We start from the raw sequence: 57392 nt of genomic DNA on the forward strand, positions 1-57392 counted from the left end.
GCCATTGCGGCCGCAGGCCCAGCCGTTCCACACATGTCACTGACATTCCCGGAGCCGGTGTCATTTTATGCGGGAGTGCGGCCTTGGCAAAGAAAATGACGAAACCCCCAGCCCGGTGGACTGAGGGTTTCTTCTTCGGTGGAGCTAACGGGATTCGAACCCGTGACCCCCACACTGCCAGTGTGATGCGCTACCAGCTGCGCCATAGCCCCGAAGTAATGCAGTGCGCTTTGCGCTTGCATGGGACATATTACGTGCCCCTCGGAAGAAAAACAAAACGGCAGGTCACCAACGTTTTGCGATGGTCGCCCCAAGCATCTAACGATGCGAATTCCAGCCGCTACAGATCGCAGAGCCGCAAGGAAAGCAAAAAAGCGCAGAACCCACCCTCCGGAAGGTTCTGCGCTGGGGTCAGCAAGAACAGCTACGGACCAATTAGGCCGTCGCCTGCTCAACCCACGTCTCAAGGCTCGAGGTGACCTCGGTGCCGTCGATGAAAACGCGCGGGGAGGAAACCTGGCCACCTACCTCGGTGAGGTGATCGGCATTCTTAGTTGCGTAGTCGCGGAAGGTCGCCATCTCGGAGCCGTCCTTAATCTTGTTAACGGTGTCCTCATTTGCGCCGTACACGCCCGCAATCTCGCCGAACTTGGCGTTGTCCCACTGTCCGTAGATCTCCTCCTGATCGGTCATGAGCAGGGAGCGGAAGTTCCAATAAGCCTTGGCATCGCCAGACTTGGCAACAAGAGTAGCTGCGGTGCCGGCACGGGTGGAGTTGCCCTCCTCAGCGCCACGATCGAGGAAGTTCAGCGGGTGGATGGTCACCACGATCGTGCCGTCCTCGAGGGCCGTCTTCATGTCAGCGTCGGTAGCGATGGCCAACTCAGAGCAGTGGGGGCAGGAGTAGTCCTCATACAGGTCGATCTTGGCCGCGTCGGCAGCAGCGTTGGCGGAAGCCAGGGTAATGGTGGAATCCTCGGCTGTTACCTCGAAGGAGACATCCTCCTTAGGCCGATCCGCATACTCGCTGTTGGCAGCCTCCTTGCCGTTGATCACAATGTAGGCGACCACCGCGGCGACGACGACCACCAGGGCCAGCAGCGCCCATAGGAAGCTATTGGACTTCTCATTTGGGTTTTTAATTTTGTTGCTCATCAATCCATCCTCTAGTGGGGACTTGGGTCGGGTGCCCATCCACGGCACATAATCTTATCGTTAATCGGTAGGACATCTGGGTCATGGATAAAGCGCAAACCTCCGGTAGGGGCGATAGGCCGTCCATATCGACATGAAGATGAGGACTACATCGCGCAAGATGGTGCGCAGATAGTCCATGCCTGCACCATCGGGCGTGGCCTTCTCGCCGAAGCAACCACAGTCAATGGTCAGCCCGCGCACCCAGGCTTGCGAGATGCCGATAATAAACAGCACCAGCACCACAGCCGAGAGCCAGCCGGACTTGCGCAGGAAAATCCCCGCTATAAGCAGGAATGCCCCGGCGATCTCCAGCGGACCTATCACCTGTGCGATAGCAAGCGAAAATTCCTTACCAAAGATCTCGTACGCCTCCACGGATTGTGCAGTATGTACGGTTCCCTGTTTGATTTTCTCAAACCCGGCAACCAGCCAAACCGCGGCCAACCCGTAGCGGGATAGGAAGCCAATGATCTCCCCTATCTGCCAACGCCTGATGCACGCGCGAGATTGAGAAGTATTGCCAGCCACGCCTTGCACTCTAGTAGACCCTGCTCCCTCAATAAAAGAGGGCGACATCAATCAACCGAAAGTTTGTGATGTTATATCAACATAAACTTTCGGTTGATTCAAGTTACCGCCCCAAGAGATTTCCTTTAACCTCGGCTTTAAGCGCCGCCACCTTGGAGAACCTCAGATACCAAGGCCTGAGCCGCAGCCTGAACCTCCTGTAGGTGATCTTCGCCACGGAAGGACTCCGCGTAGATCTTGTACTTGTCCTCCGTGCCGGAAGGACGAGCCGCGAACCAAGCATTTTCGGTGGTGACCTTGAGTCCACCGATCGCGGCGCCGTTGCCCGGCGCCTGCGTCAACTTGGCCACAATCGGCTCGCCGGCCAAGGTGGTGGCCGTGACCTGCTCCGGCGACAGCGCCTTCAAGATCGCCTTCTGCTCGCGATTAGCCTCGGCATCCGTACGCGCATAGGCTGGCGCGCCATAGGTGGCGGCCAGTTCCGCGTAGCGGGCGGACGGGGTCTTTCCGGTCACGGCTGTGATCTCGGAAGCCAGCAGGTCGAGGATAATGCCATCCTTGTCCGTCGACCAGACTGTGCCATCGTGACGAAGGAAGGAGGCGCCTGCGGATTCCTCGCCGCCAAAGCCGACGGAGCCGTCGATGAGGCCTGGCACGAACCACTTGAAGCCCACCGGCACCTCCACAAGCGTGCGGCCTAGGTTGGCCACCACGCGATCGATCATGGAGGAGGACACCAGGGTCTTGCCCACGGCCGTGTCCGCCGCCCATCCCGGGCGGTGGGCAAACAGGTAGTCGATGGCTACGGCGAGGTAGTGGTTCGGGTTCATCAGACCCGCGTCGGGGGTGACGATGCCATGGCGGTCAGCGTCGGCGTCGTTGCCGGTGGCGATGTCGTACTTGTCGCGATTGTGAACAAGTGAGGCCATGGAGTTTGGCGAGGAGCAGTCCATTCGGATCTTGCCATCGGTATCCAGCGTCATGAACCGCCAGGTGGCATCCACCAGCGGGTTGACCACGGTGAGGTTGAGCCCGTGGGTCTCCCCGATCGCGCCCCAATAGTCCACGGAGGCGCCACCCATGGGATCCGCGCCGATGGCCAGCCCGGAGTTGCGGATGGCCTCGATGTTGACCACATTCGGCAGGTCGGCCACGTAATTGCCGAGGTAGTTGTGCTTGACGGTGCGCGGGTCGAGGACGCCTGCGACGCTGGTGCGCTTCACACCGGCAAGCCCTGCGCGCAGGAGATCGTTGGCGCGGGCTGCGATCCAGTCGGTGGCGTCGGTGTCGGCGGGACCGCCGTTTGGCGGGTTGTACTTAAAGCCACCGTCGCGCGGCGGGTTGTGGGATGGGGTGATAACAATGCCGTCAGCACGCTTCGGGTCGGTGCCCGTCACGCCGCCGGCCAGTGTGGCATTGTGGGCGAGGATGGCATGGGAGACCGCCGGGGTTGGGGTGTAGCGCCCGCGGTCGTCGACAAGCACGGTGATGTCGTGCGCCAACAGCACCTCCAGCGCGGAGATCATCGCCGGCTCGGACAGGGCGTGGGTATCGCGGCCGATGTAGACGGGGCCGCCGATGTTGTTGGCCACGCGGTAGTCGACGATGGCTTGGGTGGTGGCGAGGATGTGCGCCTCATTGAAGGCCGTGTCGAGCGAGGATCCGCGGTGGCCGGAGGTGCCAAACACCACCTGCTGATCCGGGTTGTCAGCGTCCGGGGTGCGCGTGTAATAGGCCGTGACCAGCTCTGCAATGTCGATCAGATCCTCGGGAAGTGCCACCTGACCTGCGCGGGGGTGTGCCATAGAAGTCTCCTTCGCTTAGAGTACGTTGCCACCCTTTGTAAAAACACCCTCGCCCATGCGCATCGGCCCGTTGGAAGGTGCTGTGATTCTAAAGGGCATACCATCTTCTATTGTCACCCCTTTTGGCCACCGGCGCATGTCTTTGCAAAGAAAAACACCCCGTCACCATCAATCAGGCCGATTCATGGTCGGGGCGTTTGCAGCAGGTCATTGCGTCGCGGGGGTTAGGCGTACAAAGAGAACTTCTTGAAAGGACGGAAATAGGTCCACATCATGAGGACGATGTAAAAGACATCGCGTGCGATCGTCTTGGAGTAGTTCATGCCGACTTCGTCACTGAGCCCTTCGGCGCCGAAGCAGCCACAGTCGGTGACAATGCCCCGCGACCAGGCCTGGGCGATGCCAATAATGAACAAGGTGAGCACGATCGTGCCGATGATGGCGGAATGACGCAGGAAGATGCCCAGCAGCAAGAGGACTCCGCCTGCAATCTCTAGCGGGGCAACCAGTGGCGCAAGCCCGTTAGCCCAGGCATCCGTGAAGATGTCGTAGCCCTTGATCGATTGGGCGGTGTCCATGTTGTGTCCAAGTTTGGCCACACCCGCCTTAATCCAGATATAAGCCATGTAGAAACGGGCGATGAAGCTAATCACGTCCAAGACGGTGGTCTTGTTCAGGGCGAATCGACGTGCCGGCGTCGTCTGCGTACTCATGGAGATCACAATAATGCCCCACGGGTCCAGTGAAAAGTTGTAGGTTATGTCAACAATTGTGGCGCCTCGAAGCCGCCGCCCTTCGATCTCCCCTTCCTCGCCTATACCAGCAGTTTTATGCACGATCGGGCATCGTGTGAAGTTCCCCATTTGATTCTTCTCCCACGGCTTCAAAGCCCACTCGACCGCCGCGTATGCAGGCGCTCCTATACTTCTTTCTCATGGGACAAGCACTCATTGTTGGCGTCGGCGCAGGAATAGGCGCGCTTGCCCGCTTCGGCCTCGGGCTCATTGCTCCCGGTGCTCCAGGACTAGTCATTTTGTTGGTTATCAACGCCGTGGGCAGTTTCTTCATGGGTAGGCTGCGCCCGCCTGCGTTCTGGGGCACCGGCTTTCTTGGCGGTTTTACGAGTTTTTCCTCGTTTGGGTTGGCACTGACGCAGCCGCCCACAGCAGGCATTGTCGGCAGCGTCGTCTATGGTGTTGCCACCGTTGCTTCCTGCATCGCTTGTTGGTGGCTCGGGGACATGCTTGCCGACGCCAAGGTGGCCGCCGCATGACGGCGACCACGACCCTGGCTGCCATAGCGGCGGTCGCCACCGGCGGGATGATCGGCGGGATGACGCGCTATCTCCTAGCCCAGACGCTGCCCAGCAGGTGGGGCACGTTTACCGCCAACATGCTCGCTTGTCTCATCGTGGGCTTCGTGACCGAAAAGGCGAATACCCAGGCGCTGTCTCCCGGCCTTTATGCCTTCGCCGTAGCTGGGCTTGCCGGTGCCACCTCGACGTGGTCGACGCTGGCAAAGGAACTGGGTAATCTGCTCAAATCGAAGAAATATGCCCAGTGTGTGGGGTATCTGTTGGCAACCGTGTCGGCCGGGGTGGCCCTCGTTTATGTCGGCGCGCAACTGGGCTAGACACGCTGTTTCACAAGCTGCGGCTGGCGACGTCGGAAAGCACGAAGAGGCCCACCAGGGGCCTCTTCCTTGTTTGACATTAGTCGGCGATTGCTTCTAGTGGCGGGGTCTTAGCGGCCTGACGAGCAGGCCACACAGCCGCGATGATGCCGACCACGATGGAGCCAAGCAGCACCCAGCCGAGCATGGTCCACCCCACGGCGATCGTGTCGAGGCCTTGCTCGGAAAGGACCTTCAAGAAGGACCAGCCGAGTCCCAGACCCAACACGATGCCAGTGACCGCGCCGTAGAGGGCGATCTGGACCGACTCAATGGTGATCATCGTGCGAATCTGGCCACGCTGCGTACCGACGGCACGCAACATGCCTATTTCCTGGCGGCGCTCGATCACATTCAACGCCAGGGTATTGATGATACCGATCACGGCCACGATCACCGACAATGCGAGGAGCGCATACAAAATGTTGAGCATCTGAGTGATGCTTGCGACCTGCTCACCTGCGTATTCCTGGGCCGTGCGCACCTGAACGACCAGGTATTCGGACACAGTGCGCTCCAGGTTTTCCCGCAAGCTGGGATCGGAGCCACTAACCAAGAGCGCGATAATGTTCTCGCTGGCATCGCGGGCGGTCCCAGCAACCGTGGCATCGGACAGCTGCATATTGCCCAGCAACGCCGAGGCGCCATAGGTTCCGATCAACGTCGCCTGGCCCAGGTCTTCTCCTAGTAGACCGACCACCGGATAGGCCTGCCCGATGGACCACCCGTTGGCGGCCGCGAAGTCCTTATCCGCGATGAAAACACCCTCGGCAGAAAGATCGAAGGAACCCTCCGCGTCCTTGAGGTTGATCACCTGCGAAACATCGCCGGTGGCGACATTTGTGAACGCCGGTACCTGTGGCGCAGGCGACTCGCGGGAGTGCTTCCCGTCGATGGTGAGCTGGGAATAAGCCATTTGGGTCAACGACTCCACGCCCTCGGTGTGAAGGACTGCCTCGGGCACTGCAGTAGGCACCGGGAAGCTGCCATCGCCTGGACCCGAGAGCACGAAGTCGGCGGCCACCTCGGTGTCGACTATGTCATCGACGCTGGCGCGCATCGTTGCCGACAGCATGCCAATCGTGGCCACAAGAGCCACGCCCAACGTAAGCGCAAAGGCCGTCGTCGCCGTACGGCGCGGGTTGCGGCGGGAATTGGTGGCCGCCAACTGCCCCACCGCACCAAACGGCAGGCCGAGCACGCGGCCAAACAGGCCCACCACGGGAATCGAAATAGCAGGAGACGCCATAAAAAAGCCCACGATGCACAGGAATGCACCCACGCCGATTCCGATCGCGGCCTTCTTCGTCGACCAATCCTCCGCCCCAAGGGCAACAGCGACCACGACGATACCGGCGAGCATCCCCACGCACCCGATGACGGTACGAACCTTCAAAGAGCTGCCAGCGGCGGTCTCCGTCTGGCGCATAGCCTCCACTGGGCGTACGGCTCCGGCTCGCCGGGCCGGTGCCCAGGCGCTGACCACCGTGACGACAGTTCCCAGCACGATCGGGATCAGTACCGAACGGGTGTCGAGCCCGGTGGTGGCCGCATCCATCGGCATGCCCATGGTGCTCATCACCGCCTGGATAAGCTGCACCAGGCCAAGACCGGCCACCACACCCAGAGCCGAACCTATAATGCCGACGATCAGCGCCTCCACGACTACCGAGGCGGTCAGCTGGGTCTTCGACACGCCCAGGGCGCGCAGCAAGGCGAACTCGCGAAGCCGTTGCGCGACCAACATCGCGAAAGTGTTGGCGATGATAAAAGTACCCACCAGCAAGGCGATGAGGCCAAAGGCAACGAGGAAGTAATTCACAAAGCTCAAGGCTTGGCGGATTTGCTTGGTCAGCTCCTCCGACAGGCTGGCCGCTGACTTGAACACCACCGTTGGGTGGTTGGCGCCTAGAGCTTCCACCAAATCGGCGTCGTGCTTGGTTGCGCCCTCCACCAAAAGCGAGCGCACACCCCATTGCGAGGAATAGCGGGCTTGGTAGGCAGCCGCGTCCATGTATACGCCCACGCCATGCGTAGCCCCGGCTTCCTTCTCGATGATCCCGGCAACCCTATAGCGATGTTGTGCTGCAGGATCGACCACGATGAGCTCATCTCCGACCGTGATGCCATACTCCTGAGCCGACCCCTCATCGATGGCTACCTCTGCATCGCCCATTGGCGCCGCACCATCGATAATCGGCCGGGCCTGGCCCACAGCGTCTTCGACCGGGTACCACGGAAGCAGGACAGAGCTACCTGCCCCTACCTGAAGTGGCTCCTTTTCCCCCTTCGCCACAACCACGGTGGTTGATTCATAAAGATTGACCTTGGCAAGCTCGGGATCGGCTTTGATGGACTCCAGCTCTTCAGTGCGAATGAGCCCGGTGTCCGAGGACACCACGGCATCGACCCCGCCGAGGTTGTCAGCTACCGCGCTGTCGAATACAGCATTGAGCGAGTTGGTGAACATCATCGCGCCGGACACGAAGGCAGTACCGAGGACGACTGCGATGATGGTGAGGAAAAGTCTGATCTTATGAGCAAGCACTGAACGAATGCTCAACCGCGCCATGCTCACTGCTTGTCCTCGATTCCGGACATCGTCTGCAAAATACTATCCACGGTTGGGTTACGAAGCTCGGAAACGATGCGCCCGTCAGCCAGGAAGATGACCCGATCAGCATAGGAGGCCGCACGGGGATCATGGGTGACGATCACGACGGTTTGCTTGTCATGATCGACCGCCGTACGCAGGATGGAAAGTACCTCCGCCGATGAGTTGGAATCTAAGTTGCCAGTTGGCTCATCGCCGAAGATAATCGCGGGCTGCGCGACCAGCGCGCGGGCGCAAGCAACGCGTTGCTGCTGCCCACCAGAAAGTTCAGCCGGACGGTGCTTTAAGCGTGGAGTAAGGCCCAGACGCTGGGTGACCTCACCAAACCACTCCTGATCCACCTTCTTGCCCGCAATGTCTAGGGGCAAAGTGATGTTTTCAGCAGCTGTTAGCGTTGGCACGAGGTTGAAGCTTTGGAAAATGAAGCCCAACCGGTCACGCCGCAAACTGGTGAGCTGTTTATCGTTGAGGCGTGCGAGGTCCGTTTCCCCGATGTAGGCGGCTCCCTGGCTGATGCCATCCAGCCCAGCCATGCAATGCATGAGGGTTGACTTGCCGGATCCCGAAGGACCCATGATCGCGGTAAACTCCTGCGCTGCGAACTCCACATTGATTCCTTTGAGCGCCGTGACGGCGGTGTCACCGGAACCATATATTTTGAGCAAATCGACAGCGCGTGCGGCCGCGAGAGAATTCATAGAAAGACTCCTTGTACGTAGTTGTATACAGCGTACTTGGCCATACGTCGAAACGACGAACGGGGTGTCTGTGATGCGAAAAAACGGTGGGCACCGGGGAAGGGGGTTCTTCCTTGGTGCTCACCGTTTTGTTGTGAAGTTTTTGGTCGGCGGTGACTTACTCTCCCACACCCTCCCGGGTGCAGTACCATCAGCGTGATTGGGCTTAGCTTCCGGGTTCGGAATGGGACCGGGCGTGTCCCCAATGCTATGACCACCGACACGTGTTGTTGGAACTATAGGTTGTTTGTTGGTGTTGGTGTTGTGTTAGATACTGCATAGTGGACGCGATGATATTGTTGTTGTTTTGTTTTTAGCAGGATGTTTGTTGTTTGTTGGTTAATTAGTACCAGTCGTCTGCACATCTTGCGATGCTTCCAACTCTGGCCTATCAACCCCATAGTCTGTGGGGTACCTCGAATGAAACCTCATCTTAAAACAGGCTTCCCGCTTAGATGCTTTCAGCGGTTATCCCTTCCGTACGTAGCCAACCAGCGCTGCTACTGGCGTAACAACTGGCACACTAGAGGTACGTCCGTCCCGGTCCTCTCGTACTAGGGACAGCCTTCTTCAAGTTTCAACGCGCGCGGCGGATAGAGACCGAACTGTCTCACGACGTTCTAAACCCAGCTCGCGTGCCGCTTTAATGGGCGAACAGCCCAACCCTTGGGACCTACTCCAGCCCCAGGATGCGACGAGCCGACATCGAGGTGCCAAACCATCCCGTCGATATGGACTCTTGGGGAAGATCAGCCTGTTATCCCCGGGGTACCTTTTATCCGTTGAGCGACACCACTTCCACACGTAGGTGCCGGATCACTAGTCCCTACTTTCGTACCTGCTTGAGCTGTCACTCTCACAGTCAAGCTCCCTTGTGCACTTACACTCAACACCTGATTGCCAACCAGGCTGAGGGAACCTTTGGGCGCCTCCGTTACATTTTAGGAGGCAACCGCCCCAGTTAAACTACCCACCAGGCACTGTCCCCAACCCAGATCATGGGCCAAGGTTGAGGTGCTCAATCCGATCAGAGTGGTATTTCAACTTGCGACTCCACACCACCTAGCGATGATGCATCAACGTCTCCCACCTATCCTACACAAACCGAACCAAACACCAATACCAAGCTATAGTGAAGGTCCCGGGGTCTTTTCGTCCTGCCGCGCGTAACGAGCATCTTTACTCGTACTGCAATTTCACCGGGCCTGTGGTTGAGACAGCAGGGAAGTCGTTACGCCATTCGTGCAGGTCGGAACTTACCCGACAAGGAATTTCGCTACCTTAGGATGGTTATAGTTACCACCGCCGTTTACTGGGGCTTAAATTCTCCGCTTCGCGCACCGCAAGGGTGTGCTAACAGGTCCTCTTAACCTTCCAGCACCGGGCAGGCGTCAGTCCGTATACATCAACTTCCACGTTTTCGCACGGACCTGTGTTTTTAATAAACAGTCGCTTCCCTCTATTCTCTGCGACCACCACCAGCTCAATCAGTCTGTCACCAGCAGTGGTCCCCCTTCTCCCGAAGTTACGGGGGCATTTTGCCGAGTTCCTTAACCACAGTTCACCCGAACGCCTTAGTATTCTCTACCTGACCACCTGTGTCGGTTATGGGTACGGGCCATGTACACACTCGCTAGAGGCTTTTCTCGACAGTATAGGATCACCAACATCCCCAACAATGGGTACGCATCACGCCTTACCCTTATATGTGATACGGATTTACCTATATCACGGGCCACACGCTTACACCACAATCCAATAAGTGGCTTGGCTACCAACCTGTGTCACCCCATCACTTGGCTACTACCAGATCAGGTCCCACGCACGCCCACCACAGATACAACAAGTTGCATATTGTGATGCTTGTGGGTGGTTAGTATCCCCGATTCACCATTGGGCGCGTATACACGGGTACCAGAATATCAACTGGTTGTCCATCGACTACGCCTGTCGGCCTCGCCTTAGGTCCCGACTCACCCTGGGAAGATTAGCTTAACCCAGGAACCCTTAGTCATCCGGCGGATATGTTTTCCACATATCATTCGTTACTCATGCCTGCATTCTCACTCGCACACACTCCACACCATCAAGTTACCCAGGTGCTTCATCGTCGTGCACGACGCTCCCCTACCCAACCAACAAATGTTGATTGCCGCGGTTTCGGCGGTGTACTTGAGCCCCACTACATTGTCGGCGCAGAACCACTCGACCAGTGAGCTATTACGCACTCTTTCAAGGATGGCTGCTTCTAAGCCAACCTCCTGGCTGTCTTCGCGATCCCACATCCTTTCCCACTTAGTACACGCTTAGGGGCCTTAACCGGCGATCTGGGCTGTTTCCCTCTCGACCAACGGAGCTTATCCCCCGCAGTCTCACTGCCGTATTCTGACTTCACTGGCATTCGGAGTTTGGCTGACATTGCTAAGATTGTGGTCCCGCTCAACCAACCAGTAGCTCTACCTCCAGGAAGAAACACACGACGCTGCACCTAAATGCATTTCGGGGAGAACCAGCTATCACGGAGTTTGATTGGCCTTTCACCCCTACCCACAGCTCATCCCCTCAGTTTTCAACCTAAGTGGGTTCGCGCCTCCACAGCATCTTACTGCTGCTTCACACTGGCCATGGGTAGATCACCCCGCTTCGGGTCCAGAACATGCCACTAAAAACACCCTCGTTAGGATTCGCTTTCGCTACGACTACCCCACACGGGTTAACCTCGCGACATGCCGCTGACTCGCAGGCTCATTCTTCAAAAGGCACGCCATCACCCCACACAGAGGCTCTGACGGATTGTAAGCACACGGTTTCAGGTACTATTTCACTCCCCTCCCGGGGTACTTTTCACCATTCCCTCACGGTACTATTCCGCTATCGGTCAACTTGAGTATTTAGGCTTACCGGGTGGTCCCGGCAGATTCACAGCAGATTCCACGAGCCCGCTGCTACTCGGGGACACCAACAACACAACCAACACCACCTTCACGTACGGGACTCTCACCCTCTACGGCAGGTCATCCCAAACCACTTCCGCTAACAGCATTGACATTGCGCACCCAGCTGGCAGACCAGGAACAGTTGAACCCCACAACACCACACACACAACCCCTGCCAGGTATCACATGCACATGGTTTAGCCTCATCCACGTTCGCTCGCCACTACTAGCAGAATCACAATTGTTTTCTTCTCCTACGGGTACTGAGATGTTTCACTTCCCCGCGTAACCCCCACACCAGCTATGAATTCACCAGTGGGTAACCGCACATAACCACGGCCAGGTTTCCCCATTCGGACATCCTCGGATCAACGCTTTATTGGCAACTCCCCGAGGCTTAACGCAGCCTTACACGTCCTTCATCAGCTCAAGCTGCCAAGGCATCCACCGTGTGCCCTTAACCAAACAACACACACACAAAAAATTGCCAAAGACAAAAAATACTAAAAACAAAGAACAAGAAAAATAATAATTCTCACCCCACCCACACAACACACAGTCATGCAGGCACAATGAAATTACATCGCGTCCACTATACAGTTCTCACACAACACACCCCACCACCACCAACCACCCACACCCCACAAAAAAAGAGGCACAAAAAAAGGCAGCAGTAGCAGCAAGGCCACCAGAAACACACACATGCATGTTCCAGACACCCAACAGCACACCAACACACACAGTTTGAGAAACACAAAAAACCAGGACTGCAACACACAAGGTGGTGCGTATCATCCAGTCGATGCCACAAACCCCAACACCAGCCACACCCACCGTGTGGCACACATTCGTGTCGGGGTGGCGTGTTCCACCCGGATTAGAAAAAACAAATGGTGACTAACCAGCCACCAACACAAAAAAATATATGCTCCTTAGAAAGGAGGTGATCCAGCCGCACCTTCCGGTACGGCTACCTTGTTACGACTTCGTCCCAATCGCCGATCCCACCTTCGACCACTCCCTCCCCACAAAGGGGTTAGGCCATGGGCTTCGGGTGTTACCAACTTTCATGACGTGACGGGCGGTGTGTACAAGGCCCGGGAACGTATTCACCGCAGCGTTGCTGATCTGCGATTACTAGCGACTCCGACTTCATGGGGTCGAGTTGCAGACCCCAATCCGAACTGAGGCCGGCTTTCAGCGATTCGCTCACCCTCACAGGCTCGCAGCGCGTTGTACCGACCATTGTAGCATGTGTGAAGCCCTGGACATAAGGGGCATGATGATTTGACGTCATCCCCACCTTCCTCCGAGTTAACCCCGGCAGTCTCTCATGAGTCCCCGGCCGAACCGCTGGCAACATAAGACAAGGGTTGCGCTCGTTGCGGGACTTAACCCAACATCTCACGACACGAGCTGACGACAACCATGCACCACCTGTATACAAGCCACAAAGGGAAAGACCATCTCTGGCCCAGTCCTGTATATGTCAAGCCCAGGTAAGGTTCTTCGCGTTGCATCGAATTAATCCACATGCTCCGCCGCTTGTGCGGGCCCCCGTCAATTCCTTTGAGTTTTAGCCTTGCGGCCGTACTCCCCAGGCGGGGCGCTTAATGCGTTAGCTACGGCACAGAAGTCGTGGAAGACCCCTACACCTAGCGCCCACCGTTTACGGCATGGACTACCAGGGTATCTAATCCTGTTCGCTCCCCATGCTTTCGCTCCTCAGCGTCAGTTACTGCCCAGAGACCTGCCTTCGCCATCGGTGTTCCTCCTGATATCTGCGCATTCCACCGCTACACCAGGAATTCCAGTCTCCCCTACAGCACTCAAGTTATGCCCGTATCGCCTGCACGCCCGAAGTTAAGCCCCGGAATTTCACAGACGACGCGACAAACCACCTACGAGCTCTTTACGCCCAGTAATTCCGGACAACGCTCGCACCCTACGTATTACCGCGGCTGCTGGCACGTAGTTAGCCGGTGCTTCTTATACAGGTACCGTCACCAAAGCTTCGTCCCTGTCGAAAGAGGTTTACAACCCGAAGGCCGTCATCCCCCACGCGGCGTCGCTGCATCAGGCTTGCGCCCATTGTGCAATATTCCCCACTGCTGCCTCCCGTAGGAGTCTGGGCCGTATCTCAGTCCCAATGTGGCCGTCCACCCTCTCAGGCCGGCTACCCGTCGACGCCTTGGTAGGCCATTACCCCACCAACAAGCTGATAGGCCGCGGGCTCATCCCTAACCGAAAAAACTTTCCACAACCGACACTAAACGATTGTCCTATCCGGTATTAGACCCAGTTTCCCAAGCTTATCCCGAAGTTAGGGGCAGATCACCCACGTGTTACTCACCCGTTCGCCACTCGAGCACCCAGCAAGCTGGGCCTTTCCGTTCGACTTGCATGTGTTAAGCACGCCGCCAGCGTTCGTCCTGAGCCAGGATCAAACTCTCCACAAAAAACAAGAAAAAACATCTTGAATCAAAAAGGTCAGGAAAGCCTGAAACCAGACAAAAAACAAACAACCAGCCCACAACACAACAAAATGTGTCGCAAAAATGATTGTCCAAAAAAATAGATGAAAAAACATGTGTGCCGCCATCCGACGAGGAAAAACACGACACACAAACACGTCAAAGAAACAAAAACCATTCCCCAACATGCATCATCAACCAGCATTAATATTTCACAAGCAAGCAACTACTCGCCGGCCACACCAACACCAACCAACAACACACACCACAAGAAACAATCCCTGCTCCCCAAACAAAGCAAACCACAAAAAAGTGATTCACCAGTGCATTGGTACACTATTGAGTTCTCAAACAACATGAACACACGAATTAGACGCGAATTGTGAATCCACAACCTCAACGCGGTCCGAGAGATCAAGCTACCATCGAATCGAATTCAATGTCAAACCTGATGTTCATCTCGTTGCCACCAGCTTCTAACCACAATCCTTTAAACAAGGCTGTGTCAGCAGCGCCGGCGACTCGCACTAAGTTACACACAGCCTCCAACGAACACAAATTCCCAGCTCAGACGCCATAAAACGAAAAAGGCAGCCGACACAACAGCGACTGCCTGACGCGTAAACAACCTTTCAACGTCGGAAAGCGACTACCCGCTACTCGGATACGCGGGTGATCTCGGCGCCAAGTTTTTGCAGGATTTCCACGAAGTGCGGATACCCGCGGTCAATATGGAAGACGTCATGGACTTCAGTGATGCCATCGGCGCACAGGGCGGCCAGCACCAGTCCGGCACCCGCACGGATATCAGAGGACCACACCTTGGTCGAGGACAATTGCTCGACCCCACGCAGGACGACGTGATGCCCGTCGACGGTTGCATCGGCACCCAGGCGCGTCATCTCATCGACGAATCGGAAACGCGCTTCGAAGATGTTTTCAGTTATCACTGAAGAACCCTCGGCAATAGCGGAGATTCCAATAGCCATCGGCTGCAGGTCGGTTGGAAATCCTGGGAAAGGCAACGTCTGATAGTCCACCGCCGCCGGGCGATGATCCATCCGCACGCGGAAGCCGTTTTCATAGGTTTCGATGTCCGCGCCCGCGACTTTTAACTTTTCCAGCGGAAGGTGCAGGTGGCGCGGTGCGATGCCACCGACCGTGATGTCGCCACGAGTCATAGCGGCGGCATAGGCCCAGGTGCCGGCGACGATGCGATCCCCGATGACCTCATGGGTGGTGGGACTGAGCGTGTCCACCCCGTCGATGGTGATGGTCGACGTGCCCTCACCCTCAATCTTCGCCCCCATCTCCTTTAGCATCACACACAGGTCGACGATCTCAGGCTCACGGGCCGCATTGTCCAAGACCGTGCGCCCTGTCGCCAAAACCGCAGCGGTAAGGATGTTTTCCGTCGCGCCGACGGAAGGAAAGTCCAAGGTGATCTCGGCTCCGTGCAGCTCGCCCGCCTCGGCGACGACCGCTCCGTGGTGGATCCGGGTGGTGGCGCCGAGCTTTTCTAGGCCGGACTGATGCATATCCAGTGGGCGCGACCCGATGGCATCGCCGCCGGGTAGCGCCACCACCGCGCGGCCGCAGCGCGCGGTCAGTGGTCCTAGGACACACACGGAGGCGCGGAGTTGCCGCACGGCATCGAAGTCCGCGTCGGAAGAGACTTCATGCGGGGTGGTGATGCTCACCGTCTCCCCGTCAATGGTCACGGAACATCCCAGTCCTTCGAGGACGTCTTTCATAAGGGGAACATCGAGGATTTCGGGGCAGTTCTTCAGCACCGTGGTTCCCTCGGCCAACAGTGCTGCCGCCATGAGCTTGAGCACGCTGTTCTTCGCGCCACTTACTTTCACGGCACCACGCAGGGCGGCACCGCCGGTCACGAGAAATTTGTCTTTCACCCCCCTAACCCTACCCAACTGGCGGACACGGCGCGTCCGCCTCGTCTACGGTGGGCATTATGGCAGTTCACTTGACCAAGATTTATACCCGCACCGGCGATGACGGCACGACCGCGTTGTCCGATTTCTCCCGAGTTTCCAAAAACGATCCCCGGCTTGAGGCCTACGCCGACTGCGATGAGCTCAACGCCACCTTGGGTGTGGCCGTGGCCGTCGGCATGCCGGACAAGAACGTTGCCGATTGTATTGCGCGCATTCAAAATGAACTCTTTGATGCAGGCGCTGATCTTGCGACCCCGAACAGGCAGGATTTGGGCTACGAGCCTTTAAGGATCACGCAGGACTACATCGATCGCCTCGAGGCCGATTGCGATCGTTTCAATGAGAAGCTTTCCAAGCTGGACTCGTTTATCTTGCCCGGCGGCACCCCCGCGGCGGCCTATCTTCACCTAGCGCGCACCATTGCCCGACGCGCTGAGCGCGCGGCATGGGTCGCGTTCAACGCCTTCCCCGAGACCACCAATGTCGCGCCGGCCAAATATCTCAACCGCCTTTCTGATCTGTTGTTTATCCTCTCCCGCGTGGCCAATAACAGCAACGACGTACTCTGGGTGCCCGGCGGTAAGCGTTAGTTTCTGCGTTGTGCTTGCCGACGATGACCAAAGGCGGCCACCTTCGCGAAGAAGATGGCCGCCTTCTATTATTTGATAAAACACATCACGGCAAGGCTCCGATGCGGCGGGCCGCGTTGACCGCTTCGTAGCGGGTGTGCGCGCCCAGCTTGCGCATCACCGACCGCAGGTAGCTCTTGACTGTTTCAGCGCCGATGCCCATTTCTTCGGCCGCTTCAACATTCGTATGACCGAGAGCCACACACGACAAGACATCGAGCTCGCGGGCCGACAACTTGGTGGTCTGCTTGACTCGCACCGGTGCGACCATCTGGTCGCACAGCTCCTCCAGCTCGGCGCGAATGTCTTCCTGCTCGATGCGATTGGCCAACATGCGCAGCTTGGAGTGAGTGGAACGGATCTGCTCCCACTCGGCACCATTCATGAGCCGACCCTGCTTGTTCGCACCGGCGCGCACTCCCTCGGAGCGACGGGCTGCCGCATTGACCGCCAAGTCCTGCTCGAGGGTACGGGCGGTCATGGTGACCTCCTCGATGACCTTGTCACCGAGGCGGACCGGGGAGTGGACGCCGACATACAGCACGCCGCGCACCTCGCGGTTGACGATCACCGGCACCGCCACGATGGAATGCAGTCCCTCGTCTTGGATGATGGCGTCATTCTCATGGGAAATGACATTGGCGCGGGTGTAGTCACTGACGCCAACCGGGCGACGGGTAGACAGCACGCGACCGCCGACGCCCACGCCGGATTCAATAATGAGATTCTGCAGCGCAGGCGTGCGCAGGCCAATCCACTGGCTGATCTGCAGGCGATTCTCCGGCAGAACGGTTGCATACATTGTGACTGGAATGCCCGTTGCCGTCTTCAACGATGCCAACGCTGAGCGGATTGCGTCATCGTCTTCCTTGGCGCGCTGAACTTCCACTTCCATCCTCCTGAAATTCCCCCCGCCGATTGGGGGTGTACCACGCTATTGTGCTGAAGTATAGCCACGATCCGGGGGTAATGGAAACCCATCATTTCAAAAATCAAAATAGACAATTGCACACCGGGAACACATCTTCGGGGGTATTTACCTGAACCCATACCAGTCAACGACCTACCCCTCACTCCCAAGCACATACGGGATCAATCCTTAGCCCCATCGAGAGCTCGGGAACATGTACATGGTTCCTACCTTGATCAATCACTATTTTCCGAGTGAACTGGGAGGGGCTTTTTCTATTCCTTTCCAATTGACACGATCTTTACTACCCCCTTGGAAGCTACACATCCCCCCACACCCCCACTTCCCACACAAACGGACACCTCTCTCACCACATGGGACGCAACACCCACTTTTACTGTTATCAAAATCACTTAACAGCGCAACCGCGCCGGTTGGAGCGCCTAGCCCGACCTAAATAGACTGCTCTGTTCGACAGAATAAACCACTCGGTCTAGCGCTGGCCGCCACCTCGTTGTAAGGTGGTGTCATCGCCCGCGATGCCACGTCGGCACGCTGGGCAAATATTCGTCAATCAATCACCGTGAAATCAAGGAGCCACCAGTAATGGCAAAGGTTTATGACAACATCCTCGACACCATCGGCAACACCCCGTTGGTTCGCCTTAACCGTCTGACCGAGGGCCTCGGTGCCACCGTCCTGGCCAAGATCGAGTTCTTCAATCCTGCTAACTCCGTCAAGGATCGCATCGGCAAGGCCATCGTCGACGCCGCCGAGGCAGCCGGCGAGCTGAAGCCGGGCGGCACCATCGTCGAGGCCACCTCCGGCAACACCGGTATCGCACTCGCACTGGTCGGTGCGGCTCGCGGTTACAACGTTGTCCTCACCATGCCTGAGACCATGTCCCTGGAGCGTCGCGTCATGCTGCGCGCCTACGGCGCAGAGATCGTCCTGACTCCCGGCGCCGCCGGCATGCAGGGTGCTGTCGACAAGGCAAACGAGATCGTTGCCGAGCGCGACAACGCCATCCTGGCCCGCCAGTTCGCCAATGGCGCCAACCCGGAGATTCACCGCCAGACCACCGGCGAGGAGATCTGGGCCGACACCGAGGGCAACGTTGACGTCTTCGTCGCAGGCATCGGCACCGGCGGCACCGTCACCGGCGCAGGCGAGACCCTAAAGCGCCACAACCCAGAGATCAAGGTCTTCGGCGTCGAGCCAGCAGCCTCCCCGCTGCTCAACACCGGCAAGGCTGGCCCGCACAAGATCCAGGGCCTGGGCGCGAACTTCATCCCTGAGGTTCTCAACCAGAAGAACCTCGAGGAGGTCTTGACCGTTTCCAACGAGGACGCCATCGCGACCTCCCGTGCGCTCGGCGCTCAGGAAGGCATCCTGGGCGGTATTTCCGCTGGCGCCAACGTCAAGGCTGCCCTCGAGCTGGCCGCTCGCCCTGAGTTCGCCGGCAAGACCATCGTGACCGTCATCCCTGACTTCGGTGAGCGCTACGTCTCCACCGTCTTGTACGACGACATCCGCGACTAATCACATTCCACCTCGCTGCCTGTTACTGCGTGACCTGCGGCGTCCCCATCACCCCCGGTGCTTGAGCGCTGGGGGTGATGGGCGTTTGCGCCCTCCCATCGGAGTGGAATTTTATTCATCCACCGCCTGTTGTAGGGAACACATGCATGCCCGGGGTGGTTTGCAGCTAGTAGCGCCAATCACAGTTCGAGGGTCGGGTTGGCCTTACCTTCGCTTTCTATGGCGCGTCGAGGAAATGTTTCATAAGTTTTAGTGCGCTGATAGGGTCAACAACCATGTTCCGTATTGTCCAGATGATCCGTGAGGATCTCGCAAACGCCCGGGAGCACGATCCCGCGGCGCGTGGCGATGTCGAAAACGCCATTGTGTACTCGGGTCTGCATGCTATTTGGGCTCACCGAGTCGCTCACTGGCTGTGGACTCGCGGCTTCCGCGGACCGGCACGCGTGCTTAGTCAGGTCACGCGTTTCCTGACCGGCATCGAGATCCACCCCGGCGCCACCATCGGCCGTCGCTTCTTCATTGACCATGGCATGGGCATCGTCATCGGGGAGACCGCCGAGATCGGCGACGGCGTCATGCTCTATCACGGGGTTACCCTAGGGGGTCAGGTGCTGACTCAGACCAAGCGCCACCCAACGATCTGTGACAACGTTACGATCGGCGCCGGCGCAAAGGTCCTTGGCCCCATCACCGTCGGCGCCGGTTCTGCCATTGGCGCGAATGCCGTGGTCACCAAGGACGTGCCACCGGATCACATTGCAATTGGCATTCCTGCCACCAACCGGCCTCGCGGGAGGAACGAGAAAATCAAGCTCGTCGACCCGGACTACTACATTTAGGAAGTTCTTAGGCCCCGCCAGCTCGGTGGGGCCCTTTTATCGTTACACGTTTGCCAGCAGGTCCTGGTATTCCGGATTCTTTTTGATAAATCCTTCTACTGCCGAGCAGGCGGGGATCACCTTGCGACCGTCCTTGCGGGTCTCGTCCATAGCGAGCTTAATGAGCGGTTTGCTCAGCCCCTGCCCTTGGAACGCCTCCTTGATGACCGTATGGTCAAACAGCCGGTTTTCACCCGCAGGATAATCCCGGTAGACGGTAAATCCGGCAAGTTCGCCGTCGACATAGATCTCGAATCGGTCGAGCTCGGTATTGCGCTTTACTTCCTGGCTCATGGGCCCTCCTTTTTTTTGCTTTCCGACGTTCCAAGCGCCACGGTTGTCAGGCGCTTGTTAATATGCAGCGTTGCTTGCCCGGTGTTCTATTCCCAATCTGTGGGAAATGCTGGCGGCCGCCACATCGCAAGCTCATACATGGAAAAACCATCCACCCTAATGGCCCCCAGTGGCACGAAGCCCAGCCGCGCGTACAGCGCCGCCGAACGCGGGGTGGTGGCTTCCAGATACACCGCGCCGTCGCCGGCGCGGGCAAGCCCCTCCTCTATCAGGGCCTGCCCCAGTCCTTGGCCTTGTGCCTCCGGGGCGGTGGCGACCAGGTGGAGATACCAGTGTGAGAAACGCGGCTGGTACTTCGCGGTGCGCGCCTCACGCAATACACTCGCGGGAATCTCCTTGCCAAGGATGCGCACGTAGTCGCCTAACATGCCCAACTGTGCCGCCAAGGTGGAGTGCCTGCCGGGGCCATCCCACAGCGCCACGGCGACGATGCGCCCGTCTGGGGACTCCACGACGTCGATGAGCCCTTCCGGAATGAAATGACGCCGCAACTGGAAAATAAAGATCTCGCGCAAAGCCTCGAAGGCATTAGCGCTAATCTTCGACGTGATGCGCCCGTAGGCCGGATCGTTTTCAAACGCCCGCGCCAGAACCTCGGCCACCTCAGTCAGTTCTAGGCTGGTGGCCTCTCTAATTGTGTAACCGTCCTGCATATGGATGACTCCTAACCAACCGGACTAGCAACCTTAGTGCCCATTGTGCCACCACCTCAGCACAGGATTCTAGGGATATTTTTCGCATCAACCCACGCCCCTGGTTCAGATAGTCCTTCTACCTGTAGGGATGCCATCTCTGGTGAGTTCCTTCCACGGAGACTGTAACAATTAGATAACGGGGCAAAGTTATCCACAGGTTGAAAACCGCAGGTCGCCCGAGTTATCCACAGGCACGCAACACCAATGCTTGCACGCCCGTGCCCTTGCTTCTTTACTGGTGGGCATGAACCCCGTCGACCAGCTTGCAGCAGTACTTTCCAACCCGCTCGCCCTCATCCAGGACGCCGCCGGGTGCACAATTGCTGCGCTTGTCGCACGCGGACTACCCGAAAACACAGCCACCGACCTGAAAACCCTCGCCACGGTGTACTACGGCACCACCTCCTACACCAGGATGCAAGCCACCTGCCGGGAAACCATAGACTCCCTCGGGCTCACCCTCGCCCACCTCGAAATCATCGAAACCTGCACCCGCAGAGTCACAGGCGAAAAAACCACATGGCAACTACGCCGCGACCTAGTAAACCTCGGCAACCTGCCCACCGGACAGTTCGCCACCCGCGCACGCGCAATCACCAACGACTACGCAACCCCACCGGCAAGGTTAGTCAAAGGCGTGAGCATCAACCGCAACCGCAACAACCTCTGGCAACTAAAAATCAACGGCGAACCAGCCGATATCGACACACTTTACGAAACACTCAAAGAACTGCCCGACCCAGCCAAAAACTTCCCCCACACCGGCACCATCACCAAAACACTTCGCCCCATCGTGGCCATCCCCCTAGACAAACTCACCACCGTCCTGGATGCCACAGGAGACGAAACCACCTTCACCTGCTCCGATGGGGTCACACGCACCAGCACCCAGATCGTTGCCTCCATCCTTGATGACCAGTGGGGGTTCGGGCTTATCCACCCCGTTGACGGACCCGTCGACCTCGTGCGCTCCTCCAGGTTTGCCAACAAAAAGCAACGCGACCTAGCCACCCTCGAATCCTTAAGCTGTGCCCACCCGGACTGCAATAAACCAGCCGATGAGTGCCAAATCCACCATATCCATGCGTGGAATCGGGGCGGGACCACCGCAAGTAAAAACCTCACCATGCTATGCGCCTTCCACAACGGAAGAAACGACGATGACCCCAGCACACCCAAACACGGCCGCATCCAACGCACCAACGGCCACCCCACCTGGACCTACCCACCCTGGCACCCCAAGCACTCGGGCGGGTAAGAACCCCGCGACGTCGAAAAGCAGGCCCCACGCGGGCCTGCGAAGCATGCGCATGCAAAAGGCCCCAGCCCTAAATTCTAGGACTGGGGTCTTTTTCGTGGTGGCACGGACCAGGATCGAACTGGTGACCTTCCACTTTTCAGGCGGACGCTCTACCAACTGAGCTACCGCGCCACTGCCAGCTTTTCAGCTGGCGAGCGACCCTGACGGGACTTGAACCCGCGACCTCCGCCGTGACAGGGCGGCGCGCTAACCAACTGCGCCACAGGGCCATTGCTTTTCAGGGAACTCCCTGGCAACGAGTTGATACTTTACACAGAAGCGCGAGAAGTTAGCAAACCCGCATGTCACACCCACATTCGCCCATCTCCGCCCCGAAGGCATCCGCAGCTCCGGCCCCCGAATCCACCCCAAGTGAGGAGAAACGAAAAGACCGCACCGATTTCTCGATGCGGTCTTGGCTGCGACCCTGACGGGACTTGAACCCGCGACCTCCGCCGTGACAGGGCGGCGCGCTAACCAACTGCGCCACAGGGCCATATTCACATTATCCAGCTAACCGAGAGGTAACTGGTACTCCCAACGGGATTCGAACCCGTGTCGCCGCCGTGAAAGGGCGGTGTCCTAGGCCCCTAGACGATGGGAGCTTTGGCAATAAGGCACAGGTGCCTTGCTGACCGAGATGAACTTTACTAGAAAACGTGACAAACACAAAACCCCTGCATATCACTTGTTTTCAGGCCCACAGACTAATGTTGCTGTTATGAGCCCATTCAGTACTTCTTCCCATCCTGTTAGTCCGCTCGTATCGCCGTGATCGGCGATAGCATCGCCTATGGTCAAAATGATCGTTCGGGCGGTTGGTCGCGTATCTTGGCCGCGGAGTTTCAGTCCGTTGATCAGCCGGGGCGTCGCTGGTGGAATCTGGCTATTCCGGGAGATACTTTGGTGAACTTGGAAAGCTACGCAGTCGATGAGGTCCGTGTCCGTCAGGCTGATACGGTATTGATTTCTGCTGGTATCAACGATCTCACGTTCGGCACGTCGCCTGAGCGGTTGATGGTGGAGTTACGCAGTTTGGTACGCCGATTGGATTTCTTAGGCGCTCGATCTGTGGTGGCAACGCCGATTTGGTACGACGGCGCTGTGCGCTCGCGGGAGTACAACCCCATTCCTGATGCGGCGGTCGCCCAGTTCCGCGAGCTGTTGCTGGACTGGGGCGTGGCCGAGCAGCGTCGCGTGCTGGACCTGTGGCCGGTGCTTAAGCTGCGCCCGGACTTGCTCGATCATGGCCTGCGCCCCACTGCGCAGGGGCATGTCTTGCTTACCGACGCCTGGCGGGCCGCATTGGCTTCGCGTTTCTTTTTTCGCGCCCTTCTCCTGCGGTAGCGGGTTAGCAACTTCAGGCATCGCCATCACAAGAACTGAACCGGCAGCTCTAAGACATTCGCTATTTTTTGCGAAACCAAAGAAGTGTTGCCGTCAAATACAATCGAAAATGTCCGAGATATCCCGTCGATTTATCTTAAGCAATTCTGATTCTCGCCCATAAAAGATCACAGCAATCACCGTGCCATCATTAGGTAACGCCATTCCCATGCTGTCGTAGGCTACTTACTCGCCACCGACGCACGACCGCGATACATGTCATCACACAAATACCGGTGAGATCTCCCAACAACCACGGCGGTATCAAGGCTCCGCAGATTGTTTGGCCGATTAACGCCATGTTCGCAGCAATGGTGTGTTGGGCCTGCTGAGGAAAGCCACCCCCGAAGAACGAAGCTTCCATCGAATGCAAACCCACAGCACTCCACCCAGATTCAACCCGAACTAACCACCGATTCGCTTGAGCATTTGATAGGACTACCGATGACCGCAATACTGTCACGAAGTGAAGGCGCCTCCTGACTAATATCGAAGACTTCTCCGCGAAAATAGTTCGAGAAATTTAGAAGGCAGGCGGAAGACTCCGCAATTTCTTTACCCGCTAAAACCATGACGCTAGCAATTACCGGACAGGCGAAGATAATTGCGGCGAAGAAAGCAAAACCCATATTCTTTGGCACCTATCGGATAGGAACGCTAGTCATTATTCCCAACTCGCCTTGTACAAAGGGGGTTGTCACACACTGCGAGACGCAGGGGCAACGCGCATATTTTCCGTGAGCGGATTGTTGCAAACTTCCTCAGTAGCAGACCCAGAAAAGACACCAATCGTAAGATAAAAATGCCCCGCAGCACACGCTGCGAGGCATCATTGGTGGGCCCTGAGGGGCTCGAACCCTCGACCTGCGGATTAAAAGTCCGTAGCTCTACCAACTGAGCTAAAGGCCCACTCAAAAACGGGGCACGCTCCGCGCGCTTTGCTTTTGACCCCATTAATTTAGCAGTTTGCTTACGGATTTGTGAAATCAGGTTGCCCTCACCACAATAGTCGGTAGTTCGTACTACTTATTTGCCAATTTCAGGAGGTCATATGCCCAAAACAGCCCGTGAAAAGCTCCTCGGAGCCGCCGCAGAAGAGTTTTACGCACATGGCATCCACGCCACCGGCATCGACACGATCACCAACCGCGCCGGTGTGGCCAAGAAGAGCATGTACAACAACTTCCGCAGCAAGCAAGAACTGGTAGCCACCTACATCGAGGCTCGCCACCAGCAATGGCTCGATCTCTACGCCCGCCGCGTCGCGGACACCACCGACCCCAAGGAGCGGTGCTTGGCCGTCTTCGACGCCTACCTCGACCACGCCGGCGCCGATTATCCGGAGGGCTTTCGCGGTTGCGGCCTCCAAAACGTCGCCGGCGAGCTGCCCAACGACGATCCTGGCCGCGCCATCATCCGCACCCACAAGCGTGAGATCGAGCAGATGCTCGAGCAGGAAATCGCCCGGATTCCCGAGGCCGAAGGCGATGCCCCCCACCTCGCGGAACTGCTCATTTTCCTGCTCGAGGGCGCAGTCCAGCTAGCGGGGCTCGAAGGCACAACCACCCGACTGATTCATGCGCGCGCACTGGCCGCCGATGTAATTGGGGCGCTATGAGCAAATCAACAGGTGTCGTTGCCTTACTTCTGGCTTCAGTGTTGTGGGGAACTACCGGGACAGCGGCGAGCTTTAATTCCGCCTCCCCGCTGGCCATTGGCGCCGCGGCGCTCGGCATTGGCGGGATCTTGCAGGCGATTGTCGGCTGGCGAAAAGTCGCCGAAAGCGCAGCCCGCCTCCCCCATACGTTGCTGCTTGCCGGGGCGGCCGGGATCTTCGTCTACCCCTTGTGCTTTTACACGTCGATGGATCTGGCAGGGGTTGCCGTGGGCACCGTGGTCTCTTTGGGGCTTGCGCCGATGTGTGCCGGTCTCATCTCCCGCGCCCTGTGGGCGACGGCATTGGAATCTGCATGGTGGGCGGCCTCGGCGCTCGGTGTGGCCGGGTGTATTGCACTTTCGCTTTCCGACGATCCCAGCGCCACAGACAAAAGCTCCCTTATCGGCATCGGCCTCGGCGTGCTCGCCGCCGCAAGCTACGCCACATATTCGCTCATGGTCGGCGAGATGATCAACACAGGCATTCCCCGTCAGGCGGCGATGGGCTCGGTTTTTGGCCTTGGCGGACTGGCGCTACTGCCGATCATGGCCATAACCGGCGACGGGCTGTTTGCTACCCATAACCTTCCCAGCACGCTGTACCTCATCTTCGTCCCAATGTTTGCGGGATATGTCCTATTTGGAATTGGGCTGGCCTCGGTGCCAGCCCACACGGCGATGGTGATCACGCTGGCAGAACCGGCAATCGCTGCGGTCTTCGCAATGGCGATCGTGGGCGAGCGGTTTGTCGCACTCGACCTGGTGGGAATCGGCCTTGTCGCCGGCGCGCTGGGTCTTAGCGTGCGACGCTAGGCGTCGGCAAGCAATAAAAAAGCCCACCCGAAGGTGGGCTTGTGCGCTATCGGATTAGGACAGCTTCATGGTGCCAGTCTCCTGGAAGCGCTGGTGGAAGCTCAAAGCCTCGCCCAGCAGGTGCGGGGTCTGCATGATCTTCTTCTCCTTGGCGAATGCCAGGGCACGATCGTAGTAGTCCTGCAGCAGCGGACGGTAGTCCGGGTGAGCGATGTCGATGATCTTCTGAGCACGCTGGCGAGGAGCCAAACCACGCAGGTCAGCGTAGCCGTACTCGGTGATGATGACCTTGACGTCCTGCTCGGTGTGGTCGACGTGGGAGACGAAAGGAACGATCGCGGAGATCGCACCGCCCTTCGCGTCGGACGGGGTGATGAAGGAGGAGATGAAGCCGTTACGGGTGAAGTCAGCCGAGCCGCCGACACCATTCATCATGCGAGAGCCGGTGACGTTGGTGGAGTTGACGTTACCGTAGATGTCCGCCTCGATGAGGCCGTTGGTAGCGATCAGGCCTAGACGACGCACAACCTCAGGGTGGTTGGAGATCTGCTGCGGACGCAGGATGATCTGCTTGGCGTACTTGGAGGCCTCGTTGTTCATGCGCTCCGCGTACTCCGGGGAAAGGGAGAAGGAGGTTGCGGATGCAACGGTCATCTTGCCAGCATCGATCAGGTCGACCATGCCGTCCTGGATAACCTCGGTGTAGGCGCGGATGTTCTCGAACTTGGAGTCGAGCAGGCCAGCCATCACGGCGTTCGGGACGTTGCCCACGCCGGACTGCATGATGTAGCCGTCATAGGTCAGGCGGCCTGCGGCGACCTCGCCCTCGAGGAAGTCGAGGAAGTGGCCGGCGATCTGACGGGACTGATCATCCAGCGGCTTGAACGGCGCGTTGCGGTCAGGAGCGTCGGTCTCGACCACGGCGACAACCTTGGACAGGTCGATGTCGATGTAGGTGGTACCGATGCGCTGGCCCGGCTCGGTGATCGGAATCGGCTGGCGGTTCGGCAGGCGGTTGATGCGGTAGATGTCCGCCATGCCCTCGAGCTCCTCGGACTGCCAGGAGTTGACCTCGATGATGATCTTCTCGGCATTGTCCAGGTACTCAACGTTGTTGCCGATGGAGGAGGAAGGAATCAGGTGACCTTCCTCGGTGATGCGCACGGCCTCAACGATGGCGACGTTCATCGGGCCGAAGAAGCCCTGCTCGACGTACAGCGGGGACTCGGACAGGTGGTAGTCCACGTAGTAGGAGGTGCCGTCGTTGATCTTGTTACGCAGGGTCGGATCAGACTGGTACGGGGTGCGCAGGCGGATTGCGTCTGCCTCAGCCAAAACGCCATCGCAGTCAGGAGCGGTGGAGGCGCCGGTAAACAGGTTGATCATGTACTCGTCACCGCGGGCGTGAGCTTCCTTAGCACGCTCAGCGATTGCGGTCGGCAGTGCCTTCGGGTAGCCAGCACCGGTGAAGCCGGAGATACCGACGTTGTCACCGTTATTGACGAACTGTGCTGCTTCCTCAGCAGACATGACCTTGCCACGCAGCTGTGCATTGGCAATACGATCGGACATTGATCCTCCTAGGCGGACAGTCAAAGATGTGATAGTTCCGGCGGATCACGCAGCCCTCACGCAGCGACAACGCTGGCAAGACCCGTACAAGCCTTTACCCGTTGCCGTGTGTGAGACAGCCCATGCACCCGCTACATAGTTACGAGGAACACAATAACAGCTATACGTTTATAATGTGTTCCGTTTTACAGGCTACCCCCCTTTCGTCCCACCCGATACCGGAAATTCACACAAAATTGCGTGGGTAAATTAGCAGGTCTTTACACTTTTGCATTGCCCGACCTCAATCGGCCACAAGTTTGAATTCCATACCCCGCGCGGGGGACAATGTGGGGCGTGACTTTAACTATTGGTTCCTTAGAATTGCAGTCCCCCGTGGTCCTGGCCCCCATGGCGGGCGTGACCAACGTGGCCTTTAGAACGCTGTGTCGCGAGCAGGAGCTAGAAAAGACCGGAACCGTGTCGGGTCTGTATGTCTGCGAGATGATTACCGCCCGCGCCCTCGTCGAGCGCAACGAGAAGACCTTGCACATGACCACCTTCGGCCCGGAGGAAACGCCTCGTTCGATGCAGCTCTATACGGTCGATCCCGAGTACACGTACAAGGCCGCGAAGATGATCGTGGACGAAGACTTAGCCGACCACATCGACATGAACTTCGGCTGCCCGGTTCCCAAGGTCACCCGCCGCGGCGGTGGCTCGGCGCTTCCTTACAAGCGCCGGCTTTTCGGCAACATCGTCGCAGCGGCAGTCAAGGCCACCGAGGGCACGGACATTCCGGTCACCGTGAAGTTCCGCGTCGGCATTGACGACGAACACAAGACCCACCTCGATGCCGGCCGCATTGCCGTCGAGGAAGGCGCCGCCGCCGTCGCCCTGCACGCCCGCACCGCCGCCCAGCGCTATTCGGGCGAGGCGGACTGGAATGAAATCACCCTCCTCAAGCAGCACCTCGCACACACCGGCATCCCGGTCCTCGGCAATGGCGACATTTTTAAGGCCGAAGACGCCACCAAGATGATGGAACAAACCGGCTGCGACGGAGTGGTCGTTGGACGCGGGTGCTTGGGCCGTCCGTGGCTGTTCGCGGAGCTTTCCGCCGCCTTGCGCGGTGAGGGGATTCCGGCGGAACCCACCTTCGGTGAGGTGACCAAAATTATTCGTCGGCACGCGCAGCTGCTCGCCGAACACGACGGTGAGGCTAAGGCCTGCCGCGACCTACGCAAGCACATGGGATGGTACCTGCGCGGTTTCCCCGTCGGCAGCGAACTGCGCGCCGAGCTAGCAAGAGTATCCACCCTCCAGCAGCTTGAGGAATTGCTTGCCCCCTATGCAGACTCCCCCGCTCTCGCCGCCGACGCCGACGGCGCCCGCGGACGCCAAGGTTCGCCGGCGAAGGTGCTCCTTCCCGAGGGCTGGCTCGACGATCCCGAGGACGCCACCGTTCCGGAAGGCGCGGAACTTATGCATTCTGGCGGATAGGTAACCTCCATTTCTCAGCCATCCATTAGGTAATTGCCTCCGACAGGGCGCGAAGATCGCCGTAGTGTTCTATAGTTTCCACATGCGTAGTGCCTACAAAGAGAACCTAGAAGCGTTCGCACATGACCTCATTATCATGTGCGATACGGTCACGGAAATCTTAAAGAATGCCTCCGCGGGTCTTATTGAACAAAATCTCCAGTCCGCCGAGGAAGCTCTCTCCCTCTCGGATCCCATGGACGAGATCCGCGAGCGCTCAACCGCACGCGCCATCGAGCTTCTGGCCCTGGAGGGTCCGGTAGCCCGCGACCTGCGGCAGGTCGTCAGCTCCATTTACGTAGTCGAAGACTTCGACCGCATGGGTGTGCTAGCCATGCACGTGGCCAAGACCGCGCGTCGGCGCCACCCGGAATCGGTGGTGCCGGAAGAATACCTGCCCTACTTCGCTGAGATGGCACGACTGTGCCTAGAGATGATTTCGAAAGTCCGCGAGATCCTCGTCGTGCCTGACGCGGACGTTGCCGTTTTCCTCGAGCGCGATGACGATGCCGTCGATGATGTGCACTCCCATCTGATGAACGTGCTCACCGCCCGCGAATGGCCACATAGCGCGCGTGAGGCCGTGGACATGGCCCTGATGTCGCGCTTCTACGAGCGCTTTGCTGACCACTGCGTCAACGTCGCGGCCCAGATCGTCTTCCTTACCTCTGGGCTTAACCCCAGCGCCTACCTGGCCAAGCGCCGCCAGGACGAGGAAAACGCTGACATGGAGCGTCGCCTCGAAGACATCGAAAAACAGTTCCGGGACCGCTAGTCCGGAATTTTTGGCTCGCAGGCGGCGTTGAACCCCTCATGCGAATTGATCTTTGGTCCGACGTTGTTTGCCCCTTTTGCCTGATCGGCAAGCGCCACCTCGAGCTCGCCCTCGAGCAATTCCCCCACCGCGACGAGGCCGAGATCGTTTGGCACAGCTTCGAACTCGACCCCAACGCACCTACCATCTCCACCCAGTCGCTGGTGGAGATGGTCGCCCACAAGTATGGCGCAACCCCCGCGCAGGCCGAGGCTTCGCAGGTGGACATCGCCCGCCGCGCGGCAGCCGTTGGCCTCGAATTCAACTGGCGGGAGGCCAAGCCGGGCAATACCTTCAACGCCCATCGCCTCATCCACCTCGCCGCCGCAACCGGCGGTGGCGCGCTTGCCGACGTTGTGGCGAAGGCACTCATCAAGGCCTACTTCACCGACGGGGTTGCCATCGGTACTGATGCCGAGCTACGCACGGTCGCCATCGACGCCGGTCTTTCCGCCGCGGACGTCGACCGCGTGCTGACTGGAAGCGATTACACCGAGGAGGTCCGCGCAGACGAGGCTCAAGCCCACCAACTGGGCATCAGCGGGGTTCCCTTCTTCCTGTTTGAAGAAAAATGGGCCATCAGCGGTGCGCAGCCTGTGGAGGCTTTTGTTCAGGGGCTTCACACCGTTTGGGAGGCAACCCACCCGCAACCCCAGGCGCCGGCCTTCGTCGACCTTGGCGGGCAGGACAATAATGCGCCCTCCTGCGGTCCCGAGGGCTGCTAATTTGAGCATTCGTTAGCCAAGCGGGGGGGCATCCACAGATTGTCCGTCATGCCGTTGGCGATCTGGTGTGGGCAGGAATCGCATCGGATATCGCTTGGCCGTTTTGATTAAACAACACGACCCCTCGCCACGGTCTACCATGGCCCCACCACTGGGAAGCTGTGCTGCGACCTCATCACGAAGAAGATTCTCACCAAACCACAAGGCCCCCTGGGGGGCCTCGTGGTTTCTATCCGAAGCGACCGGAGATGTAGTCCTCGGTCTCCTTCTGGTCAGGATTCTCGAAGATCTTCTTGGTCGGGCCTACCTCAACGAGGCGGCCGGGCTTGCCGGTGGCCTCGAGGGAGTAGAAGGCCGTCTGGTCGGACACGCGGGCTGCCTGCTGCATGTTGTGCGTCACGATGACGATGGTGAACTCTTCCTTCAGCTCGTGGATTAGGTCCTCCACCGCCAAAGTCGAGATCGGGTCGAGGGCCGAGCACGGCTCGTCCATGAGGAGAACCTCCGGCTCGACGGCGATGGCGCGCGCGATACACAAGCGCTGCTGCTGACCGCCGGACAGGCCCCCGCCCGGCTTGTCGAGGCGGTCCTTGACCTCATCCCAGAGGTTGGCGCCGCGCAGGGACTTCTCTGCCACCTCGCGCAACTTCTTCTTGTTCTTTTCACCGGCCAGCTTCAGACCAGCAACCACATTTTCCTCGATCGACATGGTCGGGAATGGGTTTGGCTTCTGGAACACCATGCCGATGGTGTTGCGCACGGAAACCGGGTCAACCTTGGGTGCGTAGATGTCCTGGCCATCCAGGAGAATCTTGCCCTTGACGTAGGCACCCGGGATGACCTCGTGCATGCGGTTGATGGAACGCAGCACGGTGGACTTGCCGCAGCCGGACGGGCCGATGAAGGCGGTGACGGCCTTCGCGGGGATGTCGAGGTTGACTTTTTGCACGGCATGGAAGTCGCCGTAGTAGATGTTGACGTCGTCGAGAACGAGCTTAGACACGTTGTACTCCAGGGAATTTTCTCTTGTGAAAGCGCCGAAGCTGTTACTGCTTGACGGAGAACTTAGCGGAAATGAAGCGAGCTGCGATGTTGAGGATTGCGATGATGAACACCAAAGTGAAGGCGGCGCCCCACAGCTTGTCCAACACGGCATCGGACGTACCGGCCTTGTACATATCGAGCATCATCAGCGGCAGCGAAGACTGCGGGCCGTGGAAGGCGTCCCAGTTGATGGCCTGGGTCGAACCCACGAGGATGAGCACCGGTGCGGACTCGCCCATCACGCGGGCGACGGCGAGCATGATGCCGGTGACGATACCGGAAAGGGCGGTCGGTAAAACGATCTTCGCGATGGTCTTCCACTTCGGCACGCCCAAGGCATAGGAGGCTTCGCGCAGGTCCATGGGGACTACTCGCAGCATTTCCTCGGTGTTACGCACCACCACGGGGATCATGAGTAGCACCAGGGAGATGGCCACGGCCATACCGGAGCGTTCGAATCCGAGCAGCACGATCCACATGGAGTAGACGAACAGCGCGGCGACGATAGATGGAACACCGGAGAGGATGTCGACCATGAAGGTGGTCACGCGCCCGAGCCTGCCGCCACGGTCATATTCGACGAGGTAGACGGCGGTGAAGATGCCGATCGGGATCGACACGATGGACGCGATGCCCACCTGGACCAAGGTGCCGATGATGGCGTGGAGCGCGCCGCCGCCCGGCTTGGTGTACATGATGCCAAGCTGGGAACTACCCCACCAATCGGCGCTGAGCACTGGGCCAAGGCCACGGGTGACAAGGTCAACCAGAACCCACACCAACGGGATGAGCGCTAGGACCATCGTGGTGTAAATGAGGACGGTCATCACTTTGTCGGTGACCTTGCGGCCCGTTGCGATGTCCGAGAATGTCTGCTTCGTAGCAAGTTGATTAGTCATGTGTCTTTCCCCTACTTGCTACTTCTTGGAAACCAAGGATCGAGCGAATGCGTTGACGATGAAGGTCAAGGCGAACAACACGAGGCCTGCGGCGATGTAAGCACCGGCCTTGATGTCGCTGTTGAACTCAGGTGCAGCGTTGGCAATGGCGGTTGCGAACGTCGTACCGCCGTCGAAAAGCGAGAAGCGGAAGGCCGAGGACGGGGAAACGACCATGTACAAAGCCATCGTCTCACCGAGCGCGCGGCCGAGGCCGAGCATGGAGCCGGAGATGAAGCCCGACATACCGAATGGGAGCACGGTCATGCGCACCACTTCCCAGCGGGTCGCACCCAGCGCCAAGGCGGATTCGATGTGGCCGGGCGGGGTTTGAACGAAGACCTCGCGGGCGGTTGCGGCGATGATCGGCAAGATCATGATGGCCAGCAGCACGCCACCGGTCATGATGTTACGTGCGGTGTCGAACGACGGAGAGTTCGAATAGGTGGCAAACAGCGGGAAGCCGCCGCCCCAGGAATTGATCCACTTGAAGAAGCCGGAGAGGAAGGGGCCGAGCACCTGCCAACCCCACAGGCCATAGACGATGGAAGGCACAGCCGCAAGCATGTCCACCAGGAATCCAAGAGGCTTGACAGCCTTCTTGGGCGCGTAGTTGGTCAGGAAGATGGCCACGCCGAGCGCAATAGGCATGGCAATCACCAGTGCCAGGACCGAAATCAACACGGTGACTGCGAAGAGGTTCGGAATACCGAACTTCATCGAATCCAGGTTGGAGAGATCCCAAGCATCGCGGTAGGTGAAGAAGCCGACGAGGCCACCTTCGTTGCGCATCAACGACGGGACAGCGCGCCAGAGGAGGAAGGCACCAATGGCGGCGATGAGTACCGTGATGATGGTGGCGGATGCCGTTGATAGGAACTCAAAGATTCGGTCGCCCGGTCGCTTGACGGCACCGGCGCCCGAAGCCAGGGCTGGCGCAGCGGTGTTAGCGGCGCCCTCCTTAGTTCCGGAGGCCTGGTCCGCCTTGCTATCAAGGCGATCCCTGGTGGACATGTTCATGAGGAAATCCTTGCGGTTGTAAGGAAGGTGAAGGTGTTACTTGATGGCGGCGATGGCGTCAGCCAGACGCTTGCCGTGAGTGGAGTCCTTCGCCACTGGGATGAAGCCCAGGGACTCGAGCTCGGAATCCTGGCTGTCCAGTGCCACGGTCAGGAAGTCCTTGACCATGTCAGCGGTGCCCTCGGCGTCGCTGGTGCCGGAGTAGTCGGAGCAGACGATCTCGTAGGTGGTCAAAACCAGCGGGTATGCACCCTCGGAGTTGGTAGCGAACAGCTTGTCGGAGTCAACGACCATGTCGTTGCCGGTGGTCTTGAACTCCATGCCGTCGATGGCCTTGCCGACGGTCTCGGCATTGAGCTCAACCGCGCCCGCGCCGAAGTCGAGGTTGGCGATGCCAAGCCCCTTCTCCTGAGCGAAGCCAGCCTCGACGTAGGTGATGGCACCGTTGGTGGCCTCAACCTCGTTGGCGACACCGGAAGAGCCGTTAGCGCCGGCACCGACGGTGTTCGGGAATGCCTTGCCCTCGCCCTCCCAGTCGCCGGTGGCGGCCTTCAAGAACTTCTGGAAGTTGTCGGAGGTACCGGACTCGTCGGAGCGGTAGACGACCTTGATGTCGGTGTCTGGCAGCTCAATGCCCTCGTTCTCAGCCTTGATCTCGTCGGCGTTCCACTTGGTGATGTCGCCCTTGAAGATCTTGGCAACGGTGGCGGTGGACAGGTTCAGGGTGTCAACGCCCTCGAGGTTGTAAGCGATGGCAACTGGGCCGATGACGAAAGGCAGGTGCCATGCGTCAGCACCGCCACAGCGCTCGGCAGCCTTGGTGACCTGGTCCTCCTTCAGGGCGGAGTCAGAACCGGCGAACATGACCTGGCCGTTGATGAACTGCTCCTGGCCGGAACCGGAACCGGTCGGGTTGTAAGCCAAGTTAGCACCTGGAACTGCAGCCTGGTACTGGACACCGAAGTAGTCCATAGCCTTCTGCTGGGAGGAAGCGCCCTCAGCGACCAGCTGGCCGGTGGTGCCGGACAGGCCGTCTGCGGAAGCGGAAGCGGAGTCGGAAGAACCGGAGGAAGCGTTGTTGCCGGTCTCAGAGCAGGCGGTAAGAGCCAGTGCGGAGACTGCGGTGAGGGCAAACAGGGAGCGCTTGAGCTTAGAGTTCACGGGAAACCTTTCAAGATGGTTGTGCCCAATTTTTCAGGCAAGTCCTTGGAGGAATGACACACAGTCATTCACAGGAGACAACCTAAGGTGACTTGGTGACCAGTTATAGCCCAAACGGTTAACGGTGCATGAACAACATTTGAGTTCTTGGAAAACCTTGGAACGACACGGGAAAAATGTCCGTTTAACGGTCTGCTTTTCGTGGAATGCAGACAAATCGGGGCTGTTCACTGTGGTTTCATTACCGAGTGACAGCCCCCTTTCTCCGCTTGCGCTTTCCCCCGCATCTACCCCTATCACCTCACTATTTACAGCTCGCCTTGTGGTTCATAGACCACATGGCGCTCGTGCACCTGAAAGCCCAAAGCGGTATAGGCATTGACTGCGGGCTTGTTATCGGCCTCCACATATAAAATGGCGCGGTTCATGCCCAGATCGTGCAAGTGCTTGAGGCCAGCGCGCACCAGCGGATCGCCGAGCCCCTTGCCGCGGAAATCCCGGGCGAGCCCCACCACGTAGATTTCCCCTAGGGTCTCGCTGTGGCGCTTGAGCCAGTGGAAGCCCGTAATATCCCCGTCGTGGACGAGGAAAAGGACGTCCTCAGGGCGAAACCACGTGGTCTTTTGGGCGCGCGCCAAGCGATCGAGGTCCCAGCCACCTTGCTCCGGATGCCAGGAAAAGGCCTGGTTGTTGGCCTTGAGCCACTGGCCGTCGGCGTCGTCTAGCTCGGCGCGGGCTTGGGTAAGGTTCATGATTGTAAAGCCTTCGGGAACCACCACGGAGACGTCAATGTCGTCGGAGCCCATGACCAGCAGGGTGCGGGTTACCACCATGTGGTGGGTCGCGCCTATGTGTTGGGCGCCTGGCAGGTCGCCGTGGGCCCAGATCTTGGTGACACCGTGGGCGGTGGCGGCGTCAATAAGCTTGGAGCCAAGCCCGTGGCGGCGGTGGGAGGGATCGACCACCAACTCCACGCTATCGCCGTCGACGGCGGCAAATCCGGCCAGTTGATCGCCTAGGTACACGCCAAAATGGGTGTGCCCGAAATGTGGGTCGTCCAAGCCCAAGAGGAACTGTTCGGAGATGGCGGGGACGCCGTCGGCATTTTCAGCGCGCGATGCGATAGCGTGCGCGGCCGCGGGGTCAATGCCGGTACGGACGCTGGCTTCGTCGTAAAGCGATGGAGCAGACATGTCGGTGCTGCCTTCCTTTCCACGTTTTTCTTCCTATTCTTACCAACATTGCATAGCGTTGGTGGGCAAAGCGATTATTCCTTGCGCGACTGGTAAGAATGGAAAGGTGAACAAAGCGCAACGTGGCCTTATCTCTGCGGTCTCCAGCCTCGCACTGCTCGGCGGTGCCGGGTGGCTGGTGGATACCTCCGCGGCCGCGCGCGCCGAGAACGCGATCTCGCAGCAGGTGCGCGAGCAGGCGCGCCTGGATACCACCCCGAACGTCAATATCATCGGGTTCCCGTTTCTTTTGGCCTACGGCAATCACACCTATAAGGAATTAACGGTGGGAATTTCCGATATTACGGTGCCCACCTTCGGCCTCGTGCGCACCACCACCGCGCTGACCAAGGTCACCGTCACCAGTGAGCAGATTGCCAGCGGACAGCTCGAAGGCGCCCAGGCGCAGCTGATCTCCCGCAACGTCGGGCTCGACGGGGTGTCCATCGGCCACCTTTTGGGCATTACCGATCTGGACGTATCCAACCCCTATGACATCTCCCCCGCCGGCGGCAATGTCAGTGAGGCGCAGCTGATGGGGACCCCGGAGGGCTTTGACGAGCCGGTTGCAGTCCGGGTCAAGCTGCGGCTGAAAGGGCCGATGTTCCAGATGACCCCCACGGAGCTTGTCGACGGCCCTGCCGAGCGCACGGAGGACATCTTCGATGCCTTCGATCTGCAATTCGATACCAATACCTTGCCTATGGGCGCGCAGGCCAGCTACGTCTTCTTGACCGGCGGCACCATTTATTTCCAGTCCCAAGAACGCAATGTCACCGTGCACATGGGCGACCTGTCCCCGATCGTTGCCGCGCCGGCGGCCGTTGCCATAGATTAGGGAGCCAAGAAATTCAACGGGCAGTTAGATTCGAATGTCGAAGAATCCCACAATCCACCGCAGGGTAGAGATCGGTGTGGGCTTGATCGTGCGCTCGGGCGCGTAGACCTCGATGGCCTTGGGCACCGCCCCCAGCGTCACCGAGCTGAGAGTGCCCACGTATTCCCCATCGACCTGGAAGCGCCGTGGTTCGTGGCAGTCGAGTTCGACCTGCATGGCGTCGTCGAAGGTGAGGGTACGCCGGTCCACGAGGTGTTGGACCCAGGGGCGCTTACCGAGGCCAACCAGGTGCATCATCGACAGCGCACCCCCGATGCCGTCGAGGGAGGAGAGCGCAAACAGGCCCAATCCTAAGTCGAAGGAGTTGCGCGGATTGGTGACCACCGGCAGCGGTCCGAGGAAAGTCCAGGGGTTGGTGTTGGAGGCTACGCACAAAGGCAGCGCCGTGCGCCGGAAATCATTGCCGTTGCGGTCGCTGGCGGTGACGTCGATGCGCGGCGGATACTTGCGCGTAAGGCGCCAAGCATGCAGGGCCACGCGCAGGTAGCGCAGCGGGGTGGCCGCAAAACCGCGGCGTCGGGCGCGCTCGACGCCGGCGATCACCTCGGCGTCGATGCCAAAACCGGCGTTGACGGCAAACCACTTGTCGTCCCAGGTTCCTAGGTCAATGGTGCGGTATTCCTCGGCAGCGATGGTTTCCGCGAGGACCTCGGTGGCGTGGATCGGTTCCGCTGGGAAGCCGAGTGCACGGGCGAACACATTCGCCGAACCGGTGGGAATCACCGCCAGCCGGGGTCGCTTCCCCAGCTGTTCCACCGGCTTGCCGGAGTCGCCGAGCAAGCCATTGATGACCTCGTTGACGGTGCCGTCGCCGCCGACGGCAATGACCACATCTACCGGCTGGCGAGTGCCGTTGGACTCGAAATCGTAGCCGTCGGCAAGCATGGCGCAGATGTCACGAGCATGCCCCGCGTAATGCGTGAATAGCGCAACCAACTGCAATCCGGGCACCTTTCGCAGACGCGGGATCACCCGACTAAACAACGCCGGGGTCTGGCTGGTGGAATTCGGATTGACAATGAGCACTGCGCGCATGGTGTCACCTTAGGGCAGCGCGCGCAGGGAAACCACCCGGCGCGCCGCTTGTTGCCCCGTTGGTAGTGTGGGAGACATGAGTGACAAGCAACCAGAAACCCCCAAGGTATCGCTTGCGGGCAGCGAGGCCGTCAACCGCGCCGCGCAGCAGTGGAAGGACACCGCCCACCGCAACATCCCCGGCCTGGGCGATCTGCCCATCCCGGATGACACCGCCAACCTGCGCGAGGGTCCGAATCTGCACGATGGGCTGCTCGCGCTGCTGCCGCTGGTCGGCGTGTGGCGCGGCACCGGCCAGGCTGTGGGCTCGGATGAAGGCCAGTACAACTTCGGCCAGCAAATCACCTTCGCCCACGACGGCGAGAATTACCTTACCTACGAGTCGCGGATCTGGAAGATCGGAGAGGATGGCGAGCCAGCCGGGCTGGATGTACGCGAGTCCGGTTTCTGGCGCATTAGCCTCAAAGACGAGATCGAGGTGGTCGTGAGCCACTCCACCGGCGTGGTGGAAATCTTCTACGGACAGCCGGTCAATGAGCGCGCATGGGAGATCGAGGCCGCGTCCACGATGGTCACCGAGACCGGCCCGGCAGATCTCGGCCCCGCCAAACGCCTGTATGGCCTGATGCCCAACAACAACTTGGGTTGGGTCGATGAACGCCTCGTCGACGGCGAGCTGCGCCCGCGCATGTCCGCCGAGCTTTCCCGCGTGATCGGCTAAATGCATAACCGGATGCCTTGTGCGTCCGGTTTTTCTTTTGCTTGCCGACGGCTAAAGTATGCGGCCTAATTCGCGCCCAGCGCGCCCATGATCAGCTCCTTGATCTCCTCCTCGTTGTCAGGGCGCTCGAGCTTCGTGTCGTCGATGCGGCGCACCCGCGCCGCGATGCGCACGCTGGAGACGAGCCACACCGAGTCCGCGCGCACAAGGTCGGCGACAGAAAGCTCCTTGGCCTTGCAGCGCCACCCCCTCGCGGTGGCGTGCTCGAAAAGCGCCGCCTGGGTGGTACCGGGCAGGATGTCACCACCGGGGATGGGCGTGCGCAGCTTGTCCCCGCGCACGGTGACCACGGTGGAGGTAGCGCCCTCGAGAACCTTGTCCCCGTCGACGTAGATGACGTCGTCGAAGCCGTGCCCGCGGGCCCAGCGCAGCGCCGCCATGTTCGCCGCGTAGCTTAAGGTCTTAGCGCCGACCACCAGCCACGGCGCCACGGGTGAGGACTCGGCAACGAGGTTGCCGGCATCGTCGGCGTGAGTGGTGGTAATGCGGTCTATGGAGTAGCCGCGCGGGCTGGTCATCACCTTCACGCCGTTAGCCCGCTGCTCGAGCACCGAGTCGCCGATGGCTTGGACCGTGATCCATGCGGTGGGGATCCCCGTGGAGGCGCGGCCGCGGGTATAGGTCCAGGAACACTTCGCGTCGGCGTCGCTGCGCTCGCGCCACTGGGCTAGTGCCTCATGGGTGGCGGAGATCCAATAGTCAACGTTGGGTTCCGGGAGGTCGAGCAGGCGCGCGGAGGCCTGGAAGCGCTTGGCATGACGCTCGAGGTTGCACGCGTGGTCGCCGTGGAGCAACAGCGTTTCGAAGACGCCATCGCCTCGGGTCACCGCCGCGTCGTCGAAGAAGACCAGCGGGAGCTGCGGCCGGTGGTTGCGGACCGAGCCGCCAAAGGGCTCAACTGCGAGGATGATGGGTTCTACTTTTTGTCCGGGATAGATCGGCGCCATATCAATCAATTATGCCCGCTATTTCGCGCTACCATCGGAGCTTGTGAACAATTCCTCCCCGCAATCAACTCCTTCCGATGACTCCCAGGAGCCTGCACCGATGTACGCCTCCCCGCTCTTGGGGCTACCTGGTGCCGCCCCGCTCCAAGATCCAGAGCGCGAGGGCGCCCACCCAGTGCCCACGGCCTTGGCCGGAGTAGCGTGGCACTATGGGAACCCGCTGAGTGAGCAGCGTTTCTTTGAGTCCGGCTGTGGCATGGTGGATCTCAGCCACCGCCGTTTGATCAAGGTAGAAGGCGCCGATGCGGCTACTTTTCTCAATAACCTTTTGTCCCAAAAGCTCGATGACGCACCCGATGGATTCTTCGGCCAGGCGCTCGACCTCGACGGCCAGGGACATGTCCTGCACCAAATGCAGGTAAGTCGTATCGGCGATGCGTTTTATCTCGACACCACCGCAGATCGCATCGATAGCCTGCGGGAGTATCTCCACAAGATGGTCTTCTGGTCGCAGGTGGTCATTTCCGACCCCGAGCTGGCGATCATTGCCCTGATAGGCCCCGAGCGCGACGCCGTAATAAACCCAGCTGGCGTAGTTTTTAGCAGGCAGGCCAGCGTTGGTCTTGCCCGCAGGGAGCTCATCGTCTCCCGCGAGATGCTTTCCTACGTCGCCAGCGCGCTTGTGGCCCAGGGGGTCGCGCCCGTGGGGCTGATGGCATATACGGCAGCTCGCGTGCGCGCCCTCGAACCGGAGGCATCGCTGGACCTGGATGATAAGTCGATCCCACACGAGGCAGCCTTTTTTATACCCGCTGCGGTTCACCTGCACAAGGGCTGCTACCGCGGCCAGGAAACCGTCGCCCGGGTTGATAACCTCGGGCGCTCACCGCGGGTGTTGGTCTTAGTCCACATCGACGGCTCCGCGCCGGACCAGCCACGGTCAGGAGACGCCATCGAATCGGGCGGGAGGGTCGTCGGCAGGCTCGGCACCGTCGTCGATGACTATGAGTATGGGCCGATCGGGCTCGCGTTGATCAAGCGTTCGGCCTTGGGCTCGAGCCAGCTTGTCGCGGGGCAGGCTGCGTTGGCGATCGATAAGGATTCCCTGCCCTCCGATGGGGGCGAGCGACCCGGCCGGGCCGCGATTAACAAATTGCGCGGCATCTGATAGCGCCGACCCACCTTTGGGGGTGACAACTCCGTTGGGTTACAACAGCGGGCATGAGCGGGCAGTTGGTGGGTGGAACCCATGAAATCCCCACGGTAGTGTGTGAGAGTAGATGCGCAACTTGTGCGCCCACTTGGGTAAAAAACGACCGGCGCGAAGAAAAATTCGCCGAGGTCAACCCACCGGTGCGACAAATCGGCCTTATTCGGGCTATTGTGTCTAACAGGAATATATTGATTAGAAGCACACGGGGTATCCGAATTCCCAGGATCGCTCCGCACACTCCAAGGGGGTCATGCCATGGGTCGCGGTCGCGCGAAGGCAAAACAGACCAAGGTTGCACGCCAGCTGAAGTACAACACTCCGAACATGGATCTGGATTCTTTGCAGCGTGAGCTGGCGGGAAAGTCCCCGAGCCACAGCAACAGCCAGGACTATGACGACCTCCCCGTCGATGATCAGTACGCCGAGTACGCCGAATGGATCGAGGACGAAGAGGATTCCTACGATGAGGGGCAGGCGGGAAACCGCAAGTAGGCATGAGCCGCAGCCATCAGTAGTTGAAACGATTGCAGCGAGGATCCCGCGCGGATCCTCGCTTTTTCGTTTCTACTGTGAAGCTTAAAGGCCGCGCCCCTCCTGCGGGAAGGGCGCGGCCACTTTTCTATTTCTCGAGGTGGCGATTAGTAGCCCGGGTGCGCATCGTTGAGGATCACCGAGGCGGTATCCTCCTCGGTGGCGGTGCGCACGGTGCCTAGCTCCCACGCGTCGATGTGGCGGGCGGTGAGCATGGCCAAGGCACGATCGCGATCCTTCGGGGCAACGACGGCAACCATGCCGACGCCCATGTTAAAGGTCTTTTCCATCTCAACCTGGGGAACCTTGCCCACGGTCTCGATGAGGCGGAAGATCTCGCCCGGGGTCCAGGTCGCGCGGGACAGCTCGGCAACCAGGCCTTCGGGGATGACTCGGGCAAGGTTGCCAGCCAGGCCACCGCCGGTGACGTGGCAGAAGGTGTGGACCTCACACTCGTCGGCAAGCGCGAGGCAATCCTTGGCGTAGATGCGGGTCGGCTCGAGCATCTCCTCGCCGAGGGTGCGGCCGAGCTCCTCGACATGGCCGTCCAGCGGCATGCCAGCCTTTTCCAGCAGCACGTGGCGGGCCAGGGAATAACCGTTAGAGTGCAGGCCGGACGATGCCATGGCGATGACCACGTCACCCGAGCGCACCAAATCCGGGCCGAGCAGCTCGTCGGCCTCGACCACGCCGACCGCGGTGGCGGAGACGTCATAGTCGCCCGGCTCCATCACGCCCGGGTGCTCGGCGGTCTCGCCACCGAGCAGCGCGCAGCCGGCCTGGATGCAACCCTCGGCGATGCCGGAGACGATCTGGGCAACATGCTCGGGCACGACCTTGCCGATGGCGATGTAGTCCTGCAAGAACAGAGGCTCGGCGCCGCACACGACGAGGTCATCGACGCACATGGCCACGAGATCGATGCCGATGGTGTCGTGCTTGTCCATGGCCTGAGCCACCGCGAGCTTGGTGCCCACGCCGTCGGAACCGGCGGCCAGGAGCGGCTCGCGGTACTTGCCAAGCGCGAAAAGCCCGGCGAACCCACCGAGACCGCCGCGAACCTCGGGGCGGGTGGCCTTCTTTGCCAGCGGGGCGAAAAGCTCCACGGCCTTGTCGCCGGCCTCGATGTCCACGCCAGCGGCGGCGTAGGAAACGGTCGAATCAGTCGATGAGGTGTTGTCTGGGGTCGTCATGCCTTAGGCCCTACAGTCCTTTTATTGAAATGGGTATCAGAGTAAGTGTTTATCGTGCTGCCTGTTGAATGCTAGTCAATGCTAGCGCAGTTGCCTCGCTGCAAAGCCGAAACCAGCTCCGCGTTCTGGTTGCCCTTCGGCAGCCCCAGCGGGTAGACCCCGTCGAAGCAGGCGGCACATAGTTCGTCGGCAGGCTGCTCCGTGGCCTCGATCATCGACTGGGTGGAGACGTAGCCCAGCGAATCCGCGCCGATGGCAGCACACACGGAGGCGATCATCTCCTCCTCGTTGTTGCCGGTCACCGCGTTGGCCAGCAACTCACCTGGGCTTGCGAAGTCGATGCCGTAGAAACACGGCCACTTCACCGGCGGCGAGGCGATGCGCACGTGAACCTGGGCGGCACCTGCCTCCCGAAGCATGCGGATCAAGGCACGCTGGGTATTGCCACGCACGATGGAGTCATCCACCACCACGAGGCTCTTGCCTGCAATAACCTCGCGCAGTGGGTTGAGCTTGAGCCTAATGCCCAGCTGCCGCAGCGTCTGGGAGGGCTGGATGAAGGTACGGCCCACATACGCATTTTTGACCAAGCCCTGGCCGAAGGGGATGCCGGATTCCTGGGCAAATCCCACTGCGGCGGGGTTGCCGGACTCAGGCACCGGAATCACGAGGTCGCCGTCCGCAGGCCACTCGCGGGCGAGCCTGCGGCCAATCTCCAGGCGAGTGGCGTTGACGTTGCGGCCACGGATGGTGGAATCCGGGCGGGCGAGGTAGACGTACTCAAACACGCACCCCTTGCGGCGCGGCTCGGCGAAACGCTCGGAGCGGATGCCCGCCTCGTCGATAGCGACGAGCTCGCCCGGCATGATCTCACGCACGAAGGAAGCACCGATGATGTCGAGCGCGCAGGTCTCGGAAGCGATCACGTAACCGCGATCGAGGCGGCCGAGGCACAGCGGGCGCACCCCCTCAGGATCGCGGGCGGCATACAGGGTGTGCCCGTCGGTGATGGTGAGGCAGAACGCACCCTTGATGTGCGGGAGCACCTCGCGCGCGGAGTCCAAAAGGGTCTTGCCGTCAGCGATCTTCTCGGCCAGCAGCGCCGTCATCACATCGGAGTCAGAGGGGTGCTTGTCCTTGCTGACAAGGTCTTTCTCGGCGGCCTCATCAAGAAGCTCCAGATAGTTGACCAGGTTTCCGTTGTGGCACAACGCAACATCGGTGCCATCCGGAGCCACGCGGAACATAGGCTGGGAGTTCTCCCAGGTCACTCCGCCAGCCGTGGAGTAACGGGTGTGGCCGATGGCCACATCGCCTTTGAGGGAATCCAAGGTGGGTTCGTCGAAGATCTGGGAAACCAGACCCAGGTCTTTGTACACGACGATCTGGTCCCCATCGCCGACGGCGATGCCAGCGGCCTCCTGACCACGGTGCTGGAGCGCGAAAAGACCGAAGTACGTCAGCTTTGAGACTTCTTCGCCCGGCGCCCACACGCCAAAGACACCGCATTCCTCGCGGGGGGCTTGCTCCCCAAGGTCATCGAGATCCCCGGCTAATAAGGATGCAGTGCCGGGGGCTTGTTGGACAGGGACTTGATATTCAGGCTGCTCAGTGTGTGCCACTTGCCTAATGCTAGTATCTCGCCTGCGTTCCGAACAAGCTTTGACCAGCATATGCCCCTGCAGCACCCCGCACGCTGGCACTTCCACGAAGCGAAAGCAAGGCCGGCTGGCTGGGCGTCGGAAAGCAAAGAAAAGGCGCGGGGAATCGACTCCCCACGCCTCATGCACTCACCTTAGGCCGCCACTGTGGTGCCCAACAGCGCGCCAATGACGTAGGTGACGCCAAACGCCAGGGCACCGCCGACGACGAGGCGGATGACCGAGCGGGTCTTGTTTGCTTCCGAAAACTTCGCGGAGATCGTTCCCGTGACCGACAGCGCCAGCAAAGCCGAGACGAGCACGGCCGCAACCCGCCAGCCATCGGGCACGATGAGCGAGACGATCAGCGGCAGCAGGGCACCGATGGTGAACGCGACCGCGGAGGCGCCTGCGGCAACCCAGGGGTTGGTGAAGTCTTCTTCATCCATGCCCAGCTCGAGCTGCAGGTGGGCACGCAACGCGTTGTGTTCATGCATCTGCACGGCAGCGACCTCGGCCGTGTCCTTTTCCATACCTTTGTCCATGAGAATCTGGACCAGCTCGGCATGTTCTTCCTCAGGGAGGTTTTCGAGCTCCCAGCGCTCCTTTTCCACCAGCATCTTCTCGGTATCGCGCTGGGCGGAGACGGAGACGTACTCGCCGAGTGCCATCGACACCGCACCGGAGATCAAAGCGGCCGAACCGGCGACCAAAATCTCGCGCCCTCCTGCGCCCGTGGCGGCGACGCCCGTGAGCAGACCAGCCACGGAAACGATGCCGTCGTTGGCGCCGAGCACGCCTGCCCGCAGCCAGTTGAGCTTGGATCCGACCTCAGTTTGGTGCGGCTCGGCGTTGGCACCATGCGGTGATTGTGGTGTGGTCATGATTTCCGACTTCCCTTCTGACCCAACTTGGTCTAAGAGATAACAAAAACGGGGTGTATCGGTTTGCTAATGACAAACCATACAACTGCTTCAACCACCATGCTGCCACGTTTCTTCCCGCACCGCACCCAATGAATACCTACCCTAAGCTGGGGTTATAAGGTTATGGTAGCCAATAATCGGCAGCCAGTTAGCCACCTCTTTGGCCCGAGTCCCAGAGGAAGATACCCGCGGGTTGTCGGCGAGCGTTTCCAAACCCAGCGCTAGGCGCAACCAGGTAAGCGGATCACATTCGACAACGTTGGGTGGGGTACCGCGGGTGTGCTTGGGGCCTTCGATGCATTGCACGGCAGCATAGGGCGGCACGCGTACCTCCACCGAGTTTCCCGGCGCGGTCTGGCCAAGGGTGCGCACGCTGAGCCGGACGGCCTCGGCAAGCACGCTGCGTGGGGGTTTGAGTTCGCGTTCCGGGTCTTTGGCCCAGGCGGCAACGGCTGCGAGCGCTCGGCGAGTGTCGGCGGGATCGGCCTTTTTCACAGCAGGCATGGGATCGACTCTTCCTTCTCTAGTGCTTTAGGAAACATTGTGTCGCGGGGTTGATGTACATTACCCGTATGGTTGACTCGAACTTGAATAATCGCTCCCCTGAACTTACCCTCCGCTTCCTCGCCGCCCCCACAGATGTCCTTTTGGCGGGCAGCCACGGTGTGGGCGGCGGTCGCGTTTTGGAGTGGATTGATAAGGCCGCCTACGGCTGCGCGGTGCAGTGGTCGGGCACATATTGCGTCACCGCCTACGTTGGCCATATTCATTTCACCCGCCCGATCCCCTCGGGGCACATGGTGGAGGTACGCTCCAGGATTGCGATGACGGGTCGGTCCTCCATGCACATCGTCAACGAGGTATTCTCGGCGGATCCGCGCGATGGCGTGTTCACCCGAGCCTGCGATTGCCTGGTTATTTTCGTTGCCAAGGATACTGAGACCGGTCGGCCGGTGCCGGTGCCTAAGTTTGTGCCGTCCACTGATGAGGAGCGTCGCCTAGAGGCCGCGGCAATGTCGCGCATTGAGTTGCGCGCGGCCATCGAGGAGGAAATGGCCAAGCAGACCTACTCAGGGCCGTCGAACGCGCCACGGCTGATTACCCGCTTCCTAGCCAAGCCGACGGACGTCAATTGGGGCGGCAAGGTGCACGGCGGCACCGCCATGGAATGGATCGACGAGGCCGCAGCGGCGTGTACGCAGGAGTGGTCCGGCGAGCACACGGTTGCGGTGTATGCGGGAGGGATTCGCTTCTATCAGCCGATTCAGATTGGTGATTTGATCGAGGTGGATGCGCGCATGATGCGTACCGACGATCGCAGCATGCAGATGTCGGTGCATGTGCGTTCCGGAAACCCCCGCAATGGGCGCACCGCGCTTACCGACGCCATCCACGCGACCATTTCCTACATCGCCGTCGACATCGACGGCCAGCCATTGCCGGCCCGCCAATTCGAGCCGATCACCGAGGAGGATATTCGCCTCTCCGGCCACGCGCAGACCCTGCGAGGCCTGCGCGCGAAGTATTCGCCCAAGCCCTTGATCGTCAATCGGCTCTCGCAGCGGGTGAATTAGGACCCCTGGGCGTCGGCAAGCAAGCAACCTATTAGGCGACGACCATCCACACGGCGATAAGGTGCACCACAGCGGCGACGATGGTAGCCGCGTGGAAGACCTCGTGGAAGCCGACCACGCGCGCGTTGCGGCCCGGCCACCGGAAGGCGTACATGAACGCGCCCAGGGAATAAACGACGCCCCCGGCAAAGAGCAACCAGACCACAGCCGGGCCTGCGGTGCGCCACAGCTCCGGAATCAGTGGCACGATGAGCCAGCCCAAGATGAGGTAGACCGCCACGTCGAGCCAGCGCGGATGGTTGATCCACACCATGTTCAAGACAACGGCACCCACCGCCCCGGACCAGGCCACCACGAGGATCCACCACTGGTCAGGCAGGACGATCAGACATAGCGGGGTGTAGGTTGCGGCGATAAACAACGCGATCATGGAGTGGTCGGCCCGGCGCCACCAGTTAATGGTCTGCAGCGATTTCCACGGCCCACGATGATAGGCGGCCGAAACCCCGAAGAGGCCCACCAAGCCGAGGGCGTAGATGAGCACGCCTAAAGCCTCCGACCAACTGCGGGTCATAAAGGCGAAGGTGACCAGCACAGATCCGGAAACCACCGACAGCCACGCGGCGATGAGATGGAACCAGCCGCGGGTAATGGGGCGCTCGCCACGGTCATAGACAAAACGGCGCAGCTCCACCAGCGGGATGGCCTCACCCTTGTCTTCGTGGCCGGTTTGGCGGACAGCCCTGGGCAGATTTCGGTTATCTGGCGTGAATTCTTTTTGCGCACACTCGGCGCCTCGATGGGGCTCGTGATGCTGTTTTTTCGTGGTTGTCACTGGTGAATGCCTTTGGTGGGTCTGCCGATCAGTCATCGTCGAAAGCCTAACCAACGATTGCGTAGGTAACAACCCCCATTCGGGTTACCCGGGGCTTTTTGCCAGCCTGTTCACAGGTTCTTGTGAGTACTCCCCGTGCCAAAGGCGTGGTTTATGCCCAATTCCAAACAAGCTAACTCACCGCTGACACGTGATTCCAAGGCTACGCACAGCCGCGCATTTAAGAATCAAAGCCATGGTTATGGCATTGAACTCCGACACACCCGGCGCGCGCCGAGCCGACGGTAATACCACCCAACAAACCCCCCGCGTCCCTCACACCCAACGTCCGGTCTCCGAGCTGTTCGCCGAGCGCACCCGTCGCCCCATGGGCGGCCAGCGCGAGAGTTGGACGGCAACGGCCGTCTATTCCGACGTCTGGGCGTTGTTCGTGGCAACCATCTACATGTGGATCCAGGCAGGCGGCGTCCAAGAGCTCACCCAAGGACTCAGTCCCGCCCTTGGCTCGGCGGGCCGCATGACCGGACTGCTCGCCTCCATGGCCTTGCTGATCCAGGTGTTCATGATGTCCCGCGTGCCTTTCGTGGAGGCCTCCATCGGTCAGGATCGCCTCACGGTCATGCACCGCTGGCTTGGTTTTAGCAGCTTTAGCCTCATCATGATCCATATCGCGCTTCTGGTCGCCCAGGACAATGATTCGATCATGGGCATGGCCGCCACCTTCTGGGACATGACCTGGAACTACCCCGGCATGTTGCTGGCCGTGGCAGGCACCTTCGCACTGGTCATGGTGGTGGTTACCTCCTTCAAAGCAGCACGGCGCAGCCTGCGCTATGAGAACTGGCACCTCATCCACCTCTACGGCTACCTAGGCGCGGCGTTGGCCATCCCGCACCAGCTGTGGACTGGCGCCGAGTTCCTGGGACACCCGGTCATTACCGGACTGTGGTGGGCGCTCTGGGCAATGACGGCGACGAGCGTCATCGTCTTCCGCATCATCGTACCGATTGCCGCCTCATCCTACTACAACCTGCGCGTGGCTGAGGTGACCACCTTGCCCGGCAATCTGGTGCGCGTGCGCATGACCGGCCGCCACCTGAGCCGCATGCGCGTAGCCGGCGGCCAGTACTTCAACTGGCGCTTCGAAGGCCAAGGAATGACCCGCGCCATCCCGCTTTCCCTGTCCGCGCTTCCCGACGGCCACAGCCTGGAAGTCACCGCCGCCATGGTTGGCCCAAAATCGATGCGCCTGGCGACACTCAAGACAGGAACCCGCGTGTTCATCGAAGGCCCCTATGGGCGCCTGCACCGGTTGACGAAGTCGCAGCCGCACACCGTGCTCATGGGTGCTGGCACCGGTCTCATGCCGATCATCTCCTTGCTGGAGACCCTGCCCAGCCACGATCCGGCCACAGACACCGGCACCATTACCGTCATCGCCCGCGCATCCTCCCCCGATGAGCTTGCCTACGGCACCCGGCTGCCGGAACTGTGCGCGCTCAAAGGCGCACAGTTCTATCTCCTTTCCGGGCACCGCTGCCCGGGCTCCTGGCAGCCCCAGGGCCATGGCCTCGCCGACCATGTCGCCCTCCAGCGCTTGGCCCCCGACTTAGCCGAGTCCGATCTCTTCGTATGCGGCCCCAACGAGTGGATGAAGTCGGTCACCCGGGCCGCCCGTCGCGCAGGCACCGGCGACATCCACGCCGAGAAGTTCAGCCTTTAAGCGCACCAACTCAAGGGACCGGATATAGCGCCACTGCCAGCAGGTGTTCAGCAGTGTCCGACCACAAGTTCCACGAGAGTTCATAGCCATTCCCGAACTAACCCAACACCCACTAAAAAAAGAAAAGAAACCTCCCCATGAAAAAGATTGCCTGGTGGGCCATGAGTACCGTCACTGCATGCGCTCTCTTGCTTGGTTACCACACCTCCCAGCCAGCCGATGAGGTCACCACCGCCGCCTATGCTCCGCTCAACCCGGGCACCAGCGGTGCTGACGATGGCTCCGACGCCGACACAAGCCCCACCAGCACCGCCACCTCTAGCGACGATTCCGTAAGCGGTAGCACCACCTCATCCGCCTCCGGCGCCACCACGGGCGGCGACGTGAGTACCAGCGGTTCCACGGGCACCGCAACCACCGACGGCACCTTCACCGGTACTTCAGTCAACACCCGCTTTGGCCCAGTGCAGGTCCAGATCACCGTTTCCGGCGGGCAGATGACCGCAGCCGATGCGATCGTGTATCCGAACTCCGACGGCAAGGACGTCATGATTAACAGCCGGGCCATCCCAGTTCTCAATAGTGAGGCGGTCTCCGCTCAAAGCGCCACCATCGACTCCGTCTCCGGCGCCACGTACACCTCTCAGGCCTATATGCAGTCCCTTCAGTCCGCGCTCGATCAGGCAGGCATCTCATGACTACCCTTGCTTCCGTTTCCGCTCACCTGCGCCCCAGGGTCTTCGTTGCCCAGCACATGAACGTACCGTTTTCTCTACACATCAGGGCAGCTGACCCGCACGACGGCCTGATCGACGAGCACGTGCGTGAGGCTTTTGCCGCCATCACCCATGCCGATGAGGTCTTTTCGTTATGGAAGCCGGACTCAGATGTCTCCCGCCTGGCCCGCTTCGAGGCGCGGCTGGAAGACTTAGACCCCGACGTCGCGACGGTGTGGTGGCACTGCGAGCAGGCAGCAGATCTCACCGATGGTTTATTCAGCGCCTTTAACCGACCGGCCGCCGCAACCGAGCCCGGAAAACAACCCGCGATTTTCGACCCTACTGGCCTCGTCAAGGGATGGGCGCTGGAGAAAGCGGCATTCGTGCTGCGCCCTATTACCGGATATGGTATGGCCTTTTGCCTCAACGGTGGCGGTGACATCATCGCCGAGGGTGCAACGAAAGACAACCCGTGGCGCATCGGCATCGAGGACGCCCACCATCCTTCGCGGATCAAAACCACACTGGATGTCACCCACTTGGCGGTGGCGACCTCGGGAACCTATGCCCGCGGCCACCACATCTACTCCCCCGCGCTCGGCGGGCCAACCACCTGGGGTGGCTCTTTAACCGTTGCGGGGCCTTCGGTGATGTGGGCTGACGTCTTGGCTACCGCGTTGTTTGCCAACCCGGGGGATAACGCAAGCATTCTTGACCGCTTCCCCGGATACAGCATCGTCGCCGACCAGCGCGGTTGATACCATCACCACGGAAAACGTTTACATCTTCAGCATGACCACGTGCAGATGGAGCCCGAATGAATACACCCCCGCTGCTTTGCAAGCTAGTCGCGACCTCGTGCCTGAGCGTCGTGATCCTCAGTGTGGGCGCGGTGCCGGCCGGGGCGCTCGAGGCTTCCTCCGTTTCGGCTGGCTCCTCGAGCATCGATGACCCTTTGCTGGATCCGATCGCCATCCCCGAGGGGTCATCGGTGGAACACCTTTATCCCTCGACCTCCAGCGAGGTCGTCTCCGACGGCGCGGATGTCTCCGCGAGCCAGCCAGATATGGATGACGCAGACTACGGCCCAGCCCCCAGATTGATTGCCACCAGGCACGTGGAGGACAACTCCTACGAAATCGATGTGTGGTCGCCGGCCAGCGGCAAGGTGATCACCAACTTGCTCTTGCTACCCGTTGGCGGGCTAGACAACACCACGCCTCGGCCCACGCTGTATCTCCTGTCGGGGGCCGAGGGCGGCGAGGGCACGCAGAACTGGCGCGAGTCCTCCACCTACGAGCAATTCTTTGCCGACAAAAACGTCCAAGTCGTCACTCCAATTGGCGGACGGGGAAGCATGTACGCCGATTGGCAAAATACCGATCCCGCCCTCGGCGTCAACCAGTGGCAGACCTACCTCGGCGAAGAACTACCGGAGGTCATGGCCAGCAATTTCTACGCCAATTCCCGTGGCGCTATCGCGGGCCTTTCCATGTCCGGTGGGCCCGCCATCCGGCTCGCAGGTCTTTATCCCCAGCGTTTTTGTGCAGCCGCCAGCTTAAGTGGTTACCCGGCAAACTCCGGGGTTCTCGGGCGAATCTTTACCAGTGTGCTCATCCAGACCAAGGGCGGTGATCCTGCCAATGCCTTCGGCCCTGATCAAGACCCGGCATGGTTTGAACTCGATCCCGCCAACAACCTCGAGGATCTTCGAGGAATCAAGGTATTCGTGGGCACCGGCTTGGGCATCCCCACTCTCGCTGACCTGGGTGGGCAGTGGTTTGGTCCGATGTGGCTGGAGATTTTGAGCCAGATGTTTTCCAACTACTTCACCCGCAAGGCCGAGGCGGCAGGCATCGAGGTCGAACGTTATTACACGATATTTGGCGCGCACAATTACACCAATTTTGAGCAAGAGTTACGGGCTGCTTGGCACAGTACACTTGGCCCAGCCTTAGGCGAATAGTCCCCTTCCAATCCATGTGTTGATGGATCACTCAATCGGGTCGGACCTTTTTCTGCTACCCCCGCGCCGGGACTCTTGCGGGCAACCCCCGTTCTTCCGTTTAGCGTGCGATGTTGTTGGGACACTAAACAGCAAGCCAGGGGTAGTTTTATGCCCGTCTTCAATAAGCGCGGGAACCCCAGGCACCTGCTTTCCGACGACGACCGCGTGGGTGATATCAGCAATACTTTTCGCGCCTTTACCTACCGGTACCTACCGGATCCACATGCTGGCCGGCGTCATTGTAGCCCCGTTGCTCGTCGTTGCAGCACTCACCGGCCTGTCTAGGGTCTTCGCCCCCACGCTGGAGTAGGCCAAGTATCACGAGAAACTCACGGCCACTGCCACCTTGCCGGCCCGCCCGGTAGCCGAACAAGTCGCCGCCGCAGCCAAGCTGCACCCCGAGCTTCCCCTTGCCGCCATCGAGGCAAGTTCCGACCCCTCGGCCACCGCAGCCTCTGGCTGGGTACGCCCGGTCGGGTCTATGTCGAGCTTGCGGCCTCCTGGCTCGACGCGATCGCACTGGCGGGAATGGTGGTGTGGTGGGGCGACGCGAAACGTCGGAAAGCATCCCACCGAACGCAGTCCCCGCGCGACCAGATACGGCGGCACCACGACTGCTGGGGAACATGGTTTCTGCCCGGCTTTTTGCTCTTGACGGTCACGAACTTCGGTGGTCGCTCGTCGCCGGTTTTCGTGATGAGACAAGGATGGGACAGACGCGAACGCACCTCGATTGGCTCGAGCCGAAGCCAGCCGTCACCTTGAGCAGCACCGCGGGTGACTCCCCCAGACACGTTAGCCCCGCACGCAGTCTCACCGCACAGGCGAAAGGCGTCCGAGCGCACGGCGACGCTCCTGGCACGCAGCCTTGTGAGGCTTGCCGACGTCGACCGCGTATCGTCGCGGCGCGACAGGCAGGCCTAGAAGGCATGCTCGACATCACACCACCTGCGTAATAAAACACGGCCCGGACCGCGAAGGAGCCACGCGAATTTCTCAAGTCTTACAATTGCTCCGTGGCAGTCGACGCGGCCACAGGCGGGATCGTTGACTACGTCGAGTATACCTCGTGGCCTCTCGCCGTCAGGCTGTGCCACTGGCTCATTCAATTGCACATGGGAACGCTTCTTGGATTGGCTAATCAAGTTGCGCGGCTATGGAAGCCGCCCCGGGAGGATGTCTGCGGCCACCTGAATCGAAGGCAGCATATCGGCTGGCTACCATTTGCGCTTGCCGACAGTGCCCTCGCCCCACTGATTGGCGCAAGCCTCGTTGTCTTCTTCCTCATCGAGCTCGCCTGGCAATGCCTACCCTCTACAGCACTGCGCCCACGCACAGAGCGCGCATCAGACGCTGCTGCCGCTGAGCAGGAACCGGAACCGACCCGCCAAAAACGACCAATGCGCGACCGTCCGGCACCAAAATGTTTTCACCAAGGGACATTTAGGGTACAACCTCCGCATCTTCGCGCACCACCAAACCCCTTTGACCTGCACAAACAATCCGCGTAGAAAACTTTTCGCAGTTATCCAGCTTTCTCCCAGAATTGGCAATGCATGTCATCGATAACCCGCTACTTGCCCCATAGTGGCAGTTCAGAGCCTCATTTGTGGCTTAAACAGAACTGGAGACGCACACAGGGAACTGCCAGAAAACCCCATTTTTCCCGTTTTCCCAGCTCAGCACTAGTGAAAAGGTGGTTGCAGACTTTCCGCAGCAGTGGTTAACTTCATGTCATCGGCACGGAAACGAATCGCCGGCCGAGGCAAGATCCGCACTGATCTCCGCCACGTCGAGGTTCCCTTACGGGTGCTTCACACAGACGTTTCCGGCAGATCGACGAGGCAGCAAAGGAGTAGTTCATGGCAGGTGAAGGGAAATAGCTTGAGAAGGTTTTTCAAGCACTGGATGATAGATCCAGCGCCGCTGAGAAACTGGAACGGCTTTTCCACACGAGTTGATACTTAGGAACGACTCGCCCCCTGATGGGAATCACGGGGAAAGTTGCATAGACGTTGAGGGGCGTCGCTTTAACTGCAACAATTCTTAAGATGCATGAGATTCCTTTTTTGAGAGACATCCTTTCTTTCTGATGAAGAACATCCCAGCGCCACCACCTTGCAGAAGGTGGGAAACGGCCGCTGGGATTTCTTTGTGTGTGGCCAGGAGTCCGCGGGGCCACGCCCCCACCGCACCTAGATCGGAAGAATGTCCTCGAGCACGTCGATGACCTTCATGTCGTCCGGTTCGATGCGCGAGTCGAAGCGGGCTACCACCTCGCCTTGAGGCGAAACGAGGAATTTCTCGAAGTTCCAGGCAACGTCGGGGCCATCGCCCTTCAGGTAGGCGAACAAGGGGTGTGTGTTTTCGCCGTTGACGTCGGCCTTTTCCAAGATCGGGAATTCCACACCATAGGTGGTTGAGCAAAATGTCACGATGTCGTCGTTGCTGCCTGGTTTCTGGGCACCGAACTGGTTGCATGGCACCGCGATAACAAACAGTCCGCGCGGTGCATACTCGGCGAAGAGCTCTTGGAGGGTCTCCAGTTGCGGGGTAAATCCGCACTGGGATGCTGTGTTGACGATCATGAGGGCGTGGCCTTGCCAGTCCGCCATGCTGGTTTTGCGGCCATCGGCAAGCGTGACGGGGATGGAATAGAAATCTTGTGGAATGCTCATGCGCTTAAGCCTAACCCGCGGCTATCGGCCGAGGGAAAGGTGTGCTTGCATGTTGTCGGATTGCACGCCGGTACGCGCAGGTGAGGAAGGCAGCAGGCAGTTGTAGTCGGCGGGGATCGCCGCGCGCGAGGTCGCATGGGTGAGCGCACGCATGAAATCGGCGAAGACGTGCTCATCTTGCAGCTGCCGCGCAGAGACCGAAAGTCGAACGAGGTCGCTCGTTACCGCGCTACGCTCGGCGGAGCGGATGACGAACCTGCGCCACCATTTCTTTGCCCCGTAGCCCTCACCGATGGAGATGTTTCGGCAGCTAATCGATTGCCCGGTCTCGAGGAAGAACATGTGCTGGCGCGAGGCCACGACGCTAAAATCATAGCCCTGGCAGGCCTCCAGCGTACCTGCGGACAGTTCCCAGCGGGGCGGGGCGAAGATATCAAAGTCAAAGCCGAGTCGGTGCATCTGCCTTGTGGCACCTGCCAGCCGCAGGTTGGCTTCATGGCGCTTCAGGTTGGCGAATTCGCCGTGACGGCCGGTGGCAGCCTCGTCAAAACCATTGAGGATCAGGCAGCGCCCGGCAGCCTGCTGGGCAGACAGCCACGCGAGGCTGCGTTCGTCGCGGGCTAGGTGCCAGCTTTGCCCCACCTGCGGTGCGATGAGCAAGGAGACGGGGATCCCTTCGGCGTCGAGGGCATCAACCAGCTTGCGCGTGGGGTTTAGCGTGCGGTCGAAGATGCTGGATATGGATGCAAGAAGCCGGGTCATGGCTGCATTGTTGCATACCTTGCCCGGCCTGTCGCGCGATGTTGTGCGCCGGCTACGCGTGCGTTACCTGCACGTCATCTTGCTTGCCGACGCACACTGCGTCTCCCAGTACGTCACCGCTATTTCTCCAGCCCGGTTGCCTGGTTAAGCAGCCAGCCCCATTCGAAGGCGGTCTCGCGCCACATCGCATAACGCCCCGAGACACCACCGTGGCCGGCCGACATCTCGGTCTTGAGATAAAACTCCCCGCCGGTTGCGACATCGCGCAGCTTGGCGATCCACTTGGCAGGCTCGACGTAGAGGACGCGGGTGTCATTGAGCGAGGTGGTGGCAAGGATGTTGGGGTAAATCTTGGCCTCGATGTTTTCATAGGGGGCATAGGAGGCCATGTAATCGTAGACGGATGCGTCGTGCAGCGGGTCGCCCCACTCCTCCCACTCGCCGACGGTCAAAGGCAGCTCGGGTTTGAGCATGGAGGTCAACGGATCCACGAAGGGCACGGCCGCAAGCAGCGCTTTGAAGCGATCACCAGCCATGTTGGCGACGGCTCCCATGAGCAATCCGCCGGCGGAACCGCCTTCGGCCACGAGGTGCTCCCGATCGGTGATGCCCTGGGAAAGTAGTGCGTCGGCAACGTCAATGAAGTCGGTGAAGGTGTTGCGCTTGTGCTCCATCTTGCCGTTGTCGTACCAGCCACGCCCCAGCTCGCCACCGCCGCGAACGTGTGCGACGGCGAAGATCATGCCGCGATCGAGCAGGGACAGGCGCGCCACCGAAAAGGCCGGTTCGATGGACTGTTCATAGGAGCCGTAGCCATACAGCAACGTGGGGTTGGGCGCTGTCACGTCAAGGTCTGTGCGGTAAACCAACGACACCGGCACCTGTGCGCCATCGCGGGCGGTGACCCACAGCCTGCGGGAGGTGTAGTCGGCTCGGTTGAATCCGCCCAAGACCTCTTGTTCCTTGAGCAACGTGCGCTTTCCGGTCTCGATCTCTAAGTCCCATACCTGCGCCGGGGTGGTAAAGGAGCCGTAGGACAGCCTAATCACCGGCGCGTCCCACTCGGGGTTACCCTTCGAGCCTGCCGAGTACAACTCCTCATCGAAGGTGAGCTCCTCAAATTGCCCAAATCCCTCATCGGCGCTGGTGGCCGCGCCGTCGAGTTTCATGACCGCCAACTGGCCGATGGCGCCACGCCGGTAGCCCAGCGTAATGTGATCGCGGTAGGTATCCACGCCTTCGATGCGTACGTCATCGCGGTGGGCGACCAGCTCGTGGAGCTGATCGATGTTGATGGGCTCGTCAAGGTTGACGGGGGTCCAGCCAACAGCAAAGTTCGGCCCGGTGGCGTTGTGAGTGACCAGCCACACGTCTTGGCCACCGACAACAGCGTGGTCGATGTCAACGTCGAGGCCTTCCTTGCGCTTGTGGATGAGGCGGAATTGCCCTTCCGGATCGTCTTGCGGCAGCGCCCAGATCTCGGTGGTGGTCTTGGAACCGGCCGCGATGGTGAGGAACTTTTCCGAACGAACGCCGCCGACGCCAACGTTGAAGCGTTCGTCGGGCTCGTGGAACACGCGCACATCCTGCTCGACTGGCGTGCCGATGCGGTGGCGCCAAACAGTGTCGGGGCGCCAAGCATCGTCCACGCGCTGGTAGAACAGGTACTCCTCCCCTACCCACGTGGCTCCATAAAAGACGCCTTCGATCTCATCGCTGAGGTGTTCACCGGTGCGCAGGTCTTTGACGCGCAAGGTGAAACGTTCATCGCCTTCGACGTCGATCGAATACGCCAAGAAATTGCCACTCGTGCTCAGCG

The 57392-nt window shown here is 59.8% G+C and carries 50 protein-coding genes, 6 tRNA genes and 3 rRNA genes (1 of these 59 cut by a window edge); 23 read left to right on the forward strand and 36 right to left on the reverse strand.

Annotated features, from left to right (window positions below; all coding sequences use genetic code 11):
* Positions 1-139: 139 nt before the first annotated feature.
* The 5 genes from PAB09_RS10465 to PAB09_RS10485 form a co-directional block, all read right to left on the reverse strand.
* Positions 140-212, reverse strand: a tRNA-Ala gene (locus PAB09_RS10465).
* A gap of 223 nt (positions 213-435) precedes the next feature.
* Positions 436-1155, reverse strand: a complete 720-nt coding sequence (locus PAB09_RS10470; RefSeq protein WP_271033605.1) for a DsbA family protein — start codon at positions 1153-1155, stop codon at positions 436-438.
* An 81-nt stretch (positions 1156-1236) separates the two neighbouring features.
* Positions 1237-1725 carry a MauE/DoxX family redox-associated membrane protein gene (locus PAB09_RS10475; RefSeq protein WP_271033606.1) on the reverse strand — a complete coding sequence of 163 codons (489 nt, stop codon included), beginning with the start codon at positions 1723-1725 and terminating at the stop codon, positions 1237-1239.
* Between the two features lie 137 nt (positions 1726-1862).
* Positions 1863-3530, reverse strand: coding sequence for a phosphoglucomutase (alpha-D-glucose-1,6-bisphosphate-dependent) (gene pgm, locus PAB09_RS10480; protein WP_271033607.1), 1668 nt, complete (start codon positions 3528-3530; stop codon positions 1863-1865).
* A 224-nt stretch (positions 3531-3754) separates the two neighbouring features.
* Entirely contained in the window at positions 3755-4243 is a 489-nt protein-coding gene (locus PAB09_RS10485; RefSeq protein ID WP_271033608.1) for a DoxX family protein, read from the reverse strand.
* 221 nt (positions 4244-4464) lie between these two features.
* On the opposite strand from PAB09_RS10485, the gene PAB09_RS10490 reads away from it, so the two are divergent.
* Together PAB09_RS10490 and PAB09_RS10495 are read left to right on the forward strand one after the other, a co-directional pair.
* On the forward strand, positions 4465-4803 hold the full coding sequence (locus tag PAB09_RS10490; RefSeq protein ID WP_271033609.1) for a fluoride efflux transporter family protein: 339 nt from the start codon (positions 4465-4467) through the stop codon (positions 4801-4803).
* On the forward strand, positions 4800-5162 hold the full coding sequence (locus tag PAB09_RS10495) for a FluC/FEX family fluoride channel (protein ID WP_271033610.1): 363 nt from the start codon (positions 4800-4802) through the stop codon (positions 5160-5162). Before PAB09_RS10490 ends, PAB09_RS10495 begins: the two co-directional genes overlap by 4 nt.
* A 79-nt stretch (positions 5163-5241) precedes the next feature.
* On the opposite strand, the gene PAB09_RS10500 is transcribed toward PAB09_RS10495, so the two are convergent.
* The 6 genes from PAB09_RS10500 to murA all read right to left on the reverse strand — a co-directional run bounded on the left by PAB09_RS10500 (position 5242) and on the right by murA (position 15875).
* Positions 5242-7773 (reverse strand): ABC transporter permease, encoded by a 2532-nt coding sequence (locus PAB09_RS10500; protein ID WP_271033611.1) that lies wholly within the window; start codon positions 7771-7773, stop codon positions 5242-5244.
* Positions 7774-7775: 2 nt separating this feature from the next.
* Complete coding sequence (locus PAB09_RS10505; RefSeq protein ID WP_271033612.1) at positions 7776-8513, reverse strand: ABC transporter ATP-binding protein; 738 nt, start codon at positions 8511-8513, stop codon at positions 7776-7778.
* A 144-nt stretch (positions 8514-8657) separates the two neighbouring features.
* Positions 8658-8774: ribosomal RNA gene (gene rrf / locus PAB09_RS10510) — 5S ribosomal RNA — on the reverse strand.
* 102 nt (positions 8775-8876) lie between these two features.
* Positions 8877-11959 (reverse strand): 23S ribosomal RNA (locus PAB09_RS10515).
* A gap of 465 nt (positions 11960-12424) precedes the next feature.
* Positions 12425-13947, reverse strand: a 16S ribosomal RNA gene (locus tag PAB09_RS10520).
* The 16S, 23S and 5S rRNA genes sit together here, the layout of an rRNA operon.
* Positions 13948-14618: 671 nt before the next feature.
* Positions 14619-15875: a UDP-N-acetylglucosamine 1-carboxyvinyltransferase gene (murA, locus tag PAB09_RS10525; protein ID WP_271033613.1), complete on the reverse strand. Its 1257-nt coding sequence runs from the start codon at positions 15873-15875 to the stop codon at positions 14619-14621.
* Between the two features lie 59 nt (positions 15876-15934).
* Between murA and PAB09_RS10530 the strand changes: the two genes are divergently transcribed.
* The gene (locus tag PAB09_RS10530) at positions 15935-16507 is read left to right on the forward strand and encodes a cob(I)yrinic acid a,c-diamide adenosyltransferase (RefSeq protein ID WP_271033614.1); all 573 of its coding nucleotides are present in this window, start codon (positions 15935-15937) and stop codon (positions 16505-16507) included.
* 85 nt (positions 16508-16592) lie between these two features.
* Here PAB09_RS10530 and ramA read toward each other — a convergent pair whose 3' ends face one another.
* Positions 16593-17435 carry an acetate metabolism transcriptional regulator RamA gene (gene ramA, locus PAB09_RS10535; RefSeq protein ID WP_271033615.1) on the reverse strand — a complete coding sequence of 281 codons (843 nt, stop codon included), beginning with the start codon at positions 17433-17435 and terminating at the stop codon, positions 16593-16595.
* Positions 17436-18062: 627 nt separating this feature from the next.
* Here ramA and cysK point away from each other — a divergent pair.
* Positions 18063-18998, forward strand: coding sequence for a cysteine synthase A (gene cysK / locus PAB09_RS10540; protein ID WP_271033616.1), 936 nt, complete (start codon positions 18063-18065; stop codon positions 18996-18998).
* A gap of 275 nt (positions 18999-19273) precedes the next feature.
* Positions 19274-19840, forward strand: coding sequence for a serine O-acetyltransferase EpsC (gene epsC, locus PAB09_RS10545; protein WP_271033617.1), 567 nt, complete (start codon positions 19274-19276; stop codon positions 19838-19840).
* A gap of 42 nt (positions 19841-19882) precedes the next feature.
* On the opposite strand, the gene PAB09_RS10550 is transcribed toward epsC, so the two are convergent.
* Complete coding sequence (locus PAB09_RS10550) at positions 19883-20173, reverse strand: GNAT family N-acetyltransferase (protein ID WP_271033618.1); 291 nt, start codon at positions 20171-20173, stop codon at positions 19883-19885.
* Between the two features lie 86 nt (positions 20174-20259).
* Positions 20260-20886, reverse strand: a complete 627-nt coding sequence (locus tag PAB09_RS10555; protein ID WP_271033619.1) for a GNAT family N-acetyltransferase — start codon at positions 20884-20886, stop codon at positions 20260-20262.
* A 286-nt stretch (positions 20887-21172) separates the two neighbouring features.
* Between PAB09_RS10555 and PAB09_RS10560 the strand changes: the two genes are divergently transcribed.
* Positions 21173-22186, forward strand: coding sequence for an HNH endonuclease signature motif containing protein (locus PAB09_RS10560; RefSeq protein ID WP_271033620.1), 1014 nt, complete (start codon positions 21173-21175; stop codon positions 22184-22186).
* A 98-nt stretch (positions 22187-22284) separates the two neighbouring features.
* On the opposite strand, the gene PAB09_RS10565 is transcribed toward PAB09_RS10560, so the two are convergent.
* The 4 genes from PAB09_RS10565 to PAB09_RS10580 form a co-directional block, all read right to left on the reverse strand.
* A tRNA-Phe gene (locus PAB09_RS10565) sits at positions 22285-22360 on the reverse strand.
* Positions 22361-22384: 24 nt separating this feature from the next.
* Positions 22385-22458: transfer RNA gene (locus PAB09_RS10570), tRNA-Asp, on the reverse strand.
* A 192-nt stretch (positions 22459-22650) separates the two neighbouring features.
* Positions 22651-22724: transfer RNA gene (locus tag PAB09_RS10575), tRNA-Asp, on the reverse strand.
* 33 nt (positions 22725-22757) lie between these two features.
* Positions 22758-22833 (reverse strand) — tRNA-Glu (locus PAB09_RS10580).
* A 166-nt stretch (positions 22834-22999) separates the two neighbouring features.
* Between PAB09_RS10580 and PAB09_RS10585 the strand changes: the two genes are divergently transcribed.
* Positions 23000-23575, forward strand: a complete 576-nt coding sequence (locus PAB09_RS10585; RefSeq protein ID WP_271033621.1) for an SGNH/GDSL hydrolase family protein — start codon at positions 23000-23002, stop codon at positions 23573-23575.
* 434 nt (positions 23576-24009) lie between these two features.
* Here PAB09_RS10585 and PAB09_RS10590 read toward each other — a convergent pair whose 3' ends face one another.
* Together PAB09_RS10590 and PAB09_RS10595 are read right to left on the reverse strand one after the other, a co-directional pair.
* Positions 24010-24255, reverse strand: a complete 246-nt coding sequence (locus tag PAB09_RS10590; RefSeq protein ID WP_271033622.1) for a hypothetical protein — start codon at positions 24253-24255, stop codon at positions 24010-24012.
* A gap of 192 nt (positions 24256-24447) precedes the next feature.
* Positions 24448-24523: transfer RNA gene (locus tag PAB09_RS10595), tRNA-Lys, on the reverse strand.
* A gap of 142 nt (positions 24524-24665) precedes the next feature.
* Here PAB09_RS10595 and PAB09_RS10600 point away from each other — a divergent pair.
* Together PAB09_RS10600 and PAB09_RS10605 are read left to right on the forward strand one after the other, a co-directional pair.
* Entirely contained in the window at positions 24666-25232 is a 567-nt protein-coding gene (locus tag PAB09_RS10600) for a TetR/AcrR family transcriptional regulator (protein WP_271033623.1), read from the forward strand.
* Positions 25229-26083: a DMT family transporter gene (locus PAB09_RS10605; protein WP_271033624.1), complete on the forward strand. Its 855-nt coding sequence runs from the start codon at positions 25229-25231 to the stop codon at positions 26081-26083. Before PAB09_RS10600 ends, PAB09_RS10605 begins: the two co-directional genes overlap by 4 nt.
* Before the next feature lie 54 nt (positions 26084-26137).
* On the opposite strand, the gene PAB09_RS10610 is transcribed toward PAB09_RS10605, so the two are convergent.
* On the reverse strand, positions 26138-27655 hold the full coding sequence (locus PAB09_RS10610; protein WP_271033625.1) for an acetyl-CoA hydrolase/transferase family protein: 1518 nt from the start codon (positions 27653-27655) through the stop codon (positions 26138-26140).
* A 327-nt stretch (positions 27656-27982) separates the two neighbouring features.
* Between PAB09_RS10610 and dusB the strand changes: the two genes are divergently transcribed.
* The 3 genes from dusB (at position 27983) to PAB09_RS10625 (ending at position 30715) form a co-directional block, all read left to right on the forward strand.
* On the forward strand, positions 27983-29137 hold the full coding sequence (gene dusB, locus PAB09_RS10615) for a tRNA dihydrouridine synthase DusB (protein WP_271033626.1): 1155 nt from the start codon (positions 27983-27985) through the stop codon (positions 29135-29137).
* A gap of 82 nt (positions 29138-29219) precedes the next feature.
* A complete protein-coding gene (gene phoU / locus PAB09_RS10620) occupies positions 29220-29951 on the forward strand; it encodes a phosphate signaling complex protein PhoU (RefSeq protein ID WP_271033627.1) in 732 nt (243 codons plus the stop codon).
* Between the two features lie 38 nt (positions 29952-29989).
* Positions 29990-30715 carry a DsbA family oxidoreductase gene (locus PAB09_RS10625; RefSeq protein WP_271033628.1) on the forward strand — a complete coding sequence of 242 codons (726 nt, stop codon included), beginning with the start codon at positions 29990-29992 and terminating at the stop codon, positions 30713-30715.
* Between the two features lie 229 nt (positions 30716-30944).
* Here PAB09_RS10625 and pstB read toward each other — a convergent pair whose 3' ends face one another.
* The 5 genes from pstB to mshD form a co-directional block, all read right to left on the reverse strand.
* On the reverse strand, positions 30945-31718 hold the full coding sequence (gene pstB, locus PAB09_RS10630) for a phosphate ABC transporter ATP-binding protein PstB (protein ID WP_271033629.1): 774 nt from the start codon (positions 31716-31718) through the stop codon (positions 30945-30947).
* A gap of 43 nt (positions 31719-31761) precedes the next feature.
* On the reverse strand, positions 31762-32658 hold the full coding sequence (gene pstA / locus PAB09_RS10635) for a phosphate ABC transporter permease PstA (protein WP_271033630.1): 897 nt from the start codon (positions 32656-32658) through the stop codon (positions 31762-31764).
* Between the two features lie 18 nt (positions 32659-32676).
* Complete coding sequence (gene pstC / locus PAB09_RS10640; RefSeq protein WP_442873668.1) at positions 32677-33717, reverse strand: phosphate ABC transporter permease subunit PstC; 1041 nt, start codon at positions 33715-33717, stop codon at positions 32677-32679.
* Positions 33718-33753: 36 nt separating this feature from the next.
* Entirely contained in the window at positions 33754-34878 is a 1125-nt protein-coding gene (gene pstS, locus PAB09_RS10645; RefSeq protein WP_271033631.1) for a phosphate ABC transporter substrate-binding protein PstS, read from the reverse strand.
* A gap of 308 nt (positions 34879-35186) precedes the next feature.
* Positions 35187-36071 (reverse strand): mycothiol synthase, encoded by an 885-nt coding sequence (gene mshD / locus PAB09_RS10650; RefSeq protein WP_271033632.1) that lies wholly within the window; start codon positions 36069-36071, stop codon positions 35187-35189.
* Positions 36072-36177: 106 nt separating this feature from the next.
* On the opposite strand from mshD, the gene PAB09_RS10655 reads away from it, so the two are divergent.
* Positions 36178-36948: an LmeA family phospholipid-binding protein gene (locus tag PAB09_RS10655; protein WP_271033633.1), complete on the forward strand. Its 771-nt coding sequence runs from the start codon at positions 36178-36180 to the stop codon at positions 36946-36948.
* 24 nt (positions 36949-36972) lie between these two features.
* Here PAB09_RS10655 and PAB09_RS10660 read toward each other — a convergent pair whose 3' ends face one another.
* Positions 36973-38043, reverse strand: a complete 1071-nt coding sequence (locus PAB09_RS10660; RefSeq protein WP_271033634.1) for a diacylglycerol/lipid kinase family protein — start codon at positions 38041-38043, stop codon at positions 36973-36975.
* Positions 38044-38119: 76 nt separating this feature from the next.
* Between PAB09_RS10660 and PAB09_RS10665 the strand changes: the two genes are divergently transcribed.
* A complete protein-coding gene (locus PAB09_RS10665) occupies positions 38120-38764 on the forward strand; it encodes an FABP family protein (protein ID WP_271033635.1) in 645 nt (214 codons plus the stop codon).
* Positions 38765-38829: 65 nt separating this feature from the next.
* On the opposite strand, the gene PAB09_RS10670 is transcribed toward PAB09_RS10665, so the two are convergent.
* The gene (locus PAB09_RS10670) at positions 38830-39771 is read right to left on the reverse strand and encodes an aminodeoxychorismate lyase (RefSeq protein ID WP_271033636.1); all 942 of its coding nucleotides are present in this window, start codon (positions 39769-39771) and stop codon (positions 38830-38832) included.
* A gap of 118 nt (positions 39772-39889) precedes the next feature.
* Between PAB09_RS10670 and ygfZ the strand changes: the two genes are divergently transcribed.
* Together ygfZ and PAB09_RS10680 are read left to right on the forward strand one after the other, a co-directional pair.
* Positions 39890-40939, forward strand: coding sequence for a CAF17-like 4Fe-4S cluster assembly/insertion protein YgfZ (ygfZ, locus tag PAB09_RS10675; protein ID WP_442873753.1), 1050 nt, complete (start codon positions 39890-39892; stop codon positions 40937-40939).
* A gap of 300 nt (positions 40940-41239) precedes the next feature.
* Positions 41240-41476 (forward strand): DUF3073 domain-containing protein, encoded by a 237-nt coding sequence (locus PAB09_RS10680; protein ID WP_271033637.1) that lies wholly within the window; start codon positions 41240-41242, stop codon positions 41474-41476.
* Between the two features lie 146 nt (positions 41477-41622).
* On the opposite strand, the gene purM is transcribed toward PAB09_RS10680, so the two are convergent.
* The 4 genes from purM to PAB09_RS10700 form a co-directional block, all read right to left on the reverse strand.
* Positions 41623-42708, reverse strand: coding sequence for a phosphoribosylformylglycinamidine cyclo-ligase (gene purM, locus PAB09_RS10685; protein WP_271033638.1), 1086 nt, complete (start codon positions 42706-42708; stop codon positions 41623-41625).
* A 71-nt stretch (positions 42709-42779) separates the two neighbouring features.
* Positions 42780-44381, reverse strand: a complete 1602-nt coding sequence (gene purF, locus PAB09_RS10690) for an amidophosphoribosyltransferase (RefSeq protein WP_271033639.1) — start codon at positions 44379-44381, stop codon at positions 42780-42782.
* 122 nt (positions 44382-44503) lie between these two features.
* Entirely contained in the window at positions 44504-45232 is a 729-nt protein-coding gene (locus PAB09_RS10695; protein ID WP_271033640.1) for a VIT1/CCC1 transporter family protein, read from the reverse strand.
* 144 nt (positions 45233-45376) lie between these two features.
* Positions 45377-45778: a sterol carrier family protein gene (locus PAB09_RS10700; RefSeq protein WP_271033641.1), complete on the reverse strand. Its 402-nt coding sequence runs from the start codon at positions 45776-45778 to the stop codon at positions 45377-45379.
* Between the two features lie 68 nt (positions 45779-45846).
* Here PAB09_RS10700 and PAB09_RS10705 point away from each other — a divergent pair, with 68 nt between their 5' ends.
* A complete protein-coding gene (locus PAB09_RS10705; protein WP_271033642.1) occupies positions 45847-46848 on the forward strand; it encodes an acyl-CoA thioesterase in 1002 nt (333 codons plus the stop codon).
* Positions 46849-46879: 31 nt separating this feature from the next.
* Here the strand turns inward: PAB09_RS10705 and trhA are convergent, their stop codons facing one another.
* A complete protein-coding gene (gene trhA, locus PAB09_RS10710; protein WP_271035375.1) occupies positions 46880-47599 on the reverse strand; it encodes a PAQR family membrane homeostasis protein TrhA in 720 nt (239 codons plus the stop codon).
* Positions 47600-47918: 319 nt separating this feature from the next.
* On the opposite strand from trhA, the gene PAB09_RS10715 reads away from it, so the two are divergent.
* From PAB09_RS10715 to PAB09_RS13375, 5 genes are all read left to right on the forward strand, one after another.
* A complete protein-coding gene (locus PAB09_RS10715; RefSeq protein WP_271033643.1) occupies positions 47919-49406 on the forward strand; it encodes a ferredoxin reductase family protein in 1488 nt (495 codons plus the stop codon).
* A 137-nt stretch (positions 49407-49543) separates the two neighbouring features.
* Complete coding sequence (locus PAB09_RS10720) at positions 49544-50104, forward strand: FMN-binding protein (protein WP_271033644.1); 561 nt, start codon at positions 49544-49546, stop codon at positions 50102-50104.
* Complete coding sequence (locus PAB09_RS10725) at positions 50101-50883, forward strand: FAD:protein FMN transferase (RefSeq protein WP_271033645.1); 783 nt, start codon at positions 50101-50103, stop codon at positions 50881-50883. The genes PAB09_RS10720 and PAB09_RS10725 overlap by 4 nt, the downstream gene beginning before the upstream one ends.
* A 59-nt stretch (positions 50884-50942) precedes the next feature.
* A complete protein-coding gene (locus PAB09_RS10730) occupies positions 50943-52091 on the forward strand; it encodes an alpha/beta hydrolase (RefSeq protein WP_271033646.1) in 1149 nt (382 codons plus the stop codon).
* Positions 52092-52592: 501 nt separating this feature from the next.
* A complete protein-coding gene (locus PAB09_RS13375; protein ID WP_442873754.1) occupies positions 52593-52898 on the forward strand; it encodes a PepSY domain-containing protein in 306 nt (101 codons plus the stop codon).
* A gap of 1430 nt (positions 52899-54328) precedes the next feature.
* Here PAB09_RS13375 and PAB09_RS10735 read toward each other — a convergent pair.
* Positions 54329-54811, reverse strand: coding sequence for a glutathione peroxidase (locus tag PAB09_RS10735; protein WP_271033647.1), 483 nt, complete (start codon positions 54809-54811; stop codon positions 54329-54331).
* Between the two features lie 21 nt (positions 54812-54832).
* Complete coding sequence (locus PAB09_RS10740) at positions 54833-55573, reverse strand: DUF2334 domain-containing protein (protein WP_271033648.1); 741 nt, start codon at positions 55571-55573, stop codon at positions 54833-54835.
* Between PAB09_RS10740 and PAB09_RS10745 the strand changes: the two genes are divergently transcribed.
* Positions 55572-55721 carry a hypothetical protein gene (locus PAB09_RS10745; protein ID WP_271033649.1) on the forward strand — a complete coding sequence of 50 codons (150 nt, stop codon included), beginning with the start codon at positions 55572-55574 and terminating at the stop codon, positions 55719-55721. The two genes, PAB09_RS10740 and PAB09_RS10745, sit on opposite strands and share 2 nt — an antisense overlap.
* Here PAB09_RS10745 and PAB09_RS10750 read toward each other — a convergent pair.
* Positions 55693-57392, reverse strand: partial view of a S9 family peptidase gene (locus PAB09_RS10750; protein ID WP_271033650.1) — the 3' portion only. The gene runs 439 nt beyond the window's last position; the window shows 1700 of its 2139 coding nt (coding positions 440-2139); its start codon lies beyond the right edge, outside the window; it ends in the stop codon at positions 55693-55695. The genes PAB09_RS10745 and PAB09_RS10750 overlap by 29 nt on opposite strands.

Origin of the sequence: Corynebacterium sp. SCR221107 (genome assembly GCF_027886475.1) — a bacterium.
Classification (GTDB): domain Bacteria; phylum Actinomycetota; class Actinomycetes; order Mycobacteriales; family Mycobacteriaceae; genus Corynebacterium.

Excerpts from the sequence above, each read along its gene's own strand:
- PAB09_RS10470 (WP_271033605.1), bottom strand. The coding sequence starts at position 1,155 with ATGAGCAACAAAATTAAAAACCCAAATGAGAAGTCCAATAGCTTCCTA.
- pgm (WP_271033607.1), bottom strand. The coding sequence starts at position 3,530 with ATGGCACACCCCCGCGCAGGTCAGGTGGCACTTCCCGAGGATCTGATC.
- PAB09_RS10485 (WP_271033608.1), bottom strand. The coding sequence starts at position 4,243 with ATGAGTACGCAGACGACGCCGGCACGTCGATTCGCCCTGAACAAGACC.
- PAB09_RS10490 (WP_271033609.1), top strand. The coding sequence starts at position 4,465 with ATGGGACAAGCACTCATTGTTGGCGTCGGCGCAGGAATAGGCGCGCTT.
- PAB09_RS10495 (WP_271033610.1), top strand. The coding sequence starts at position 4,800 with ATGACGGCGACCACGACCCTGGCTGCCATAGCGGCGGTCGCCACCGGC.
- PAB09_RS10500 (WP_271033611.1), bottom strand. The coding sequence starts at position 7,773 with ATGGCGCGGTTGAGCATTCGTTCAGTGCTTGCTCATAAGATCAGACTT.
- PAB09_RS10505 (WP_271033612.1), bottom strand. The coding sequence starts at position 8,513 with ATGAATTCTCTCGCGGCCGCACGCGCTGTCGATTTGCTCAAAATATAT.
- PAB09_RS10530 (WP_271033614.1), top strand. The coding sequence starts at position 15,935 with ATGGCAGTTCACTTGACCAAGATTTATACCCGCACCGGCGATGACGGC.
- cysK (WP_271033616.1), top strand. The coding sequence starts at position 18,063 with ATGGCAAAGGTTTATGACAACATCCTCGACACCATCGGCAACACCCCG.
- epsC (WP_271033617.1), top strand. The coding sequence starts at position 19,274 with ATGTTCCGTATTGTCCAGATGATCCGTGAGGATCTCGCAAACGCCCGG.
- PAB09_RS10550 (WP_271033618.1), bottom strand. The coding sequence starts at position 20,173 with ATGAGCCAGGAAGTAAAGCGCAATACCGAGCTCGACCGATTCGAGATC.
- PAB09_RS10555 (WP_271033619.1), bottom strand. The coding sequence starts at position 20,886 with ATGCAGGACGGTTACACAATTAGAGAGGCCACCAGCCTAGAACTGACT.
- PAB09_RS10560 (WP_271033620.1), top strand. The coding sequence starts at position 21,173 with ATGAACCCCGTCGACCAGCTTGCAGCAGTACTTTCCAACCCGCTCGCC.
- PAB09_RS10600 (WP_271033623.1), top strand. The coding sequence starts at position 24,666 with ATGCCCAAAACAGCCCGTGAAAAGCTCCTCGGAGCCGCCGCAGAAGAG.
- PAB09_RS10605 (WP_271033624.1), top strand. The coding sequence starts at position 25,229 with ATGAGCAAATCAACAGGTGTCGTTGCCTTACTTCTGGCTTCAGTGTTG.
- PAB09_RS10610 (WP_271033625.1), bottom strand. The coding sequence starts at position 27,655 with ATGTCCGATCGTATTGCCAATGCACAGCTGCGTGGCAAGGTCATGTCT.
- dusB (WP_271033626.1), top strand. The coding sequence starts at position 27,983 with ATGTGGGGCGTGACTTTAACTATTGGTTCCTTAGAATTGCAGTCCCCC.
- phoU (WP_271033627.1), top strand. The coding sequence starts at position 29,220 with ATGCGTAGTGCCTACAAAGAGAACCTAGAAGCGTTCGCACATGACCTC.
- PAB09_RS10625 (WP_271033628.1), top strand. The coding sequence starts at position 29,990 with ATGCGAATTGATCTTTGGTCCGACGTTGTTTGCCCCTTTTGCCTGATC.
- pstA (WP_271033630.1), bottom strand. The coding sequence starts at position 32,658 with ATGACTAATCAACTTGCTACGAAGCAGACATTCTCGGACATCGCAACG.
- pstC (WP_442873668.1), bottom strand. The coding sequence starts at position 33,717 with ATGAACATGTCCACCAGGGATCGCCTTGATAGCAAGGCGGACCAGGCC.
- mshD (WP_271033632.1), bottom strand. The coding sequence starts at position 36,071 with ATGTCTGCTCCATCGCTTTACGACGAAGCCAGCGTCCGTACCGGCATT.
- PAB09_RS10660 (WP_271033634.1), bottom strand. The coding sequence starts at position 38,043 with ATGCGCGCAGTGCTCATTGTCAATCCGAATTCCACCAGCCAGACCCCG.
- PAB09_RS10665 (WP_271033635.1), top strand. The coding sequence starts at position 38,120 with ATGAGTGACAAGCAACCAGAAACCCCCAAGGTATCGCTTGCGGGCAGC.
- PAB09_RS10670 (WP_271033636.1), bottom strand. The coding sequence starts at position 39,771 with ATGGCGCCGATCTATCCCGGACAAAAAGTAGAACCCATCATCCTCGCA.
- PAB09_RS10680 (WP_271033637.1), top strand. The coding sequence starts at position 41,240 with ATGGGTCGCGGTCGCGCGAAGGCAAAACAGACCAAGGTTGCACGCCAG.
- purM (WP_271033638.1), bottom strand. The coding sequence starts at position 42,708 with ATGACGACCCCAGACAACACCTCATCGACTGATTCGACCGTTTCCTAC.
- purF (WP_271033639.1), bottom strand. The coding sequence starts at position 44,381 with ATGCTGGTCAAAGCTTGTTCGGAACGCAGGCGAGATACTAGCATTAGG.
- PAB09_RS10695 (WP_271033640.1), bottom strand. The coding sequence starts at position 45,232 with ATGACCACACCACAATCACCGCATGGTGCCAACGCCGAGCCGCACCAA.
- PAB09_RS10700 (WP_271033641.1), bottom strand. The coding sequence starts at position 45,778 with ATGCCTGCTGTGAAAAAGGCCGATCCCGCCGACACTCGCCGAGCGCTC.
- PAB09_RS10705 (WP_271033642.1), top strand. The coding sequence starts at position 45,847 with ATGGTTGACTCGAACTTGAATAATCGCTCCCCTGAACTTACCCTCCGC.
- PAB09_RS10715 (WP_271033643.1), top strand. The coding sequence starts at position 47,919 with ATGGTTATGGCATTGAACTCCGACACACCCGGCGCGCGCCGAGCCGAC.
- PAB09_RS10720 (WP_271033644.1), top strand. The coding sequence starts at position 49,544 with ATGAAAAAGATTGCCTGGTGGGCCATGAGTACCGTCACTGCATGCGCT.
- PAB09_RS10725 (WP_271033645.1), top strand. The coding sequence starts at position 50,101 with ATGACTACCCTTGCTTCCGTTTCCGCTCACCTGCGCCCCAGGGTCTTC.
- PAB09_RS10730 (WP_271033646.1), top strand. The coding sequence starts at position 50,943 with ATGAATACACCCCCGCTGCTTTGCAAGCTAGTCGCGACCTCGTGCCTG.
- PAB09_RS10735 (WP_271033647.1), bottom strand. The coding sequence starts at position 54,811 with ATGAGCATTCCACAAGATTTCTATTCCATCCCCGTCACGCTTGCCGAT.
- PAB09_RS10745 (WP_271033649.1), top strand. The coding sequence starts at position 55,572 with ATGGCTGCATTGTTGCATACCTTGCCCGGCCTGTCGCGCGATGTTGTG.
- PAB09_RS10740 (WP_271033648.1), bottom strand. The coding sequence starts at position 55,573 with ATGACCCGGCTTCTTGCATCCATATCCAGCATCTTCGACCGCACGCTA.